This window comes from Plesiomonas sp. PI-19 (assembly GCF_021368255.1).
In the GTDB taxonomy this organism is placed as follows: Bacteria; Pseudomonadota; Gammaproteobacteria; order Enterobacterales; family CAMTGL01; genus Plesiomonas; species Plesiomonas shigelloides.
Genome location: NZ_JAJNMQ010000001.1, coordinates 783,701 through 841,371, shown reverse-complemented (window position 1 = coordinate 841,371; position 57,671 = coordinate 783,701). Strand labels below are relative to the sequence as shown.

The following is a 57,671-nucleotide window of genomic DNA, read 5'->3' as shown; positions in this document are numbered from 1 at the left end:
CTGAGCAACTGGCTGAGATCGCAATTCAGTCCGCTGAATCTGCTATCGCTTTCGGTATCGACCCACGCGTTGCAATGATCTCTTACTCTACCGGTACTTCTGGTGCAGGTAGCGATGTAGAGAAAGTTCGTGAAGCGACCCGTATCGCGCAGGAAAAACGTCCTGATCTGATGATCGACGGTCCTCTGCAGTACGATGCCGCTATCATGGCTGACGTTGCGAAGTCTAAAGCGCCAAACTCTAAAGTAGCGGGTAAAGCGACTGTATTCGTGTTCCCGGATCTGAACACCGGTAACACTACATACAAAGCAGTACAGCGTTCTGCGGATCTGGTTTCTATCGGCCCAATGCTGCAAGGCATGCGTAAGCCGGTTAACGACCTGTCTCGTGGTGCTCTGGTTGACGATATCGTCTACACCATCGCTCTGACCGCAATTCAAGCGACTCAGCAGTAATTCGATAACGCGGCATCGCTCGGTGCCGCGTATTTGCTGCTTTCGCTCGCTCAATAGACTGACGATAAGCGATGTTTACTGCTAACCAGTTAGCATTAACTTTTCCTGTTAGCTAAGAGCACAAAAAAACCGGCCTCTGCGCCGGTTTTTTTATTTCTTACTGCCGGTACCTATGCCGGTATCGCAACCCAGACTCAAATATCCTCTGTACCATTGCGGTTTAACCACAGATCCAGCGCCACGCGGGTATCAGGGGTGATTTCACGGCGACGCTGATTAATCTCATCCAGCGACATCCACATCACTTCGGTGATCTCTGACTCTTGCAACGCAAATGGCCCACGACTGATACAGCTGAACAACCCACCCCACACTTTGCAATCCTCTGACTCATAGTAGAAGCTGCCGTGATCAAGGAATGGAATGCCGGCAATACCCAGCTCTTCTTCCGCTTCGCGCTTCGCACCCTCGGTCAGGCTTTCACCGGCGGAGACCACCCCACCAGCGGCCACATCCAACCATCCCGGATAGAAGTCTTTGCTGTCAGTACGGCGCTGCACCAGAATATGCCCCATGCCGTCGTGCACAATAATATAGGTCGCGCGGTGACAGAGGTTTTCCTCTCTAACCTGTTGACGCGAAACGGTATCGATCACTTTGTTATCCGCGTCAACCACGTCTACCCATTCTTGAACATGTGTATCCATCAGGCTTAATCCTTGAATGATGCTGCTCAATCGCCCAGAGTCACTGACAACAGCGGGGCTTGTGTTTCCAATTCGAGAACCTGCAACGTGTGGTCGGCATACAGACCATAACTGGCAGGAAAGCCGCCTTTAGGCAAGCTGGCTGAACCTGGGTTAAAGATCCAGTTTGCATCTTGCTGTTCCGCCAACGGAATATGGGTATGACCATAGGCCAACACATCACCACCAGCTAAAGGTGGCAACGTGCTGCGGTTATACTTGTGGCCGTGCGTCAGGAAAAAGCGGCGCTCCGGTAGCAAAATCTGTTGATAGTCCGCCAACACCGGAAACTGCAACAGCATCTGATCCACTTCGCTTTCACAATTCCCGCGTACCGCAATAACTCTATCCTTGTAGGCGTTCAGCCGCTCGGCAACCTGTGCCGGCGCATAATTATCCGGTAACGGATTACGTGGTCCGTGATACATCAGATCGCCCAGCAAAATGAGCCAGTCCGCCTGATGTTGGTCAAAACGCTGCAAAACCTGCTCAGTCGCGCTGAGTGAGCCATGCAGATCAGAGGCAAATAACAGTTTCATGGGATGGGAAAATTAACGGAACAAAACCGTAGGATAGCGTACCACCGCGCCCGACGCCATCGTCAGATAAACAGAAAAGGCCTCCAACGGAGACCTTTTTTATTTCTGCCAACTATCTCAAATTACAGAGATAAAATGGTTTAATCAATCAGCTCGACGGTCATAGCCACACCTTCACCGCCACCGATGCACAGTGCGGCCAATCCACGCTTTTTCCCGTAGCGACGCAGGGCATGGATCAAGCTCACCACCACTCGCGCACCACTGGCGCCCAATGGATGGCCAAGAGCGCACGCTCCGCCATGTACGTTGACTTTATTGCTGTCTAAACCAACATCTTCAATCGCCAGCAAGGTCACCATGGCAAAGGCTTCGTTGACCTCGAACAAGTCGATATCGTCTGGCGTCCAGCCAGCCAGATCAATGGCTTTACGGATCGCGCCCACCGGCGCCACGGTAAACTCTTCTGGCGCCTGTGCATGGGAAGCATAAGAGACAATACGCGCCAGCGGCTTACAGCCATTTTGCGCGGCGTAATCAGCGGTACTCAGCACTAAAGCTGCCGCACCATCAGAAATTGAACTGGAGTTAGCAGCGGTGATAGTACCGTCTTTAGCAAAGGCCGGACGCAGACCCGGAATTTTCTCCGGTTTGGCATTGCCTGGCTGCTCATCGATACACACTTGCGTATTACCGCTACGGGTTACCACGGTGACCGGCACAATCTCCGCTTCAAATGCCCCCTGCGCAATCGCCGCATTTGCTTTAGCCAGTGAGTTGATAGCGAAGTTATCCATCGCCTCGCGCGTCACGCCGCGCTTATCGGCCATTTGCTGTGCCAGAACGCCCATCAGCTTGCCGCTGTAGGCATCTTCCAGCCCATCGGTAAACATGTGGTCTTTCACCGCGCCATGCCCCATTCGCAAACCGGCACGGGCCGCTGGCATCAAGTACGGGGCTTGTGACATGCTCTCCATCCCACCTGCCACCACGACATCGGCTTCCCCGAGTTTGAGCGCGGCGGCCCCTTGCATCAAGGTTTTCATGCCGGAGCCACACACTTTGTTCACCGTGGTGCAAGGCACGCTATCCGGTACTCCAGCCGCTAATGCCGCTTGACGCGCAGGTGCTTGGCCCAATCCCGCAGGCAAAACGCAACCTAACAACACTTCATCCACCTGCGCCGGTTGAATGCCTGCACGCTCAATGGCCGCTTTCACCACTTCCGCCCCCAATTGTGGTGCAGTAAATCCGGACAGACTGCCCTGAAAACCACCCATCGGAGTACGCACAGCAGACAACACCACAATCTCTTTCGACATAGTAACCTCTTCCTTGGTTAAACACTCTTCTCTGGATGTATCAGCGCCATGGCTGACTTGTTGTTTATTTTTTATCAGCAAGTTATGACTTATAATTGACAAAAACTCGCACATCCAAAAAAAAGTTACCTACATTCCAAAATGATTGTCTGGTTGCTGGTTTTAATAAAAATTTGCCGCGCTGTGACAGCAGATGTAAACGACAAGTTGCCATTTTGACCACAAAGCACCGGCCATACACGACTCGTTACAAGACTACGTTCTAAACAGATGGGGCTTAACTCACGGCCTGATGTCCACGCGTGCACAGTTTTCTCGATTATTCGCGAGTCGGCGGCAAGAGAGGCCGACATTATAACGGCAGCGCGGTGCTGTATTTGATCTGCTCCATGGCAAAACTAGAGGTGACTTCGCTCAAACCGCGCACATTGTTGACCAGTTTTTTATAAAACTCATCGAACGCTTTCATGCCAGAAACCTGTACTCGCAGCAGATAATCGTACTCCCCGGCCATGCGGTAAAACTCCATGACTTCGGGAAATTCGGTAACGTGGGCAACAAATGCTTGATACCACTCACGAGAGTGATCTTGGGTCTTTAACAGCACAAATGCGCTCATACCGACGCCGATTTTTTCCGCATCCAGCAACGCGACACTGGCGCGGATCACCCCCTCTTCTTCTAAGCGCTTCAACCGCTTCCAACAGGGCGTGGTGCTGAGGTTCACCGCTTCGGCCAAGACTTGTAGAGACAAGGTGCAATCCTGCTGCAGCATTGCCAGCAGCGCGCGGTCAGTTTTATCCAATTCCCGCTTCATATAGAAAATTATTCTCCCAATTCGGTTTTGTGCGGTAATTATGGCAAGGTTTTTCCCCAACACTCAAGCTAGGATTAAGTCATAAGATCACCACTGACAGGATGATGAGCATGCCACGCCGTACATGGACTAACCGGGCCATTCAGGCCATCGAAGCCGATTTCCAGCGCTCTGCTGACACCCACCTGATTAAGCTGCCGCTGCCGGGATTACCGGGCATAGATATTTACCTTAAAGATGAGAGTACCCATCCAACAGGTAGCCTGAAACACCGTCTGGCACGTTCGTTGTTCCTGTATGGACTGTGTAATGGCTGGATCCAAGAAGGCACCACCATTATCGAAGCCTCTTCCGGCAGCACCGCGGTTTCAGAAGCCTATTTTGCTCGCCTGTTGGGCTTACCCTTTATTGCGGTGATGCCGCGCAGCACCGCCAAGCGCAAGATTGCCCAAATTGAGTTTTACGGTGGCCGCTGCCATTTCGTGGATAATTCATCGCAAATCTATGCCGAGTCGGAACGTCTGGCCTGTGAGCTGAACGGCCATTACATGGATCAGTTCACCTATGCCGAGCGTGCTACCGACTGGCGCGGTAATAACAACATCGCCAACAGCATTTTCAATCAGATGGCGCTAGAGCCGCATCCAGTGCCGCGTTATGTGGTGATGAGTGCAGGTACCGGCGGCACCTCTGCCACCATTGGCCGCTATCTGCGTTACAAATGCCATCCCACCGAGTTACTGGTGGTAGACCCACAAAACTCGGTGTTCTTCGATTGCTATATGCAAAATGACCGCAGCCTGACGTGCACCTGCGGCAGTAAGATTGAAGGGATTGGTCGCCCACGCGCTGAGCCATCGTTCATTTGTGATGTGATTGATGAAATGATGCAAGTGCCCGACTCAGCCAGTATCGCCACCATTCACTGGCTTGAAACCATTTTAGGCCGCAAAGCGGGCGCTTCAACCGGCACCAACTTGTGGGGCGCACTGCAACTGGCGCAGCGTATGCACCAGCGCGGTGAACAAGGATCGATCGTGACCCTGCTGTGTGACAGTGGCGAACGTTATCTAGATACCTACTACAACCCGCAGTGGCTGTCTGAACACATCGGTGATTTGAGCGCAGATTTACACACGCTGCACAGCATTACCGGTACGCAGCCGCAGGCTTAAAACCGATAACAGGCCAGCTAAGAGAGGTATTAGAGCAGTAGCATACGTTATGCGTACTTCCGTTCTTGTCGCGTTTCTTGCCTAGCCAGTAAATCGGCACATAAAAAAACAGGCTCCGATAGCACGTACAGTTAGTCTGTATCGTTGTCATCGGAGCCTGTTTTATTTTGGCCTTTTATCTGGATATTGCTTTTTATTTAACCGAGTTAAACCAACCCGCCATCAAACAAAACCACCACAGACCAGCCGTCTTAAAATCAGCGATCATTTGGGCTCAGCATTTGGCGAGCTTTGACTATCCGCGCTGTTATCGGTGATCGGCGCTGCCGGTTCACTATCCGCTTCTCGAATCCATGCCACCAGCAGAGTGTAAGCTACCGCCAGTACCACCGGACCGATAAACAGACCAATGATGCCAAACGCCAACAAACCACCGATCACACCGGTCAAGATCAGCATCAGCGGTAAATCTGCGCCACGCTTAATCAGCATCGGGCGCATGAAGTTATCCATGCTGCCCACTAGCAATGACCACACCAGCAAGAAGGTGCCCCAGGTGTTATCACCGGTCCAATAAATCCACGCCACCGCAGGAAATAGCACCAGTGCAGGCCCTAACTGAGCAATCCCCAGCAAGAACATCAACACCGTGAACACCATGGCATAAGGCACACCAGCGATAAACAGCCCTACACCAGCCAAACCGGATTGCACCAGCGCAGTCACCACCACGCCCAGCGCTACCGCACGGATCGCTTGTGAAGCCAGAATCACCGCAGTATCACCACGCTCACCGGCTAAACGACGGGTAAAGCGACGAATACCCTGCGCCGCCATCTCCCCAGAGCTATACAGCAAACCACAGATCACCACGGTGACAATGAAATGCACGATCAGCATTCCGAGATTACCGGCTTGCGAAGCCAGCCAGCCCAGCGATTTACCGACATATGGAGTGAGTTTGCTGGCCAGCGTCCGACCACCACTATTTTGAATTTGCGTCCAGAAATCGGCCAGTTTCGGGCCAATCCACGGGATCGAATCCAGGTGCGCCAGCACCGGAATATCCATGGTCGGCAGCTTGCGACTCCAGTCAATCAGCGCCGGCACGTTATCAATGACGGTACTGATGGTGAACAAAATCGGGATCACAAACAGCAGCAACAGCGCGGCTACCATCACAAAGGTCGCCAGCGAGCGTTTACCCCACAAAATCCGCTGTAATAACAGCAAAATAGGCCAGGTGGAAATCACGATCATCGTGGCCCACACCAATGCCGGTAAAAACGGATTCACGACCCAGAATGCCGCAATCAGCAGAATGCCGATAAACAGCACACTGAACACGGTACGCGTAATGTCCGGCCCGACAGGTTTGTTCAACATAAGAAACCTTACTCAGAGTTATCAGTTAACACTAACAAGCATAATACGGTATTAAAAACCATGACACGATTTAAGCGGTGCACAGCCGGTGGAAATTCTCTATCCTTACATTAACTTGTTGCAATTGAGAAACCGATACTATGTCCACAACCGTCGTCATTTTCAGTGGCGGACAGGATTCTACCACCTGTCTGGTTCAGGCGCTGACTCAATATGAGCATGTGCACTGCATTACCTTCGATTACGGCCAGCGCCACCGCGCTGAAATCGATGTCGCGCGTAAGTTAGCGCAAAAGCTGGGCGTCGCCGCCCACAAAGTCATGGATGTCACCTTACTGAACGAACTGGCGATCAGTAGCCTAACCCGCGACAACATTCCGGTTCCCACCGAATGCAGTGACGGCGTGCCTAACACCTTTGTGCCAGGGCGCAATATTCTGTTCCTGACACTGGCTGCAATCTATGCCTATCAAATTGGCGCCGAAAGCATTATCACTGGCGTGTGTGAGACAGACTTTTCTGGCTATCCAGATTGTCGTGATGAGTTTGTCAAAGCGCTGCATCATGCGGTAAACCTTGGCATGGCGCGCGATATTCGTTTCGATACGCCACTCATGTGGCTGGATAAAGCCGAGACGTGGGCGTTGGCCGATTATTACGGTGCGCTGGAGACAGTACGCCATGAAACATTGACCTGCTACAACGCCGTACAGGGCGATGGCTGTGGTGAATGTCCGGCTTGTCACCTGCGCGCACGTGGTTTACACACCTATTTGGCTGATAAAGACGCGATCACCCGTAGCATGCTGCAAAAAACCGGTCTGCGCGCGTAAACTTTTCTTCGCATCACGCGCAACGCCACTGAGCTCAACATTACCGCGCTGAACATCACTGACTGGCGGCCTATCGGCACTCAACGCCAGTCAGTTAATTTCGCGTTTTATCTTATTTATCCACTCAGTTAGCGGCGTGACAACCAACGCAGCAATAGCCGATGCCACCAGCGATACGGGGGATGAATCAATGAGTTGAAATTCATCTTTCCGTATGACAGCACCGATTTCGGTTTCGAGAAGGTGCGAAAACCCTCAGGTCCATGGTATTGCCCCATTCCCGATGCACCCAGGCCGCCAAACGGCAAGCTATCAATGGCAGCATGGAATACCGTCTCATTGATACACATCCCTCCGGCATGTGCCGTCTTGATCACCATCTCAGTCAAAAATGGCTCATCGGTCATGAGATACAGCGCCAGTGGACGTGGGCGATGATGGATATAGCGCAGGGCAATCCCTATCACGTCATAGGTTTTAATGGGCAATAGCGGCCCAAAAATCTCCTCCTGCATGACCTGCATGTCTTCGGTCACATGGGTGATCAGGTGAGGCACCATCCGCCGCGTTACAGGATCGATCGCTGGCGTTTGCAACGGAATGATTTGCGCGCCCAGCGACTGGGCATCATTGAGCAAGTGCATCAGACGCTGAAAGTGCGCGTCACTGATCACCGAAGTGTAAGCCTCATTTTTTAGCGCATCAGGATACTGGCGGGCAAACGCAGCCTGCATCTCAGCAATCAAGGTATCTTGCCGCTCTTCTGGGCACAACACATAATCCGGCGCCACACAGGTCTGGCCGGCATTTAGCGCCTTGCCAAACACAATGGAGGGGGCAATTCGCGCAATATCAATGTCCGGAGCAATCAACACCGGACTCTTACCGCCCAACTCTAAAGTTACTGGCGTCAAATTGGCCGCGGCACTTTGCATTACTTTACGCCCCACCGCCGTAGAGCCGGTGAATAGCAGATGGTTAAACGGCAGCGCAGCAAATTCGGCGGCAATGTCAGGCCCGCCTTCCACAACACCCACCTCTTCATCGGCAAAAGCATCACTCAGCATCTGTCGTAGCGCTTGGTTGGTTTGCGGGGTCAACTCAGAAAGTTTCAGCAAAACGCGGTTACCCGCCGCCAATGCCGTGATCAACGGTAGCAAAGCCAGATTGACCGGATAGTTCCACGGCACAATGATCCCTACCACACCGAGCGGCTGATATTCCACCCACGCCCGTGCCGGCCAAAAACTCAAATCTACGTGGCGTTTTTCAGGTCGCATCCAGCGCGATAAATTACGCTGACTGTAACGCAGCAGTGAGTAGCTCGGCATCAGATCGGCCATCCGACACTCCATTTCCGAGCGCCCACCGAAATCCTGCGACATGGCACTGATTAAGGCTTGCTCGTGTTGACGCAACGCCTTGCGTAGCTGCTGCAGCCAGTGCTTGCGCATCGAATAATCCGGATTCGGATTCATATCAAATGCATTTTTTACCCGGTTAAAGGCTAATTGCACGGCTCCCATAACGCAGACTCCTCGCATTCAGTCTCAGTGAGATTAATTGACTCAATTTGGTGCACAGGTGGCTGAATCATTCTGGCTGTTAGTGACCGCAGAATAACGGCGATGCAGAGGCGATTCAGGTTCGAGTGATCTCGGTTAGTGCGGCCAGCTTACGGCATAGGTAACCGCTTAGATAGCGGCTTAAATAACCAAGATTCTCGTACATCGAAACTGTGCCACAGGTATCCCCATTGGCGCTACCTCTATCTGGTAACAAGCACCCTGCTTTTCTGTTTCCAGCGGTAAATTCAGTAATTTAATTGAAAAACAACACGTTATTACAAAACCATTCGCCATATTATTCTATAGAATGGTCAGGCTTGTACGACTATTGGCAAGCTATAACGTAGCGTCATAACCGCCACGGACTTCTCCAAGTATACGTGCTAATCTCAAAGACCGAGACGCCAGTGAATAATTTAAAGTGACAAATAAATAAACTTCGTCGCAAGGATTGCATCGATTGGCACATAACCACCGTCCGCATCAAGCCCCCACGGTTAGCACGACGACCGGAACAGCACGCACGCTCATGCGCTTCTTATCCAGAAGGATGCTAAAGTCATCCCATCGTGCTCTATACGGGTATTTGTTGCTCGGTAGCGTGCTACTGATCGCTTTGCAAACCGTGTCCCCTGCCATTGGGCAAGTTTTGCAATGGCAAGCATCTGATGCAGTAAATCTGCAAGCTTGGTGGCGGCCTTTTACTGCGCATCTCGTACACACTAATCTAACGCACTTACTGATGAATCTGCTGGGGTTATGGCTAATCGTCTGGGCGGCCTATCCTTTACTGCGCGCTCGGCAAGCTATTACGCTTTATCTGCTGTGCTGTGTGGCTATCGGTCTGATATTACCGGCTAGCGGCCTTGGGAGTTATCGCGGATTATCTGGGGTACTGTACGGAATAGTAGCGTGGCTAAGTGTGGCCAGTTGGCGCAGCCCTGGTGTTGCCATCCTGCCCAGTTGGCTGGCCGGTGGACTACTGGCGCTGCTGTTATGGCCAGATAGCCAGCACGATGCGTTTACCGCGCATTTGATACAAGCGCGCGTCGCTCATCTAGCCCATTTTTCTGGGGCGCTCTGCGGTGCGCTTTACGGCATGCTATGCCAACTACCGACTCAAACGAACTCACTGCGCAATTAAGCAAAAACGAAGCAGCATCTACGCAAACAGTAAGCGACAACCGCCGCGCAATTTACAGGCTGATCCGCTCACGGTTCTTTTTCAAAATCCCTTCGCCGATACCTTTCACTTCCAACAACTGTCGCACATCAGAAAACGCGCCATGGCGCGTGCGATATTCAACAATTGCCTCCGCCTTACGCCGACCAATACCAGATAGCCCCTGATCTAACTCATCCACCGAGGCGGTATTGATATTAACTGTGGGCATCGCCGGTTTTGTCTTCGCGCTCGCAGCAGAATGCGCTGAATTTTCAACCGTTGATGCAACGCCAGCCGTAGCCGGCTCCGCAGCCACATTTTCAATCGGCACGCCGTTAATAATATAGCGCTCCGCGCTTTGCGCACTGAACGTGAATGGTGGCAAACCGGTAAGCAGCAATAGTGCTACGGTAAAGGCAGGTTTCCTTGCATTGAACACGTGAGTCCATTCCTTTCTATATACTGAAGATGTCAGCGACTTGAAATTGTCTTGGTGCGTCATACGGTATGCAAATAGATTCACCCGAACAATTCGCGCACACAGAAAAAGCAAAGAGCCGCAAAAGCGGCTCTTTGTGGTTACATATTGTTGCAGTCAACGCGGAATATTACTCGGTTTCTGCCATGTTACCGTATTTGATGTCAGCATCAGCGCGTAGGCTAGCCAGCATCGCTTCGAAGGTCACAGTCATATCGGCATTCAGCTGCTGCTGAGCGAAAATTTTCTCCAGCTCAGGATTTGGCGTGCTCTGCACACCCAGCAGTTCAACCAGAACCACATCCCCTTCGCCGTTTTCACTGATGCCATATGCCGGCTTGCCTTCGGCTGGTTTTGCCAAGCCAAACACAGTGTTAACCAGTTGCTGGTCTGGTGAATTACGCTGCAAAGTCTCTTCAGCGGCGAAAGTCACACCTGCGGCTTTCAGCGCTTCGTCACCTTTACCCGCACGCAATTCAGTCAGCAGCTGTTCAGCTTGCTTACGAGCAGCCACTTGCGCCTTCTGGAACTTCAGCAGCTGAGCAATTTCAGCGCTAACTTGTTCAAACGGCTTACGCGCTTCCTCTTTGTGCTCAACCACACGCACCACAAAAGCGTGGCTGTCGTCGACAGAGATCACGTCAGAGTTGCTGTTACCCGCAATCAGATCATCACTGAAGATAGCTTTCGTCAGTGCAGGGAAGTTCAGTGCGGCAGGCACATCCTGCTGGCTGAACAAACCGGTTTCCTGAATCTTCAGGCCAGTTGCGCTGGCTACGTCATCCAGTGAGTCCGGATTTTCGAATGCTTTGTCGCTGGCTTTTTGCTGCAGAGCATAAAACTCGTCAGTCGCTTTGGTTTGACGCAGCTGCTTAGCCACTTCATCACGCACTTCAGACAGTGGGCGAACCTGCGCTGGCTGGATATCATCCAAACGAATGACATGATAACCAAACTGCGTTTTCACGATCCCAGAGATATCGCCTTTTGCCGCCAAGGCAAAAGCAGTTTGCTCAAACTCTGGTGCCATCACACCTTTTTCAATCCAGCCCAGATCGCCACCGTTACGGCCAGAGAACTTGTCTTCGGACTTGGTTTTGGCCAACGTCGCAAAGTCAGCACCTTGCTTAAGCTCGGTTTCGATTTCCTGCGCGGCTTTCTCGTTGCTAACCAGAATGTGGCTCAGCTTACGACGCTCAGGCTGGCTGAAGTGAGATTTGTTGTCCTGATAGTACTGAGCGATCGCGGCATCATCGATTTTCACCGCGTCTTGCAGCGCTTTCGCATTCAGCTCTACATAACGAACTTTGACCTGCTCCGGTGACATGAAGCTGGTTGGATTCGCATCGTAATAGGCTTTCTCTTCCTGCTCAGTCACAGTTTGCTTAGCTTCCAGTGGCTTAACCGCCAAAGTAGCCAGACGCACCTTACGCTCTTGTGTCAGCAGGGCGAATGTTTGCTCGCTCTCTTTTGGCAGCACAAAGTCAGTCGCAGTAAAGGCTGACAGCAGTTGCTGACGCACCATTTGCTGACGCATGTATTGGCTAAAAGAGTCCGGCGTAAAGCCAGCACGTTGGATCAGCTCCAGATACTGGGCATTATCAAAACGGCCGTCTTTTTGGAATTCAGGCATGTTGACGATGCTTTGCTTGATTTGATCATCACTGACACGCAGGTTCAGTTTTTTCGCATATTTATCAAGCAGCACGTCATCGATCAGACGGTTCAGTACGTCTTTGCGTACCATGTTCAGGTACTTAGGGTCTGCAGCTAAGGTATTGAAATTATCCCCGAGGCGTTGTTGTAAGTTATTACGCTCACTTTGATACGCCTGCTCGAACTGCTGGTTGGTAATTTCCTGGCCATCCACTTTAGCAACATAGTTGCCGGAGGAGCTGAGGAAGCCCTGCACACCGGTCAGAACGAACGACAGAATAATGATACCGAGCACAACTTTCAGCGCGATGCTATGTTGAGCGCTGCGCAATTTGTCCATCATGAGTTGACAATGCTCCGTCTTGTTACGCTGTCAAATAAGAAAAAAAGCGCATCATAGGATGCGCCTTGAAATCAGTGCCACTGTATGTTGGTTGTTAATTGACGCGCCAACACCCGGCATTGAGATTAATTAGCCATTAACGGCATCTTTCAGTGCTTTACCCGGACGGAACGCTGGCACTTTAGCAGCAGCGATGGCAATTTCCTTGCCTGTCTGTGGGTTACGACCAGTACGGGCTGCACGCTCACGCACAGCGAAAGTACCGAAACCTACCAGAGCCACATCATCACCGGCCTGCAGTGATTCGGTTACAGACTCAATTAAAGCATCTAACGCACGACCTGCTGCGGCTTTAGAAATGTCAGCATTCGCCGCAATCTTGTCAATCAGTTGAGACTTATTCACTCTTCATCCCCTCTAAGAATCTCATATCGTGCCCGGTGATGTCCTTCAGGGCTACGATGGCGCTTTTATATCAGTCTTGATACTGCTTGGCAAGCTGACATCACGCCGGTCTGTTTAAGTTGCAAGCCACGTAGCACAAGGGCTGAGCAGCTTTGACTGTAATACGGTAACGGGACAAAAAAAGACTGGCAAGGTCATCTGACCCTGCCAGTCTCACATTTATCTACGCTTCTTGCAGCAGATCACGCTTTCGCCGCTGGCAGCTCTGCGCCGAACGGGTTATTTTCCAGCGCCAGAGTCAGAACCTGATCGATTTTGCTGACCGGATGGATCTGCAAATCGGCAATCACGTTCTCTGGGATCTCTTCCAGATCACGACGGTTCTCTTCTGGGATCAGCACCACTTTCACGCCACCACGGTGAGCGGCCAGCAGTTTCTCTTTCAAACCACCGATTGGCAGCACCTGACCACGCAAGGTGATCTCTCCCGTCATCGCCACATCAGCGCGTACCGGATTACCGGTCAAGCAAGATACCAGTGCGGTGCACATGGCAATACCAGCACTTGGACCGTCTTTTGGCGTTGCCCCTTCTGGCACGTGGACGTGGATATCACGTTTTTCGTAGAAGTCTGGGTTAATGCCCAGCTTCTCGGCACGTGACCGCACCACGGTCATCGCGGCCTGAATGGATTCTTGCATCACCTCACCCAACGAACCGGTATAGGTCAGCTTGCCTTTGCCCGGCATAGAGGCCGTTTCGATGGTCAGCAGATCGCCCCCCACTTCGGTCCACGCCAAACCGGTGACCTGACCGATATGGTTTTCACCATCGGTGCGGCCATAATCAAAGCGCTGCACGCCCAAGTACTCTTTCAAGTTCTTGTCGTTGATGGTAATGCTCTTCAGGCTCTTATCCAGCAACAGGTTCTTCACCGCTTTACGGCACAGTTTGGAGATTTCACGCTCCAAGCTACGCACGCCGGCCTCACGGGTGTAGTAGCGAATAATGCCAATCAGGGCACTCTCTTCTACCGTCAGCTCGTTTGGCTTCAGCGCATTGCGCTCAATTTGTTTTGGCAGCAGATAGCGCTGAGCGATGTTCAGTTTCTCGTCTTCGGTATAACCAGACAGACGGATCACTTCCATACGATCCAGCAAAGGACCTGGGATGTTCATGGAGTTCGAGGTCGCCACAAACATCACATCGGACAAGTCGTAATCCACTTCCAGATAGTGATCGTTGAACGTTGAGTTCTGCTCTGGATCCAACACTTCCAGCAATGCCGAGGCCGGATCGCCACGCATGTCGGACGCCATTTTGTCAATCTCATCCAGCAGGAACAGCGGGTTTTTCACGCCCACTTTGGCCATTTTCTGGATCAGCTTGCCCGGCATGGAGCCGATGTAAGTCCGACGGTGACCGCGGATCTCAGCTTCATCACGTACGCCGCCAAGCGCCATACGCACGTATTTACGGCCAGTCGCTTGCGCGATGGATTGCCCCAGAGAGGTTTTACCTACCCCTGGCGGACCAACCAGACACAGGATTGGACCTTTCACCTTGTTGATTCGGCTTTGTACCGCCAAATATTCCAGAATGCGCTCTTTAACACGTGCCAGACCGTAGTGGTCTTGATCCAGAATCTGTTGCGCTTTCGCCAGATCTTTTTTCACTTTGCTACGCTGATGCCAAGGCACCTGCAGCATCCAATCAATGTAGCCGCGCACAACGGTGGCTTCGGCCGACATTGGTGACATCATTTTCAGCTTTTGCAGTTCGGCTTCGGTTTTTTCCTTCGCCTCTTTCGGCATTTTTGCCGCATCGATCTTCTGCTTTAAGCCTTCAAATTCATCAGGAACATCTTCCATCTCGCCGAGTTCTTTCTGAATCGCTTTCATTTGCTCATTCAGATAGTACTCACGCTGGCTCTTTTCCATCTGCTTTTTCACGCGGTTGCGAATACGCTTTTCCACTTGCAGCAGATCGATTTCAGATTCCATCATCGCCATCAGATATTCCAGACGCTCAGAGACGCTGGTAATTTCCAGCACCGCTTGCTTGTCTTTCATCTTCAATGGCATGTGCGCGGCAATGGTGTCCGCCAGACGCGCAGCATTGTCGATACCGGCCAGAGAAGTCAGCACCTCAGGCGGGATCTTTTTGTTCAATTTGATGTAGTTTTCAAACTGAGCGGTGGCGGTACGTACCAGCACTTCCTGCTCAGCTTCGTCGACCGGCTGCGTCGTCAGGAAATCAACCTGCGCGACAAAAAACTCATCACTGTCAGATACCAAATTAATTTTGGCGCGCTGCTGACCTTCAACCAATACCTTAACGGTACCGTCAGGGAGTTTCAGCATCTGCAAGATGGTCGCAACCGTACCGACCGGATGCAGATCCGCCGCAGTCGGCTCCTCGGTGCTCGCATCTTTTTGCGCCACCAGCAGGACCTGCTTGTCATTTTCCATTGCTGCTTCTAAACAACGGATGGATTTTTCCCGCCCTACAAACAGGGGAATGACCATATGCGGATATACCACCACATCACGCAACGGCAGAACGGGAACATCAATTCGCTCGGAACGCTCCAGGTTCATAGAACTCTCTCTTAAAGACTTAGCTTCCGCCAAAATTTAGTTGTTATCTGAGTATATGGGGACGGAAAAACCAGATTCAACGTCTGACACTATAACTTAGTAAAGAAAAAGGGAAGGTTACCCTTCCCTCTATATTACGCTGTTTCTGCAGACATTTTCTGTCTAAATCACCGTCAAGCGGGATTAATCTGCATTCGATGCCTGAGCTTCCGGTTTGGAATAAATCAGGATCGGTGAAGCGTTACCGTTAATAACCGCGTCGTTGATAACCACTTTCTCCACACCGCTCAATGTCGGCAGGTCATACATGGTATCCAACAATACGGCTTCAACGATAGAGCGCAGACCACGCGCACCGGTTTTACGCGCCAGTGCTTTCTTCGCAATGGCGATCAGCGCATCTTGCTGGAATTCCAGCTGTACGCCTTCCAGATCAAACAGCGCTTGATACTGCTTGGTCAGTGCGTTCTTCGGCTCTTGCAGGATCTGAATCAGTGCCGCTTCATCCAGCTCAGTCAACGTGGCGACAACCGGCAGACGACCGATGAATTCCGGGATCAGACCAAACTTGATCAAATCTTCCGGCTCGACCTGAGTAAACAGCTCACTCAGACCAATCTTGTCATCTTTACCTTTCACCTGCGCACCGAAACCGATACCCGTACCGGTATTCAGACGCTGCTCAACCACTTTATCTAAGCCAGCAAATGCACCGCCACAGATGAACAGGATCTTGGAGGTATCAACCTGCAAGAACTCCTGCTGTGGATGCTTACGACCACCTTGTGGTGGAACGGCCGCAACGGTACCTTCAATCAGCTTCAGCAGGGCCTGCTGTACGCCTTCACCGGATACATCACGGGTGATTGACGGGTTGTCAGACTTACGGGAAATTTTGTCAATTTCATCGATGTAGACAATACCGCGCTGGGCTTTGGCCACATCGTAATCGCATTTTTGCAGCAATTTCTGGATGATGTTTTCTACGTCTTCACCCACATAACCGGCTTCGGTCAGTGTAGTGGCATCGGCCATGGTGAAAGGAACATCCAGCAAACGAGCCAGCGTTTCGGCCAGCAAAGTTTTACCACTACCGGTAGGACCGATCAGCAGGATATTACTCTTGCCCAGTTCCACACCATTGTTGGTATCGCCATTACGCAGGCGCTTGTAGTGGTTATATACCGCAACAGCCAGAACTTTCTTGGCATGATCCTGCCCAATCACGTAATCATTCAGATGGTTACGGATCTCGTGGGGAGTAGGCAGTGCACTGCGATCACGGCGTGGTGACAGTTCTTTGATCTCTTCGCGGATGATGTCGTTACACAGATCGACACATTCATCGCAGATATACACGGACGGCCCGGCAATCAGCTTGCGCACTTCATGCTGGCTCTTGCCGCAGAAGGAGCAATACAACAATTTGCCTGACCCGTCTTTGCGCTTATCTGTCATTCGTAAACCTCTTATCGGGGCTCAGCCCCGGAACCTGATAAACCTGTTTTCAGTGTATATCAGCCCCCGGAATGTTGCCGCTATTACTCGCGATGGCTGAGTACTGCATCAACCAGACCATATTCCACCGCTTCTTCAGCCGACATGAAATTATCGCGGTCAGTATCGCGTTCAATTTTGTCCAGTGGCTGTCCGGTATGCGCGGCCAGCATTTCATTCAGTTTCTGTTTGGTTTTCAGAATCTCTTGCGCATGGATCTGAATGTCAGAAGCTTGTCCCTGGAAACCGCCCAGAGGCTGGTGGATCATAACGCGGCCATTCGGTAAACAGAAGCGTTTCCCTTTAGCACCACCGGCTAACAGGAATGCGCCCATCGAACAGGCCTGTCCCATACATACGGTGCTCACGTCTGGCTTGATGAACTGCATGGTGTCATAGATAGACATACCGGCAGTCACCGAGCCACCTGGTGAGTTGATGTACAGGTAGATATCTTTTTCCGGATTCTCTGACTCAAGGAACAGCAGCTGAGCCACGATCAGGTTCGCCATATGATCTTCCACCTGACCGGTCATAAAAATGACGCGCTCTTTTAGCAGGCGGGAATAGATATCATAGGAGCGTTCGCCGCGTGATGTCTGCTCAACAACCATCGGCACTAAAGCCATACGGGTGGTGAAATCATCCTGTTTTGCGTTGTATGACATTGCCTTCTCCCCATAGAAAAATGGCCCGAGTGATGCTTCACCCGAGCCATAGATAGCAGAAGAGCCGAAATTAAGTCAAATACTTAGGTCGGCCCATAGTTCTTAGGCTGCCGGTGCTTGGTTCATCAGCTCATCAAAAGTTGCTGCTTTTTCAGAAACTTTTGCTTTTGCCAGAACGGCATCAATTGCTTGTTCTTCCAGAGCAACATTGCGCATGTTGTTCATCAGTTCTTCGTTCTTCTCGTAGTAAGCAACGACTTCTGATGGATCTTCGTATGCGGAAGCCATGTCAGCGATCAGTGCTTTAACGCGCTCATCATCAGCCTTCAGTTCGCTGGACTTGATTACTTCACCCAGCAGCAGGCCGATTTGTACGCGACGACGAGCTTGTTCTTCGAACAGTTCACGTGGCAGTTCGAATGCTTTGTTAGCCTGAGCACCGAAACGCTGAGCCGCTTGCTGACGCAGAACATCAATCTCACCATCGATCAGAGCAGCAGGAATGTCAAACTGGTTTGCTTCCAGCAGACCTTCCAGAACCTGAGTCTTCACGCGGTTTTTCACTGCGTTGGTCAGTTCACGGGTCATGTTCTTACGGATTTCAGCCTTCAGGCCTTCCACAGAACCGTCCGCTACACCGAAACGCTGAACGAACTCTGCAGTCAGTTCTGGCAGTTCACGCTCTTCAACTTGCTTCAGAACGATAGCGAACTGAGCAACTTTACCTTTCAGGTTTTCAGCGTGGTATTCAGCTGGGAAAGTCACTTCGATAGTGAACTCTTCGCCCGCTTTGTGACCTACGATACCTTCTTCGAAGCCAGGAATCATACGGCCCTGGCCCATTGCCAGTACGAAATCAGTCGCTTTACCGCCTTCGAATACTTCGCCGTCTACAGAGCCGGTGAAATCGATGGTTACGCGGTCTTCAGCTTCTGCAGCGCGATCAGCTGCTTTCCAAGTCGCTTGCTGCTTACGCAGAACGTCGATCATGTTGTCAACGTCAGCGTCGGTCACTTCAACTACCGGCTTCTCAACTACGATAGATTCCAGACCCTGCAGAGCGATCTCTGGGTACACTTCAAAAGTAGCAGTAAAAGTGAAATCCTGACCTTCAGTCGCTTCACCTGGAACGAAAGTTGGCGCGCCAGCCGGATTTACTTTCTCTTTGATGATAGCTTCGATGAAGTTGCGTTGCATTGCTTCACCCAGTACATCTTGGCGTACGGACTGACCATAGCGCTTGGCTACCAGGCTCATCGGTACTTTACCCTTACGGAAGCCATCTACACGTACGTTCTTTGCAACGCGCTGCAGTTCGTTACGAACAGCAGTTTCAATAGCATCAGCTGCTACAGTGATGGTCATGCGGCGCTCAAGGCCTTGAGTAGTCTCAACGGAAACTTGCATCTTTTACCTCAAAAAAATCCTCAGTGCTCGGAATTGCTGAGCGGTGTGGTTGTAGCGTTACACTCAATAAAACTCAACGACACAATCAGTCGCCGAACACAACCGATATATCCTGTTATCGGAACATCCCGAGTACAGTTTGGAAAACTAGACGGGGCATTATAGCGGTGCTAGGGGGGGGAGTCGAGTTAACAGAGGGCAACAGATGTGCTTGCGCTCAATTTTCCCGCAACCTGTCGCAGTTTAATTGTCTGTAAACTTGTCTAAACGCATCAGTTATTAACACGCAGAGGGAATGTGAATATCAGATACACTGTGATTTACAGAAATTAACGGTTTATCTCTGCTGTTCTGTGCATATTCACTGAGCGTTATCGCTGCACCATTGGTATAAAAAACCCCGCGGTAATAAGCGGGGTTTCCAAAACTGTATGCTCGCGCTAACAGCCACCAAGAAAGAAAAAATTATTCTCAGTTGCTTTCGCCTGCGGTCACATTCACTGGGATACCAGAGCGACGCGCCACTTCTTTCTCAGCATCAGTGCTGTTAGTTAGTGGGCTCAGAATGAAAGATTGAACCGGCTTGGTGAATGGGATCACCATAGTCTGTGGGTCATCGCTTTCATTCTTAGACAGCGGCTGGTGTACTTCGATATAACGCTGGCCATTTGGCTCGACAGAAACTTTGATTGGCTCGTTCACCACCTGCACACGGGTACCTACTGGTACGGTGTTGAACAGGGTTTCGATGTCATCTGGGCGCAGACGGATGCAGCCGGCGCTCACGCGCATGCCGATACCGAAGTTAGCGTTAGTGCCGTGAATCAGGTATTCGCCTTTACCGTGCGCCAAACGCAGGGCAAACAGACCCATTGGGTTTTCTGGACCGGCCGGTACTACGGCTGGCAAGGAGATACCTTGGGCTGCGTACTCTTTACGAGTATTCGCTGTTGGCGTCCACGTAGGGTTTGCACGCTTGGAGATGATGCTGGTCACCATGGTTGGTGTCGAGCGGCCCACACGGCCGATACCAATTGGGTAAACCTCAACGGTATTAGAGCCTTTTGGATAGTAGAACAGACGCAGTTCTGCCAAGTTAAGAACGATACCTTCACGTGGCGTATCTGGCAGCAGCATCTGAGTTGGGATACGCAGGGTCATCCCTTTTTGTGGCAGGAACGGATCCACATCAGGATTCGCTTCCAACATCGCAATCAGACCTACTTGATAACGTGCGGCAATCGCTTCGAGCGACTCACCGTTACCTGGAACAACATAGGTTTCTTCAGTACCAACCAGACGGCTACCCGCTGGCGGCAAAGGATAAGACGCAGCCAGTGCCGAAGGCACTGTCATCATTGCCAGCGCAGACACCAGCAGGCCGGCAAATACACGAACAGCTTTCATTGATGACCCCAAAAGAGCCTAGTTTCATATCAGTATGGACAATCCATACCATATGGCTAGTGCGAAATTAACAAGATTGTAACCAGAGGCGTAGCATAGGATCAGACCTGAACCGGTCTGCGGCTAACAACATCAGGGGCACATATTAAATTATGTCTACAAAAAACAATAAACCTTTTGTTCAGATTTTTTTGATCTTTGCTTTTACATCATGTGATTACGCAACACTGCGCCCCTATCCGGCCTAACCGACGTAAAAAAGCCCGCTAAGCGGGCTTTTTGTATCTCTGATCCACTGAATCAGAAGGATTAATCAGTACAACCTGACATCAATTAGGCGATATCTTCCGCCACTTCCGGCTCAGCATCTTCCACGCTGTCACCAGCAGCCATCTTGTCGACACACATCGCCAGCGCACCATCACCGGTTACGTTACATGCAGTACCGAAACCATCTTGTGCCAAGTGCAGCGCAATCTGCAGACCAAGCATCGCTTCGCTAAAGCCGAGCATGGTACCCAGCAGACCCAGCGCCGCCATCACCGCACCACCCGGCGCACCTGGTGCAGCCACCATGGTGATACCCAGCATCATAATAAATGGCAGCATCTCACTCAAAGATGGCAGGTGAGCATAACCGCTCATCAGCATCACAGCACAAGCTACAGTCACGATACTGATAGCAGAGCCCGCCATGTGGATATTTGCACACAGTGGCACCACAAAGTTCGCAATGCCTTTGCTGGTTCCGGCCACTTGCGCTTGGCGCAGCGTTACTGGCAGGGTTGCCGCCGAAGACATGGTTCCCAGCGCGGTAAAGTAAGCCGGCATCATGTTTTTCAGCAGGAACAGCGGTGAACGCTTAACGATAGCGCCAGTGGTAATGAACTGGAATGCCAGCCACAACCAGTGCAGCACAACCACCAGCACCAGTACCAGACTGAATGTCTTCAATGTGGCGAACACGGTGCCCTGTACGGTCATATCGGCAAAAACACCGGCGATATAGAACGGCAGCGCCGGGATCATGCACTTGCTCAGCAGCAGTTCAATGATGTCACGGCCTTGGTCGCTCAGCTTTTTCATTTCGCTGCTGCCGGTGGACACAATGCCCAGACCGAACACGAATGCCAGCACCAGTGCACTCATCACGCCCATCACTGGCGGGATTTGCAGAGTCATCAGTGGCTCTAACTTACGTACCGGCTCCGCCAGCGTACCAGCATGGCTCAGCAATGATGGCAGGATCTGGATTGAAGCAAAGTAAGCCAAGAAACCCGCACCTACCGTGGAGGCATAGGCCAAGCCAACGGTTTTGCCGAGCAATTTACCGGAGTTCTTCGGCAAACTGGCAATACCGCTGGTAACAAAAAACAGGATCAATAGCGGGATGGTAAAACCAATCATCTGGCTGATCAGCACCTTGGCGGTGATCAGTACACGGATAAACAGATCTGGTGCAAAAAGGCCGCAAAGTACACCGAAAGCAATACCTGCCAGCAAGCGTAAAATCAACTTCATCGTTCCCTCTCTAATAATAACAGCATGTGGGGCATCGGATTTAGGGCGCCTTTTTAGCATGCAGGAAAAATTAAATCTGCCTTAAATAGTGAAAAAATTCGGTTTAATCATAAAGTTTATCACTAAACGCTAAATATGAACGTTTCAGCTCAAATTTATGAAGATTTTAAACCGTGTTTATATTGCATTTAAAAAAGGCCGGCTGGCCGCCCCATAGGCCATCGCTAGTCACCGTGTCATATAAAACAGCTTCATATGTAACACGATGTACGAACCCAGCATGAATATAAAAAAAGCCAGCATAACTATGCTGGCCTGATCGGTGGGATGCGTACAATCTAAATGTCGATTAACGTTCCCAGTAGGACTCTTCCAAGCTGTCTTCGCGCTCTGGCAGACCACGAGTCAAACGTGGTGAGTGCTGGTTCAGCACTTGATAGCTCACGCGGTTAGCGTATTTACACAGTTGAGCCAGTGAGGAATAGCTCATAAAGGTGCGCATATGCTTGCTGGAGTTCGGAACGTTATTACGGTGATACTGATTTGCGGCCATGTCATGCAAAATCGATGACAACGCGGCATCTCCGGCACCATTGGTGTTCATGATTTTTTCTGGGCCGCCCATGTACGGGGAGATGTGCGAGTAAATCCGCTTTGGATTTTCACACGCCTCACGATGCATCGGACGGCTGAACTCGTACAGGTTAAACTCAGGGATCACCCCTGGCAGCAGCGGATGCTGAGTCTGACGCAGCGTGCTTTCATCGGTATAACCGGCCATGTACAGGCCGACAGGACCGGCAGTACACAGCACCAGATCAACCCAATCCAGCGCCTTATCTGAGGCCGCCAGCGGATCTTCGATACCGGTCAGCGCTGCCGCTTCTTCTTCATTCATCGCCACCACATCAATGTGATCACGCAGGAAGTCACGCCACCACTGAGGGTTTTCTTCAATCAAGATCTTGGTGCCCAGCGTCAATACCACTGGCACACCGTACTGCTTGGCATAACCGATAGCACGCATAGTAGCGTCAGACATCGGCTCACCCGGCTTGCAACGCAGCAAGTAAGAGGTCAGTACCAGCGCTGAAGCGCCAGCAATCACTTCCTCAGGAATGCTTTCTGGATTCAGGTGGTTCATCATGCCTGGGCTGATCGCAAATGTACGTTCGCCATTTTCGGAGATCAGCGCAAAGCAGCGACCAATAGGGCCATCAACCGGTTGCAGGTAGTCCAGATCCAAGCGGCTGGAGGTGTTGCACAGATAACGGTACGCATAGCCACCGATTTCGATGTGACTGCACATGACGCCCAGCATGATGGATTTATCATCGGCCAGAACGGAGTAGTTGTGCAGCGTATTGCCGATCGTGCCGCCGGCAAATTCGTGGGTGATCAGATCACGCTCTTTCAGTTCTTTGTACAGGGCTTCAGCAACATCATCTTCAATCAGTGAAGAGTGACCTTTGCTCAGGTTGTAACGGCTAAGAAAATCCTCATCGACTCGCGCTTCAATATCAACCAGCGTCTGGTCAATACCGACCACATAGGCGGTGCTGATTTCACTTTCAGCAGCTCGCATCTGGTTGATTAACAGCGGATCGCGGGCACTGACAGGAAAGTAATGCTTGGATTTACGTTGACCGGGAAATTTCATCGTTCAGATCCAGAAAGAGGCGTTGGACAATCAGCTAGAACGCGAATTCTATCACAGAAAGCTGCAAACAAAATGATGAAAGCACGGATCGCGCAACAAGCTAAACCAAGGCAAAGGCCGTACAGACGCTGTCAGACCCGATACGGGGACGCTCACATCCCCTCTTCACTTTAATCCCCAACGCTTGATTGTTCACCTATACCGCACTTAGGGCTGCGCGATACCGTTTTTACACTACATCTCGTTCTGTACGAGGTGATACATCAGCTCAATGTGTGCCCGATCATCATTGAGTGCCGCCACATAAGTAAACTGCTCGCCGCCGGCTTGCAAAAACGTATGCTGATTTTGCTCAGCAATCTCTTCCAAGGTTTCCAAACAGTCCGCCGCGAAACCCGGACAAACTACGGCAATCTTGCGCACGCCCTGCGCTGGCCAAGCGGTGAGAGTCTGATCAGTATAGGGCTTTAACCACTCTTCGCGGCCAAAACGTGATTGGTAACTCAGCTGCCATTGCTCTGGCGTCAACCCCAACTCATCGGCGACCGCCTGCGCCGTCACTTCACATTGACGTGCGTACTCATCACCTTCATCAACATAGCGCTGCGGCAAACCGTGGAACGAAAACAGCAGTTTATCCGGCCAATCCCCCGAATCTTGCGCCGGTAAGCTGCGACGCAACTTTTCAGCTAACGCAGCAATATAGTGCGGGTTATCGTGGTAATCGCGAATAAAACGAATCGCAGGCAGATTACGACGCGTACGCAGCGCCTTACTCAGCCCATCCCACACTGCAGCGGTGGTTGAGCTCGAATACTGCGGAAATAGCGGTAACACCGTGAGATGAGTGACACCTTGCGCTTGCAACGCATCTAAGGCCTGTGCGATTGAAGGCTGACCGTAAGTCATGCCAAGTTCCACCGGACAGGCCATCTCTCGCTCGGCCAAGAGCTGAATCAGCGCCGCTTGTTGACGACGGGAAAAAGCTAACAACGGCGAGCCGTCGTCTGTCCACACCGATTGGTACAAACGCGCCACGCGCGGGGAGCGCAACGGCAAAATGATCCCATGTAGTAGCGGACACCACAGCCAACGGCTCATGTCGACCACACGATGATCATGCAGAAACTCGCTCAGATAACGTCTGACGGCCGCTGGAGTTGGTGCATCCGGCGTGCCAAGGTTAACCAGTAAGATACCGTGCTGTTTCTCGCTCATTGCCACTCCTTGTCATAGGTCTATGGCTATTATGCCCTGCCGGCTAGGCGGATGCAGCACAAACCGCTAAGGACGCGGCAATTTATTAGTACGTTGATATCCCTATATTTTCACGGGTTTTATTCTGATTTTCGAAAGGCTAAGGCTGTATTTATTCGATGTGTTGATGACGGGAATTGCGGTGACTTAGGTGGTGCTGTAAACAAAAAAACGGCCCGTCATTTGACAGGCCGTTGGTATGCTACTTTTTTACGCTGCGGCTTTTCCCCGATAACGCGTCAATCACGCGTAGAGGCTCAAGCGCACTAGGGGATTAACCCAGAATTTGCGCCAGCTCTTGACTTACCGCGTCAACATTGCGGGTACCGTCCAGCTTGAAGTAACGGGTGTTACCCGCATCAGCTTCTTTGGTGTAGTAAGCCACCAATGGCTCGGTTTGCTCGTGGTAAATGGCCAGACGCTTACGCACGGTTTCCGCTTCGTCATCCGCACGGATGATCAGGTCTTCACCGGTTACATCATCTTTGCCTTCCACTTTCGGCGGGTTGTATACCACGTGGTACACACGGCCAGAAGCTGGGTGTACGCGGCGGCCACTCATACGCTCAACGATCACTTGATCCGGCACGTCGAATTCCAGAACGAAATCAACATCGATACCGGCTTCTTTCATGGCATCAGCCTGAGGAATGGTACGTGGGAAACCGTCCAGCAGGAAACCGTTACGGCAATCTTCTTGCGCGATACGCTCTTTAACCAGAGAAATGATCAGCTCATCAGTAACCAGCTGACCGGCGTCCATGATGGCTTTTGCTTGCAGACCCAGTTCAGTGCCCGCTTTTACTGCAGCACGCAGCATGTCACCGGTGGAGATTTGCGGGATCCCGTACTTCTCCATGATGAATTGAGCCTGAGTTCCTTTACCTGCACCTGGAGCACCGAGCAGAATGATGCGCATGGATGATTCCTCTAATTAGCAATAAATTCAGTGAAGGGTAGTAATTTTTTAGGGATAAACCATACCACTCCCAGCAAGCGGATCTCAAGAACGAAGCCTGCTATCGCAGCTCAGGGGGATAGAAAAGCGGTTAGTTTGCTGAAATATTCAGCATCCCTTTAAAATAAAACGCCGCCCGTCCTCAGACAAGCGGCGTTTTTCAGCTTATACGGATTTAATCCAGCAAGTTGGCGCTATTATGCCATCAGCAGTTGGTTCATGCGGCGCACGAACGCACTTGGATCTTCCAGACTGCCGCGCTCAGCCAGCATGGCCTGCTCCAGCAGCAACTCAACCCAGTCATTAAACTGCACTTCGTCAGCGGTATCCGCCACTTTTTTCACCAATGCGTGCTCTGGGTTAATCTCGAACACGTATTTAATCTCTGGCGCTTTTTGACCGGCAGCGGCAAACAGTTTTGCCATCTGAGTGGTCATTTCATCAGATTCAGTGGTAACCAGCGCTGGAGTATCGGTCAGACGGTGAGTCAGACGCACGTCTTTCACGCGCTCGCCCAGATAGCCCTTCACGCGCTCAACAAAGGAGCTGAATTCAGCGTCGGCTTCTTTCTGCTTCGCTTCTTCTTCCTTGTCCGCCAGTGCGCCCAGATCCAAATCAGCTTTAGTAACAGACTGGAACTGCTTGCCATCGAACTCGGTCAGGTAGCTCATCATCCACTCGTCGATACGATCGGAGAGCAGCAGAACTTCGATACCTTTCTTACGGAACAGCTCCAGATGCGGGCTGTGTTTCGCGGCAGCGTAGCTGTCGGCAGTGATGTAGAAGATCTTCTCCTGACCTTCTTTCATGCGGCTGACGTAATCGGTCAGTGACACATTTTGTACATCGCTGTCGTTGTGGGTAGAGGCAAAGCGCAACAGCTTAGCAATCGCTTCTTTGTTGCTGAAATCTTCGGCTGGGCCTTCTTTCAGCACCAAACCAAACTCGTTCCAGAAGGTTTGATACTTCTCAGCATCATCTTTGGCCAGTTTTTCCAGCATCTGCAGTACACGCTTGGTGCAAGCACTACGCAAGTTCTGAGTAATGCGGTTATCCTGCAGAATTTCACGCGATACGTTCAGCGGCAGATCGTTAGAGTCAATCAGACCACGCACGAAGCGTAGGTAGGTTGGCATGAACTGCTCAGCGTCATCCATAATAAACACGCGCTGTACGTACAGCTTCAGGCCGTGTTTATGATCACGGTTCCACATATCCCACGGTGCGTGCGATGGGATATACAGCAAGCTGGTGTATTCCTGCTTACCTTCCACACGGTTGTGGCTCCAGATCATTGGTTCGGAGAAGTCGTGCGAAATGTGTTTGTAGAATTCTTTGTACTCGTCGTCAGAAACGTCGGCTTTGCTGCGGGTCCACAGGGCTTGTGCCTTGTTGATTTTCTCCCACTTCAGCTCGCCTTCGCTGCCATCTTCGTTATGCTCGCGAGTTTGGATCTCAACCGGCAGGCTGATGTGATCAGAGTATTTGCCGATGATGGTGCGCAGACGCCAGTCATCCAAGAACTCTTTTTCATCATCACGCAGGTGCAGAATGATGTCAGTACCGCGATCGGCTTTGGTGATATCGGCAACGGTATAGTCACCTTCACCGCTAGACTCCCAGAATACGCCCTCTTCCGGCTTAGCGCCGGCAGCGCGGGTGCGTACGGTTACTTTGTCGGCCACAATGAAGGCAGAGTAGAAGCCCACACCGAATTGACCAATCAGCTGGCTGTCTTTCGCTTGATCAGAGCCGATAGACTCCAAAAACGCTTTGGTGCCGGACTTGGCAATGGTGCCCAAGTGATCAATCACTTCAGCACGCGTCATACCGATGCCGTTATCACTGATAGTGATGGTGCCCGCGTCTTTATCTACTGACAAACGTACATGCAAGTCGCCCTGACCTTCATACAGATCGGGCTGAGACAGCGCACGGAAACGCAATTTATCCGCCGCATCGGAGGCGTTGGAGATCAGCTCACGCAGGAAGATTTCTTTATTGGAATAGAGTGAGTGGATCATCAGTTGCAGCAGTTGCTTAACTTCTGACTGAAAACCGCGCGTTTCTTGCGCTTTCATGGTGGTATCTTGTGACATTGCAAATCCTCGTATCAACAGATAGCAAAAAACCTCGATGTGAAATAAGTGGGGACAGGAAAATCAATTTCAAGGGGCTAATTTTGCTGGATTATTAAATTTCATCTGCAATTGGCGAATTAATACGCGCTAACGCACTATAGCGTAAAGATATGGCGTACAGATTTGCAGAATTTTGCCGGCGCGTGACGAGTACGGGGTAAGCAAGCCGGTATAGATACCGACAAGAAAATAAGACAAGAAAAAAGGAAGACCGAAGTCTTCCTTTTACATAATCAACACAATCAGAACTTGATGGGATGACGTCCGGCTAAAGAGTGGGACAGCGTAGTGCCATCCACCATTTCCAGCTCGCCGCCCACCGGCACGCCATGGGCGATCCGGCTAGCTAAGACGCCGTGCATCGCACAAAGCTCGGCGATGAAGTTCGCTGTCGCATCCCCTTCCACGGTCGGATTGGTTGCCAAGATCACTTCACTGACTTGCTCTTGCGCCAAACGCTCTTCCAGCCGATCCAGACCAATATCGTCTGGACCAATGCCATCAAGTGGCGACAAGTGGCCCATCAGCACAAAGTAACGACCGGAGTATTGCCCGGTCTGTTCAATCGCCTGAATATCGGCCGGACTTTCCACCACGCAAATCTGCTGGCTCTTTTGCCGACGCGGATTGCTACAGATAGTACACACATCCGCTTCGGTAAAGGTCCGGCAATCGTTGCAGTGGCCAATTTCCGACATCGCGCGAGTGAGCGTCTGCGCTAAACGCATGCCACCACTGCGATCACGCTGCAACAGGTGGAACGCCATCCGCTGTGCGGATTTCGGCCCCACCCCGGACAAGCAACGCAGGGCTTCCATCAGTGAATCTAAAAGCGGGCTGGTATTTGCCATCAGTCCGCCAATCAGAATGGCATCTTGAAGCCAGGTGGCAGTTGCATACCGCCAGTAACCTGCGCCATTTTCTCTTTCTGGGTTTCTTCGATACGACGAGCGGCATCATTAAATGCTGCTGCGATCAGGTCTTCCAGCATCTCTTTGTCGTCTTCCATCAGGCTTTCGTCAATGGTCACGCGACGGCAGTTGTGTGCGCCGTTGATGGTGACTTTGACCAGACCGGCACCAGATTCACCGGTCACTTCCAGCTGGGCAATCTCTTCTTGCATTTTCTGCATACGATCTTGCATTTGCTGGGCTTGCTTCATCAGGTTGCCAAGACCACCTTTACCACCAAACATAGTGCTCTCTCTTTTAATCAGGGGTTAAGCCAAAAGCGGCAGAATTACAAATTGCGAAATTATAGCCACATTACCGCTGTAAGCTTACAACGGTCGGATGCTGTCATCTTCCAAATCTGCGCCGAATAAACGGCGCAGTTGCAGGATATTTTTATCATCCTGTAACGACTGACGCGCCTGCGCCAGCTTTTCATCATAAATCGCCTGTCTAATCTCAAGCGGAGTCAGACGGGTTTTATCATCATTTTCGATAATTTCAAGCGTTACCGGTGCGCCCGCCAATTGGCTCAGCGCCTCGCTTAACTGTTCTTTGGCGCGATCGGTGTTCAAATGCCGCTGCGATGAGCGCAGTAACAAACGAACCTGCCCGGGTGCAGGCTCCTCTTTTACCGCATTTAAGGCCAGCTGTTCCACCAATTTCGCCACGTTCAGCTTTTCAATTTGCGCCGACCAGCTATCACGCTCACAGGCTTCGTGCGCCAGCTTCAGCGCCATTTCTGGCGTTTTTTCGTGCTCCAGTGACGAGCGCACGACATCGGGTGTCACCACCTCTGGTGCTTCTTCTACTGGATTAACCGGCTTCCAGCGATAAGCTTCCGGCTTTTTGGCTTTGCTGCTCACGGCGCTATCTGCCGTTCGCGGCCCCGCACTCGGACGCACACGTTGCTCACCGGCGGCGGCTAAGCGCTCCAGTGGCGAAGGTTTATTCCCGGCCGGTCGCAGGGTTACGGCTGCTGCAACCGGCGTCGTTTTTTTTGTGCTAGTGCCCTCACCCGCCGAAGGCTCGGCATGCCGCTGACGGCGCAGTTGCGCACGGGCTTGCAAGGCCTGTAACGCTGGCGAATCAGCACTCCCTGCAGGGAAGCCAGCAACTGGCGCGCTATCTCCCATTGGTGCAGGTACGGTAGCGCTAGGCTCCATTGCCGCAGGCGCAGCCGCTGGTGGCATACTCGGTGCTACACGCCCCGCAGCGACATGCGACGATGCTGGATACGACGGCGCTTGTGAGGGTGGCATAGGTGCTTGCTGCGTTTGCTGCATTTGCATTGGCGCTTGCGCAGGCATATGCCCACTTTGCATCGCCGATGCGGCTGGCATGGCGGCCGTGTTCACTGGTGCGGAGTGATGCGCTGGCGCTGCATTCGTTGGCGCAATGTGAGTAGGTGCGGCATTGGATACCGGTGCACGGCTTGGACTCTGACCGGCTGCCGCCATGGCATCAAAAGTACCAGACGCTACCGGCGTGCTCACTTTTTTTGGATGAAAAGCCAATGCGCGCAGGAAAGTCATTTCAGTGCCACTGCGACGATCCGGCGCTAACAGCAGCTCTTTACGGCCCACCAGCAAGGTCTGATAAAACAGTTGAATATCCTGCGGCGAAACGGTTCGCGCCAACTCACGCAAGCGAACGGCATACGGGTCGGCCTCTTCCAGCGTACCTGGCAGCAATTGCGCCATCGCCACGCGATGTAAAATCGCTGATGTCTCCACCAGCAAAGCTTCCCAATCGGTACCTCGCTCGGCTGCTTGCTGCAACAGCAGCATAACCTGCTCGGCATCGCCGCGATGCAAGGCTTCCACCAACGCCAACGGCTGATCGGCATCCAAGGTGCCCAACATATGGGAAACACCCGTGGCGGTCACATCACCACCGCCCATGGCAATGGCTTGGTCAGCCAGACTGAGCGCATCACGCATGCTGCCTTCCGCTGCGCGCGCCAGTTGCAGCAATGCACGCGCTTCAAACGGGATGGCTTCGGCGGTCAGAACTTTTTCCAATTGGGCACGGATCTGATCCGGATCCAGTGCTTTTAGATGAAACTGCAAACAGCGCGATAAGATCGTCACCGGTAATTTTTGCGGATCCGTGGTCGCCAGCAAGAATTTCACGTACTCCGGCGGCTCTTCCAGCGTCTTAAGCAGCGCGTTAAAGCTGTGACGCGAGAGCATGTGCACTTCGTCGATCAGATAGACCTTGAAGCGGCCTCGCACCGGGGTGTACTGCACATTATCTAGCAGCTCACGGGTATCTTCGATCTTGGTGCGGGAAGCGGCGTCAATCTCCAGCAGGTCAACAAAACGCCCTTCATCAATTTCGCGGCAAGTTTCACACACGCCACATGGCGTAGCCGTGATACCGGTTTCGCAGTTCAGCCCTTTGGCGAACAAACGGGCGATAGAGGTTTTCCCTACCCCGCGCGTACCGGAAAAGAGATATGCATGGTGCAGACGGCCCAGCGATAAACCGTTCGCCAGCGCGGTCAGTACGTGCTCCTGACCCACTACTTCTGCAAAATTATGTGGACGCCACTTACGGGCTAAAACCTGATAACTCATCGGCACCGGAAGACTGAATAAAACGAGACAGTAATACTATCACAGAAAGCGGAAAAACCGTGTCCCAACCGCAGACAGGCTTCTCACTCAAGTGATATTCACGATAAAAAAACAGGGACTTTCTCGCGAAAGCCCCTGTTTTCTAGATTTTTATCCTAACGCGCACGGTTTAGTTACCGCCGCATATCCGGATTAATGACCTTCGAAGTCAACCAGACTGAAGGTATTGATGCCCATGCCTTCCAGACGCTTCTGGCCACCCAGATCTGGCAGGTTGATGATGAATGCAGCATCAGTCACTTCACCGCCCAGACGACGGATCAGCTTCGCGGTCGCTTCAATGGTACCGCCAGTCGCCAGCAGATCATCAATCACCAGCACTTTATCACCCGGAACAATGGCATCAACGTGCATTTCCAGTGTGTCAGTGCCGTATTCCAGCGCATAGCTTTCCGCGATCACTTCACGTGGCAGTTTGCCCGGCTTACGCACAGGAACAAAACCAACACCCATCTCCAACGCTACCGGCGCACCGAAGATAAAACCGCGTGACTCAGTGCCCACCACTTTGGTGAAGCCTTGATCACGATAGCGGTCAACAATCAGACGGATACTGGCAGCAAATGCCTCTGGAACTTCCAGCATGCTGGTCACATCACGGAACAAAATGCCCTGCTTCGGGTAATCCGCAATAGTTTTAATACTGTCTTTAATTAATTGACGTGTTTGCTCGGTCATATCAGTTAGTCCGCTGTACAGGAGGGATCCACAAAACCACACTCGGCATGCCGGCTCCCGCCCCGTCCCCTGACAAAAGAGGCCGTTGACACCATTGAGCCTGACCGCGTGCGCGCAGAATGAATTTCAAAAGAGCAGAATCTAGACAAACCGGAAGCAGATTGCAATGGGTTAAATTAAATCTCCGGCCTTCTGTCTACATCTTACCCATAGCAACTAAACTTTGATTGCGACCTGATCGCTTTCAGATAACCAACGCCACAATGGCGCAACAAACCACCATTACGCGCAACCTCATTAACGCGCGCCGAAAGTTGATTTGTAACACTATCTTGCAGCAGGTTGTGATTTGGGTCTCATACGTGTAAACGATGGTGTCTAAAAAAAAATACGCGTCCTGCACAACACAATAATTTATACACAGAGGTTAACGTGTCGATCAGCGAATCACTCAAACAACCCAAATCGTTTTATCTGATTTTTTCGGTCGAACTCTGGGAACGCTTCGGCTTTTATGGCTTACAGGGCATTCTGGCTGTTTATCTGGTCCAAGAACTGAAATTAAGTGAAACGCATTCATTTGCACTGTTTTCATCCTTCATCGCGCTGGTGTACGGTCTGGTTGCCGTTGGTGGCTGGTTGGGTGATAAAGTGCTGGGCACTAAACGTCTGATTATCTTGGGTGCACTCACCCTGATGGTTGGCTACGCGATGATTGCCTTTTCTGGAAATCATCTGATGTGGGTTTATCTTGGCCTGGGTACCATTGCCGTTGGTAACGGGCTATTTAAAGCCAACCCGTCGTCTTTGCTGTCTAAGTGTTATGACAAGCATGACCCGCGTCTCGACGGTGCTTTCACCCTGTATTACATGTCGATCAACATCGGCTCCTTTGTCTCTATGCTGATCACCCCGTATCTGGCCTCTCGCTATGGCTGGAATGTGGCGTTCTCGCTCAGCGTATTGGGTCTGCTGCTGACCATCATCAACTTCTTGCTGATGAAAGGTTGGGTTAAGCAATACGGCTCAACACCGGATTTCGCACCGGTTAACCGTCGTCACCTGCTGTATGTGATTATCGGTACCGTGATTGCTTGCTTCGTCTCAGGTTGGGTACTGGAGCACATCATTGTGGCGCACATTGCGCTGGCACTGGTTTCTGCCGGTATCATCTTGATTTTCATTCGTGAAACCTTTGCGCTGACCGGTGCGGCGCGCCGCAAAATGATCGTGGCCTTTGTGCTGATGCTGGAAGCGGTAATTTTCTTTGTGCTGTATAGCCAAATGCCGCTGTCGTTGAACTTCTTTGCCATTCACAACACCGTGCATAGTCTGTTCGGTATTACCGTTGAGCCTGAACAGTTCCAGTCACTGAACCCATTTTGGATCATGGCGGCCAGCCCAATCTTAGCCATTATTTATCACCGTTTAGGCGATAAATTACCGATGCCACACAAATTCGCTATCGGTATGATCTTATGCTCCGGTGCGTTCCTGATCCTGTACATGAGTACTCTGTACGCCAATGCCGCCGGTCTGGTTTCCGCCAACTGGCTGGTACTGAGCTACTTGCTGCAAAGTGTCGGGGAATTGCTGATTTCCGGCTTAGGCTTGGCAATGGTGGCACAATTGGTTCCACAGCGTCTGATGGGCTTTATCATGGGTGCATGGTTCCTGACTTCAGCGGGTGCATCGGTCATTGCCGGTTATGTGGCGAGCCTGACTGCCACTCCGGGTGAAGTGAAAGATCCACTGGTGTCACTGCATGTTTACGGCCATGTGTTCTTGCAAATCGGTATTGTCACCGCGGTCATTGCGGTACTGATGGTGCTCACTGCGCCGCGTCTGAACCGCATGACTCACAGTACCGCCGAGGAAGTCAAAGCCGCTTAAGATGTAGGTAAACGCTTCTCGACTGTATCCTTTCGAGTCTTTTTATGAGGAGCACTGTTCTGATAAGGAAAAGGCGGATAAGCGAAAGGATAGAGACAAGCGACCACAAAAAAACGCCGGTATTTTTACCGGCGTTTTTTTATCGCTATGAATCTCATCCATATGCACTCACCTAGAACCCCAGAGGATGAGTAAAAAGTAAGGCATTATTGATGTGATAAAGAGGCGATATAAAAGAAGCTAGTCTTCAACCGGAATACGGCGAAACATCAGCAACAACACCAACATCATGACAAACAGCGCCACTTTCAACCACCAGAATGTCACCAGCGAAATACTGACCGCAAAACTAACGATAATAAACAAGGTCGCCCGGTGTTTCGCCTTACGTGGAATACTGCGCCGTGCATGCCACTGCTGCAATAAAGCCGCAAACGGCGAGCGGTACATCAACCATTCATGCCAACGCGGGGATGAACGTGCAAAACAAAAACACGCTAACAATAAAAACGGTGTTGTCGGCAACAGAGGCAGCACCACGCCCAACGCCCCTAACACTATTGCCAGCCAGCCAACAATCAAATACACCCAGCGCACAGGCTCTCCTGTGTGGTCAATACACGCACAATGCCCTCACACCGCATCGCCAGACGTCTATGCCAGCACCTTCATCCATGCCAACCAAGCGGGCAGCATAGTGGCTAAGAACAGCAGCAAAAAGACCACGACATACAATGCATTGAGTGGATCTTTAAATTCGGAACCCATACACCTGCCCTCTCTGACCTTGATTGGTTTATCCGGTGAACGTTGCTAAATGAGTGACTAAATCAAGTGATAGCCAATATCACGCGTTCTGCGCGCTTTTGGGAATAGAACAGCCAATAGAACAATCACGTGCAAACATGGATGGCTCACCCTATCCACAAGAGCACGTTAGTATTCTCTATAAGCATAAGCCGAATCGGCTCGGTACGCGTGCCTTAGCTGCGTGATATTGCAACGCCATATTGCCGCACGTCTCTTGAAATGCTCGCCCTGATATGGCCACCTAGCAGAATCACACTGCTTCTGTCAGAGGATTGTACGGAGCCGCCACCGAATAACAACCGACAAAGCGTAAGGTTATTCGCACGCCACAGCGTAGATATTGAGGCCGTTTACCACCGGCAGAAAAGCATCAAAGGAAGAGATAGCGAGAAAACAGAAGTTCAACGCATTGAGCGTCGGAAAAGTGAGCAAAAGATGGGAAGATAAGCTCAGCAGCAGACATAAAAAAACCGGTGCAAGCACCGGTTTTTTACAGACAGGTATAACTTCAAATTAGAAGTATACGCGGAAGCCCAGACCGATACGGTCGTCGTTCTTGATCGCTGTAGTTGGCGCAGTGTACTTGTAGTCATCATGCGCATATTCCAGGAAAGTCACGACGTTCTTAGAGAACGCGTAGTCAGTACCAACTACGTATAGGTCATGACGGTCCCAATCATTGTAATCTTTGTAATCGCGGCTGTAGAAGCCAGCGTATACTTTGGTTTGCTCAATGATCTGGTACTTCACACCAACACCCAGCAGATTAGCTTTCGAGTTGTCGCCGTTGTTGTAAGTAGAATCGTTCCAATCCAGCTTAGCCTGACCGTAGTCCAGACCGATGGCGAAATCACCGATTTCGTACTGAGCACCGATACCCCAGATATCAGCATCAACAGCGTTATAAGTACCTTTAATATCATTAACTGTACCAAAACCACCGTTCGACTTACCGTGGCCGTAACCCGCGTTGAAAGTCAGACCGAAATCAGAGGTGTAGAACGCTGCCAAAGTGTACGCGTTATCTACATCAGTAACATTGTCACCAGTTTTCATGGTGTAAGAACCAGCAGCTTTGAAGCCGTTGAATTCGGCAGACTCAACTTTCACAGAGTTGGAAGTACGAGCCAGGAAAGTGTTCTTTTGACCAAATGGACCACGGTCTGCATTATTCTGCATCTTACCGAAATCCATTACACCACCGTAAGTCCAGGTGTAGTCTGATACCGCTACGTCATCGAATGGAGCAGTGATACGACCAGCAGTCAGGGTACCTACGCCATCCAGAGACAGACCGGCATAAGCCAGACGGTTTTTGATGGTAGACTTGGAGTTGGTTTCAGGCATCTGGGTGTCATAACCCATTTCGATGTAGCCCAGGCCGCTCAGACCGTTGCCCAGATCGTGGTTGATGCCCAGACCGATACGGGAGCTGTCATCACTCAGATCTGCATCACGACGTGCGCCATCTTCAGCCAGCAGACGGATAGAACCTTTCAGGTCAATCTTGGTGCCGTCGTTGTTGTATACGGTTGCTGCGTTAGTTACGCCTGCAGCCAGCAGAGCTGGAACTGCCAGAGCCAGAATTGTCTTTTTCATATTATTTAGTCCACTGCCTTTTCTTTGGTTAATTTTTATATCTCAGCGCGGTATTTTTACCGTCACCGGATGATCCCTGTCACAAGCTCCAAGGCTGAGCATGCAACACCATTCTTTGGTTCGCGAGCAATGCTGACAGAAAGGATTTTTCCTGTCAAACCCCTGCAGAAAAATCGAAAAATCGTTTTAAATTCATTTAGATAATCCAAATCCCCTGCATTAAAAGCCCTGTTGGCGTCATACAAAAATCAAATTTTTTGAAGTTCGTCAGGAACTTTTAATGCAGAACATTATTCGTATTATCATTATTTTTCATATCCCATATAGGATATTATATCGAGTAATTCATTTACAATAATTTACTCTCACTATTTATTCACTAAATGAACACATTTTCAGGGCTTTTATTGCACCCATTGAATGAGTCGTGACGAACTTCACATATCCATTCAAAAGTCAAACTTGGCTCGGGAAAACGCCACCCGATGCAGCCTCTCTCATTTCATACACGTGATACGGCTCACTTTTGCTAAACTAGCGGCTCAATGACGGAGTACCTGTGCATGCTAAGCCCTGATACCAAAGCTACTATTCGTAATGTTTATCGCGCCTTATCTAGCGCGATGCCCGGCTTTAAACCGCGCCAAGGGCAGCTACAACTGATCGCTGAAATTGCCAAAACGCTGGCCGGCGAACATGCCCCTAAACCACGAATTTTGGTCGCCGAAGCGGCTACCGGTATTGGTAAATCGCTGTCTTACTTGGTCGCGGCTATTCCCTACGCGCAAGCCAATAATAAAAAATTGGTGATCTCAACCGCTACAGTTGCGCTACAAGAACAGCTGGTTAACAAGGACTTACCGTTTTATGCTACGTACAGTAAGTTACCGTTTCATTACACATTGGCAAAAGGTCGGACGCGTTACTGCTGCGCACACAAGCTCGCCAACAGCAGCCAAGCCGAGTCTCAACTCGCAATGTGGGAAACGCCACCGCAGCCTGAAGAGGTGAAAAAACTGCAAGCGATGCATGATGCGTTGCAAGATGGCAGTTGGAACGGCGATCGCGATAGCTGGCCTGAACCGGTAGCAGACAGTTTGTGGCAACAAATAGCCTCGGAGCGCCATCATTGCAACATGTCACTGGCAGCGCACCGTCAATGCCCGTTTCAGCGCGCACGCGCCGATCTCCTTACCCACGATGTGATCGTGGCAAACCACAGTCTACTGATGGCTGATTTGGATCTGGGCGGCGGCGCAATTTTGCCTGAACCAGAAGATACCCTGTATGTCATTGATGAAGCACATCATTTATCTGATGTGGCGCGTGAGTTTTTTGCTGTACAGCTCCCACTGCGCCAAAGTGCGCTATGGGCTGAGCGGCTCAATCAGCAAAGCAGTAAATTACTCAGCATTCTAACCACTGGCCGAGCTCAAGAGCTGGTGAATCGACTGCGGCAAAGTCTGACCGACATGATCCCCGCATTACGTCAGCTTATGCAAATCATTGAGCATTCAGAGCAGCAATTTAGTGCAGATAACATTTGGCGCTTTCCTTTAGGAGAAGTACCGGAAGGATTTCGGCCGCTATTTGACGAACTCAAACTCTCTAGCCGCAAAGCAAATCAGACGCTCGGAATTTTACTCGATCAAGCCACAGAGCTGGTGCGCAATGACGCATCACAAAATGCCCGTGTAGAGCCGATATTGGCCGAGTTTTCGCCTTATCTAGAGCGGATGAATATGCTGGAGCGCTGTTGGACGGCCATGAATAAAGAAGAGCATCCTTCAGCCGCACCTTTTGCCCGTTGGCTAGCACGTGATACCGAAAATCATGACATTTTGGTGGCCGCCTCTCCGCTAGAAATTGGTGGCAAGTTAGACGGCTTATTATGGAGCCGCTGCGCGGGGGCCGTACTGTGCTCGGCGACCCTGCGTGCATTAGGAAAATTTGACTATTTTTGTCGTCAGGCCGGATTGGGTAATGCCCACGATGTGGTGCATTTGGCGCTGGCATCACCGTTTGACTACCCTAATCGTAGTCAGTTACTGATCCCCAATATCACCACCGATCCTGCGGATGAAAACTTCACCAACATGCTGATTGAGACGCTGCCTGATTACCTTAATGGGCAATCGGCCAGTCTGATTTTGTTCGCGTCATATTGGCAAATGAATCAAGTGGCCGCCGGTTTGCGTGACAAAGGTTTGAGCTTGCTGGTTCAAGGTGAAGCATCCCGTGATGCACTATTAACCTTACATAAAATGCAGTGTGATGGCGGCAAACCCAGTATTTTACTCGGCACGGGCAGTTTCTCCGAAGGTCTGGATTTACCCGGCCATTATCTGACGAACCTGATTATCACTAAGCTGCCGTTTGCTGTGCCCACATCACCACTGGAGCAGGCTTATGCCGAGTACATCACGCATAAAGGCGGCAATCCGTTTTTGCAAATCACCGTGCCAGAAGCCAGCCGCAAGCTGGTACAATCGGTCGGGCGCCTGATCCGCACCGAAGAGGATAGCGGACGGGTGATCCTGCTCGACCGGCGGGTTATCACGCGCCGCTACGGTAAAGCCCTGCTCGATGCCTTACCACCATTAAAGCGCGTAGTAGAATATTAATAGTGGAATATTACATGCGGTGGTCGCTGTGTTGCAGAGGCTACCATCCTACGGCTTCTTTATTATGCTGACCTGAATGCGAAGAGAGTGACGGTATGTCGTTAACAGCCCGCCTGAAAAATGCGTTATCCGAGCTTGAAAAGGCCGCCATCGAAGCCGATCGCTTGCAAACAGAGCGTCCACGTTTTGCACCAGCGCTATTTAAATGCCACAGCCCACGTCTGACCGATTGTGTGCGTGAGCTGGAGCAGAATTTAAATCAGCTGGAACAGCTGCACTCTGCGCAACAAGCAGGATTTTTAGCTGAAACCATCACAGCACAGTTCTCGGCATTACAACGGGAGCTGTCGACGCAATCACTGCGTAAAAAAGAAGTCGCAGCGGCTAAACGAACCAATACCGGCAAACATATTGATCTGTATGATGAGTTTGCACGTCATCAAGATTATGAACGCCGGCTCAATGACATGATCCGAGTACGGGAAGCCAAATTAGGTAGCTGCGTGACCTTGCAACAACAGCAAACGCTGCAGCAGGAGATTGCAGCGTATGAAGGTCGTCTATTTCGCTGCCGACAAGCATTGAAAAAAATCGAATTACGCATTCAACGCCGCGAAGAAAAACTGATGCCTTAACCTGACAGGCGCCTCACATTTATTCATCAGCAACTATACTTACAGCCTATAGCCTAAGGCTATTTCCTTTGCCATTGGCGCTTGCGAGATCAACGCATTACGCCGATCTACAGCATCGATGGCATAGCCTATCGATTTGTATACCCAAACAACGTGAAGTTGCAGGTAGGCGGCAAGTGAGTGAATCCTCATGAGCATAGGCAAACTATGTGACTGGGGTGAACGAGCGTAGCCAACACCGCTACAGCTTCAAGTAGGAAGGGTATAGTGACTTAATTTGTGGTTGCGAGGTTCATCATGGGCATCATTTCGTGGATTATTCTCGGCTTGATCGTCGGTATTCTGGCCAAATGGATTATGCCAGGGAAAGATGAAGGTGGTTTTATCATTACCGTGGTTTTGGGTATCATCGGCGCGCTGGTCGGTGGCTATCTGAGCCAAATTCTCGGCATCGCCACCATGACCGGATTTAATATCAAGAGCCTGATATTCTCCGTGATAGGTGCGCTGTTAGTACTGTTTATCTACCGCAAAGTTAAAGGTTAATTTTGGCCGGCAAGCTCCGATTGCCAGCCGACAGGGAGCAACAATGAGTCTGGAAAACGCACCGGAAGAGATCCAACTGGCAGTTGATCTGATTTATCTGCTGGAAACCAATGAGGTCGATCCCAAAACCGCACTGGCCGCACTGGAGTTTGTGAAAAAAGATTTGCTGGCCAAACTGGCCGTCACACCAGCGACATCAACGGTTTAATCATCCAACACTGAGTGATAGCGGTATCTGACAATCGGTATCAACAAAAACGGCCAGCATGATGATTGCTGGCCGTTTTACATTTAGCATTTAACCGTATATCTCTATGCGCACTTTATACGCCGAGAGACGCTTTAGAGTGCCGCTGAATCCTGACTTCCATCGACCTTTTTCGCAGGGTTGCCTTGAGGCAAACACTCTGTGGTGGAATGGAATTTCACCTCTTCTTGAGCCGGTGAGTTCAAGTTCTTCACGTAAATATCCATCTGATTGAAGGCAATCTCGATGTTATTTTCACGGAACAACTGATCAATACGGCGGTTCAACTCGTCAACCGCAAAGCTGCGATCGCGCAGTTCACGTACATACACCCGCAATTCATGATCCAATGTGCTGGCGCCGAAGGTCAGGAAGAAGACCATTGGCTCAGGCTCATTCATCACCCGTGGATTTTCACGTGCCGCTTGCAGCAGCAACTTGCGCGTCAACTCCAAATCTGAACCATACGCGACCCCAACACGCACAATCACGCGCGTAATGGTATCGGTCAGAGACCAGTTTTGCAGACGCTCAACCACGAAGTTTTTGTTCGGGATAATCACTTCTTTACGATCAAAGTCCGTCACCGTGGTCGCACGAATACGAATTTTGCTTACTGTACCGGAGAAGTTACCGATGGTAATGGTGTCACCAATACGGATCGGACGCTCAAACAGCAAAATCAGACCGGCCACGAAGTTCGCAAAAATCTCCTGCAAACCGAAACCCAGACCAACCGACAGACCGGTTGCAATCCACTGCAGCTTATCCCACGACATACCAATCGCGGACAGCGACAGCATCACCCCAAGGCCAGTGATGACATACGACAGCATGGTCGTAATGGCGTAAGACGCGCCCTGCCCCAATTGCAATTTGGACAGCACCAGCACTTCTAGCAAGCCCGGTAAGTTTCGGGTCAAGACGTAGGCCACCACCGCAAACACTATCGCAATCAGCACATCACGCAATGTGATCGACACTGCCACGCCATTCGCGTCAACGCCGTTATGCCACAAGGTCACGCTGTCGAGGTAGGAAATCACGGTCACCAAATCGGACCATAACCAGTAAAACGCGCCGAGGAAAACCAAGAACAGCGCCATGTTAGACAAACGTAATGACTGCTGGTTAATTTGCTCCAGCGCCATTGGCTGTTCATCAATGATTTCGCCGCCTTCCGCATTTTCATGCACTTTTTGCTGACGACGCGCCATCGCACGGCGATAGGCCAAACGGCGAGCCGCAACGGCCAAACCACGTAGCGCAGTTTCGTGTACCACCCACCACAACATGACCAGATAGAAGCTATCGATCAGCTTGGCGGTCAGTTTCAGCGCGGTGTAGTAGTAACCCAACGCAACCAAGGCAATCAGCGCTACTGGCGCCAGCATGATGGCGAACATCACCAACAAGCGCAGCAGGCTATTTCCATTTTCATCAATGCGCGAACGGGAGATTGGATAGATCAGGAACACCATTACGATCAGCATCGAGATAGTGATCACCTGCCCAATCGCATCGTCGGCCAGCGTTGACGGATCCAATTCACCAATGGTGGAAACCAAAATCAACGGCACCACAGCCATCGCGATATAATGCAATGAACGGCGGAAGTGATTGATTTCCGACTCATGCCGATTGAAGTGTGTCTCGGCAATTCCACCCGGCTTTAAAATCCGCGCCAACATCCCAAAGGCCAGATAGGCCAGGGCAAAACGCAACGTCAGGTGCCAGATAATCTGCGGACTGGCCAGATTACTGTAGATAAACAGCATGCCGATGCTAAGAACAATCAGCGTGCCAGGGATCTCTTGCAGCAGCGTCAACAACAAGGCTTTTGGCGTGTGCAGCTGAGTATCGCGCCGTAACTGGCCGATGTCAGACTCCAACCCTTGCAGATGTTTGACGATGTCTTTACGTCGCCAAATGATCAAGCCCGCCATGATCAACATCGGGATCACGATAAACAACAGCGGTAGCTGTTGGCTTATCCATTTACCCACATGCACATCATCAATAATGCCCTGCGCCTGATAGAACATGGCCGCCGGCAGACCCCATATCCAGGCCCAATCCAGTGGCTTATTACTGGTTACCCAGAAAATTTGCTGTTGCAGGGTGTTTTGCAGGCTACTGTTCACGCGAATCAGCTGTTGCTGATTAAGCTGTAAGTTAATCGCCAGATTCAGCTGATTACCCAGTTGCTTATTCAGTTGGTCCAGAAGCTCTTTACGCGCATCCAGCACCATCATCAGATCTTTGCGGATCACTTCGTTAGCGTTGGCATCACCGTTTTGCTGCAGCAACTGATCAACATAGGTTTTCGGTTGATACAGCTCATCACGCTGGCGGTTAACCTCGAACTGTTGCAAACGCAAATCTGCAATTTTCTCTTCCAGGTTTTTCGCCAATGCGGCATCTGGCAGCATTTGGCGCTGCTGGTACAAAATACGGGATAACAACAAGCTGCCTTTCAGAACCGAAATTTGCTCGTTGAGGTTGCGCTCAGTCTGAGTCACGTTATCCAGCCAGTTTTTAACCTTGATGTTCTCTTGCACCATGGTATTAACTTGCTGGGTTGCGCTGATTAGGTTCTGGCTCAGTTGCTGGTTTTTGTCTTGCTCTTTTACCACCAGCGGATTAAGCGCTTTAGCGGAGGCATTGTCAGTCACACCGGCATCCGCCACAGTCTGCTCAGATTGCGTCAGGCGATTGCTGTTAATCTGCTGCTGTAACAACTGCACCAGAGCTTCATACTGGTTGAGCTTTTCTGTAAAGATATCCCGCTGTTTTTGCGCGATATCTTGCAACGTAGTGTTGGTATCCAGCTCTTTTTGTCGACGCTCCAACTGAACGTTCAACAACGCCATTTCAGTATTCAGCAGCAGTTTGCGGCTGCTCGACAGCTGTTCTTGATCGGCAGATACGCCATTGAGGATGTTACGAATATCCTGAATTCGCTGGTAGGCCTTACTCATGGCCGCCTGCGCCCGCTCTGGCAGCGTCTGCATAGAGATCAGCTGGCTATTGACCGCCGACAGCTGCTCTTGGTCACGCTGGGTATCGCTCAAGGTACTGGTGAGCTTTTTCTCTAATTGAGACAAGCTCATGCGCTCAAGCTGCTTTTGCTGCTCTTCTTTATCCATGCCACTGCGCAATGCGGTCAGCTCAGACATCAGTTGTTTAATCTGTGCCGGCGCTTTGTCGTATTGGGTTTGGATATCACGGATCTTTTCTTTTTCTTTGTCTATTTTGTCCAAAAATGACAAAACCTGCTCATACTCCGTTTTCTGAGCAGTTTGCGCTGGCGTCAGCTTTTCCTTTTTAGACAAAGCGTCTAGTTTGGTCTGGACTTCAGACTCCTTGGGTAACTCAAATGCCACTGATGCAGTGACTGATGCAGCAACGCTGCCAGCACTCCACAGCAGCGCAAATAGCATAATCATGATCCCAGCGCCATAGTGTAGCGCACGGGTATCCGATAGAGAAAAAGGGCGGAGATTCAAGGTCATAGCCTCTTCAGAACACCATCAACACAAACAAAGAATGACTACGTAGAATACCAGAACTCATCGGACATCCGGTAATCATTTTGTGTCACCGTGACCGCTATGTTATGGCAACAAAACCGCCGCGAAATCAAAACACGATGTAAACTTAAAGGCAGTATTAGGCATGGTAATGCAGTGCGAATTTAGCCCCACACTCGAAATATCCAGTTACGTTTTTAAGCGTTAAGCAATAATGTTAAAAATCAAAAAGATGAGACATTTTATCACACAAAAATATCCTGTCTTTATGGGGATCTATTCAATTACGATAATTAACACTTGTGTTGGGCATCACAAATTCGTTTTATATGCGTCTTTAAAGAGCCACAAGCTACAACGTTTTAAGAGGAGTGCTAACAAGCCATGCACGACGTCAACACTACAAAAGAAGAACCTGGGACCGGTCTAAAGCGTGATCTAAAAGCACGTCACCTGACCATGATTGCTATTGGTGGTGCAATTGGTACCGGGTTATTCGTTGCCTCGGGGGCCACGGTTGCGCAAGCCGGTCCCGGTGGTGCGTTAGTTGCTTATGCCGTAATCGGCATGATGGTTTTCTTTGTAATGACGAGTCTGGGTGAGATGGCGGCGTTTATGCCCGTCTCCGGCTCTTTTTCGACGTACGGCACTGAGTTTGTTTCTCCGGCCATGGGTTTCGCGCTCGGTTGGAACTATTGGTACAACTGGGCAGTGACCATTGCGGTTGAGTTAACAGCATCTTCGATAGTGATGGCGTATTGGTTTCCATCGGTCCCCGGCACGGTCTGGAGTGGGATCTTTTTGGCCATCATATTCTTCCTGAACTTCTTCTCCGTAAAAGGATTCGGTGAAGGTGAATATTGGTTCTCGATGGTAAAAGTGGCTACGGTCATTATCTTTATTATCGTGGGTCTGCTGATGATTTTCGGTATTCTGACTGACCGTGGCGCCGATGCCGGTTGGGCGACCTTCACCATGGGCGATGCCCCGTTTGCCGGTGGTCTACCTGCGATTATCGGTGTTGCGATGATTGCCGGTTTCTCCTTCCAAGGCACCGAGTTAGTTGGGGTTGCCGCCGGTGAATCTGATAATCCAGGCCGCAATATTCCTCGCGCCATCAAACAAATCTTCTGGCGGATCTTGCTGTTCTATGTGCTGGCCATTTTCCTGATTGGTTGTTTGATCCCGTATACCAGCCCAAGCCTGCTGCAAAATAACGTGCAAGATGTGGGCATGAGTCCATTTACTCTGGTATTCCAAAATGCAGGTTTAGCGTTCGCAGCAAGCGTGATGAACGCTGTGATTCTGACTGCTATTCTGTCCGCCGGTAACTCGGGGATGTATGCCTCCACCCGTATGCTGTACAACATGGCTCTGAGCGGTATGGCACCGAAAGTCTTCGGCAAACTGACGCCGAACGGTGTACCACGTAATGCGCTTTATGCCACAACGGTGGTCGCGGGTCTGTGCTTTTTCAGCTCCATGTTCGGTAACCAAACAGTCTACTTGTGGCTGCTGAATATTTCCGGCATGAGTGGTTTTATCGCTTGGCTGGGGATCTCAATTTGCCACTACCGTTTCCGTAAAGGTTTTCTGGCCCAAGGCCATTCGTTGGATGAACTGCCGTACAAAGCAAAATGGTTCCCATTTGGTCCGATTTTCGCTTTTGCCTTGTGCTTGTTCGTCACCTTAGGCCAAGACTACCAAGCCTTCAGCGCGACGCATGTCGACGTACAAAGCTTGGCCGCCACTTATATCGGGATCCCGCTGTTTGTGCTGGTATGGCTGATTTATCGGATTAAGAACAAGAGCCGCTTGGTACGCTATGAAGATATGCGCTTCCCAGGTGTACGTGCGGTGCAGCCACAAAGTGAGCAACCACACTCTGTGGATAGCAGTGCGACCAAATAAGTATACGTGTTGCTCTTGCTAAGCTAACGATAAAGGCCGCTCATGCGGCCTTTATGTTTTCCTCTCATCCATCTTTATATTGCTCTATTTTTGTTCTCTTTAATGATTCAACGTTTGATCAGCTCTCAACGATGAATTTCACCAACAGATAAGAGATATGTACACGCGCTTGTAAAAGGTAGGCGCAATAGCGGGCTACCTGTATAGATGGTGCAATGTGTTGTATGTCTGCACCAAAAAGGTGCATAGGCATGGTCATCAGCACTGCTCTCACTCACGCAAACTTCATTTATCCAGCCAGTTCAGCCCTCGCCCACCGAAACACAGATAAAATCAGCCCGCCATTCAGCTCAACATAATGTCTACGTAGTTCAAAATGGGCTACACCATGATGTTCGCGTGAGTTGTGTTATGGCGATATTTACCACACATTTGCTGGCATGACAGAGCAAGAATATCTGCTACCCCATCTTTTATCCGTTTAACTGCCTTTGCATCTGAACAGGTCACCACTCATAAATAAAACATATTTAACACCGCGTTCATCTTTGGCATACATTGTGCGTATATCACCGTAGTCAGGTCATCCTGTTAACAAGAAGGGAACAGCATGAAACTTATTACTGTGATCATCAAACCGTTCAAATTAGAGGATGTCCGTGAGGCTCTTTCTGCATTAGGAGTTCAAGGGCTAACTATCACTGAAGTTAAGGGATTTGGTCGTCAGAAAGGCCATACCGAGTTGTACCGTGGCACCGAGTATGTGGTGAATTTTCTGCCAAAGGCAAAAATTGAAATCGCCATCTCCGATGACCAGCTGGATGCGGTGCTGGATGCCATTCAAAAATCGGCCTATACCGGAAAAATTGGTGACGGCAAAATTTTTGTCTGCGAATTACAACAGGTGATCCGGATCCGTACCGGTGAAACTGACGACGCTGCACTTTAAGTGCGCTGTTAAGGAGAAAAAGATGATGACGCTCTCTACACGCATGCTCACAGCGACCGCCGGTCTCACCGGCTTGCTCACCCTACCGGCCGCCATGGCCGAAACTGCCGCGCCAGTGATTAATAAGGCCGATGATGTTTGGTTGTTAGTCGCCAGTGCGATGGTGATTCTGATGTCACTGCCCGGTTTGGCCCTGTTTTACGGTGGGCTGGTGCGCTCTAAAAATATGTTATCGGTACTGGCACAAGTATTTACCGTGTTTGCTGCGATCACCGTACTGTGGATTGTGTACGGTTACTCGATTGCCTTTACCGAAGGCAATGGCTTTTTCGGCTCGTTCAATAAGGTGCTACTTAAAGGGGTCACGCCAGATTCGTTGGCGGCAACCTTCAGCAAAGGCGTCGCCGTACATGAACTGCTGTATGTGGTATTCCAAGGCGCATTTGCCGCAATCACCTGCGGTCTGATTGTCGGTGCGTTTGCCGAGCGCATGAAATTTGCCGCGGTACTGCTGTTTTGCGTGGTCTGGTTCACCCTCTCTTATCTGCCGATGGCGCACATGGTTTGGTACTGGGCGGGTCCTGATGCCTATACCAGCGCAGAAGCGGCGACAGCTGCAACCGCAACGGCCGGTTATCTGTTCCGTCATGGCGCGCTGGATTTTGCCGGAGGCACGGTCGTACATATCAACGCCGCAGTGGCTGGATTAGTGGGCGCTTACATGGTCGGACGGCGCGTAGGTTTCGGGCGTGAAGCCATGAAGCCACACAGTTTGACGATGACCATGATTGGAGCCTCTTTACTGTGGTTTGGCTGGTTTGGTTTCAACGCCGGTTCAGCACTGGAAATGAATGGCACCGCAACCTTGGCCTTTGTGAACACATGGGGTGCAACCGCCGCGGCTACTCTGTCATGGCTGTTTGCTGAGTGGATATTAAAGGGCAAACCCTCTTTACTGGGCGCAGCGTCAGGCGCAGTTTCTGGTCTGGTCGCAATTACACCGGCCTGCGGATTCGTCGGTGTCGGTGGTGGGCTGATTATCGGTTTGCTGGCTGGTATTGCCGGTTACTGGGGTGTCCATGCGCTCAAACGCTGGCTGAGTGTGGACGATGCGCTGGATGTGTTCGGCGTGCACGGTGTTTGCGGTATTCTGGGCGCTATTTTAACGGGCGTGTTTGCAGATCCTGCACTTGGCGGAACCGGTGTGTGGGATTATGTCACTAATAGCGTTGCCCCATATGCAATGTGGGAGCAGGTGAAAATCCAAGCACTGGGTGTTGGCATCACTATCTTATGGTCTGGCGTAGTGGCTCTGATTTGCTACAAACTGGTCGACTTGGTGGTAGGCCTGCGCGTGGCAGAAGAAGACGAACGCATTGGGCTTGATGTCACTACCCATGGCGAGAATGCTTATAACCAGTGATTTAACCGGTCATGGAGGGCGTAAGATTGTATGTAAGTGGTGACTTACCAGCGACGCGCTTTCAGTTACCTTACATGATGTTTCATTAAGCGAAATCTATGCTTCGCTCTACCTGCAGAGATGCCCTATCCGGCATCTCTGCTCTATTTTGCAGCTCAGACTCTATCTACTATTCCACTGGTACGCATATCACTCGCGCACACTGCCATTGCAGGTAACCGCTAGTCGCAGAGCGAAGTTGATGCTAACTCACGCACAAATTCGCGTTTGATGGTGGTCGGAGTAATGTAGAACACGGTCACGGTATCACCGCTTTGGATGTAGGCAGCACGAAAGTTGACCTTATCGACCACCACTTTATATTCCTGAATGGTCAGCTGGTGTCTTTTCAAATCGTAAGCCGGTTTTATTTTATGCGGACGATGCAAAATGATCTCCGGTAATACCGTGTGCACATTGTGTTTTACGGCCGCTTCGTACTGCGCATATTTTCTGAAAAAACGCTGCAGGTACTTATTGTCTTCCAACTCGATAGTTAACATCATCGGCACTTATGCTCGTATTTACACTCATCATTGACTCTATAAGCAGTATACGCCGCCGGAGTGCACTCTTAGACTCTGTGAATTGTTATAAATGATAAGTGATGATGTGCGGATTTATCTGGGCCACGCAGGCGTTCACGGTCTCGCTGCCGTAGCACAAGCTTACGGCAGCGGTGAGGTTATGAGGTTTTAAGCGTTGAATATTTCGTCTTAAATGACGGGTTAAATATCAAACTGCAAAACGTGCTCGTCTTGCGGCTCTTTCCAGATAGCTTCTTTGATATCGCTGATACTTAACGACGGATTACAAATCTGCATAAAGCGCAGCACATAAGCGCGCTGATACTGCGCGCGGCGTACCGCTAACCATGCGGTATTTGGGGTGAACAGGTGGCTGGCATTGAGCTGCACCAGATCGATATCCTTACGTGGGTCAAAGGCCATCGAGGCCATAATCCCAACCCCCATATCCAGCTCGACATAGGTTTTGATGACATCGGCATCTTGCGCACTGAGCACCACATCGGCGGTTACGCCAGCTTGGGCAAATGCCGCATCAATACGGGAACGCCCCGTTAGACCGGGGTAATAGGTGATCAACGGATACGCTGCCAGCACTTCGTGAGTCAGTACCGGCTCATGCACCAGAGGATGGTTTTTCGGCACCACCACTGAGTGATACCAGCGATAATATTCAAAGCACACCAAATCAGGATGCTCATTAACCCGTTCACTGGCGATGCCAATATCCACTTCACCGCTTAGCAATAATGAGACTATCTCATCAGGACTAGCTTGATTGACGCCCAACTGCACTTTCGGAAACAGCGGACGAAACTCTTTAATCACCCCAGGTAATGAAAAACGGGCTTGCGTGTGCGTAGTGGCGACACGCAGATAACCGCTATCGGTAGCTGAATACGACGAAGCCAGACGCCGGATATTTCCGGCATCAGTCAACATTCGCTCGACAATCACCAACAACTCTTTACCCGGATCAGTCATGCCGAGCAGCCGTTTACCGCGCCGGATAAAAATCTCGATCCCCAGCTCTTCCTCAAGATCCTTGATATGACGGCTAACACCAGACTGCGAGGTAAACAACGAATTGGCCACCTCGGTCAGATTGTAATTACGACGGGCCGCCTCGCGGATGATCCTGAGTTGCTGGAAATTCATGCGGCTTTTTCTCCCTGTGTGCCAGCGGCAGAACGGCTCACATCCTGAGCGTTACTGTCCGGATAAATATGTACTCGCTGCGGGCATAAACGCACCCGACTCCCCGAGGCCAAACCGAGGCGGCTGAGCTGATCGCGATTCATCTCGACCTCAATCACCGCCTGACGGCTGTCTGTTACCTCAGTGATAAATTCCACCCGAGTCACAGCGCCCAAACGCAACAAACGACTGACGCGCGCCGGAGTGCCTACGTTAACATCTGCCGGTAAAACTTCAATATCATGTGGCCGGACAAACGCCACTGCCTGTGAGCCAAACGCATAATCAAGCGCACTGCTAGCAGGCAAAACATGACCATCAAAGTGGATCTGCTGGCCCTGAATTTGCGCCGGTAGCAGATTGACCGTACCGAGGAATTGATGCACAAACGGTGTAGCCGGTGTTTCATACACCTCTTCCGGTGAGCCAATCTGCTCCACCTGCCCTTTATTCATCACCACGATGCGGTCAGCCACTTCCAACGCTTCTTCCTGATCATGAGTCACAAACAAACTGGTGACATGCAATTCATCATGCAGTTGACGCAACCAGCGGCGTAATTCTTTGCGCACCTGCGCATCCAATGCACCAAACGGCTCATCCAGCAACAAAACCTGCGGCTCAACCGCCAAGGTACGTGCCAGTGCCACACGCTGACGTTGCCCGCCCGATAATTCATTCGGATAACGCCCCGCCAAATGGCCCAAGTGCACCAGTTCTAACAGAGTATTCACTTTGCGCCGAATCGTTGCTTCATCAGGACGCAATTTACGCGGCTTAACGCGCAAACCAAACGCCACGTTTTCAAACACCGACATATGACGGAACAGCGCATAGTGCTGAAAAACGAACCCCACTTGGCGATCACGAGCTGTCAACGCCGACACATCCTGCCCATTGAGCAGAATCTGGCCGCTATCTTCTTGCTCTAAGCCAGCAATAATGCGCAATAACGTGGTTTTCCCACACCCAGATGGCCCCAGTAACGCGGCCAATTCACCGGATGGAAAGGTCAGGTTGATATCATGCAACGTAGCAAAACCATTAAACGCTTTTTGAATATGTCTGACTTCAACGCTCATCATTGCGCTCCTTTGAGCAACTGGGCTTTTTGCCGCTCACGCAGCCGATCAATCACGGTTTCTACTGCCAACGTAATCAGGCCAAATCCGGCCAACAAGCTGGCCACCGCAAAGGCAGCGGAGAATTGGTATTCGTTGTATAAAATTTCGATATGCAATGGCATGGTATTGGTCATGCCGCGAATATGGCCAGAAACCACAGACACCGCGCCAAACTCACCCACCGCACGGGCCGTACAGAGCAACACGCCGTACAGTAAACTCCAGCGGATCCCCGGTAAGGTAACGCGCCAAAACATCACCCAACCGTTGGCACCCAACATGATGGACGCTTCTTCTTCGTCCACGCCTTGTGATTGCAGTAACGGCAGCACTTCACGCGCCACAAAAGGCACCGTAATAAAGGTGGTCGCCAGTACGATCCCTGGGGTGGAGAAGATAATTTTCCAATCCATATATTCCAACCAGGAACCAAACCAGCCTTGACTGCCAAACAGCATCACAAACATCAAGCCAGCCACTACCGGCGAGACTGAAAAAGGCAGATCAATCAACGTCAGCAGTGCTTGTCGACCCGGAAAACTAAAACGCGCAATCGCCCATGCCGCCGCCACCCCAAACACAATATTCAGCGGTACCGACAGTAACGTCACCGAAAGCGTTAATAGCAAAGCAGATATCGCATCGCTGTCACTTAACGCGGCCCAATAATTACCCAGCCCTTTGCTCAGCGCCGAGACAAAAATGGTTACCAGCGGGATCACCAAGATCAACGTAAACCAGAGTAATGCGATGCCGATAAGAGCATAACGCACCCACGGTGATTCAGATTGGCGCGCACTCATAAACGATCCTCCTTGATCCCTTTACGGCTCCATGCGTGCAGTTGATTGATCAGCAGCAGTAGGATGAACGACACACCGAGCATCACTACGGCGATGGCACTGGCCCCTGCATAGTCATATTCTTCCAGATGGCTCATGATCATCAGCGGGGCGATTTCCGATACCATCGGGATATTCCCTGCAATAAAAATCACCGAGCCGTATTCGCCAATGGCGCGGGCAAACGCCAAGGTAAAACCGGTAATAATGGCCGGTAACAAGGCTGGGAAGATCACGCGGATAAATGTTTGAGCGCGGGTAGCCCCTAAGCAAGAAGCCGCTTCCTCTAACATGGCTTCATGCTCGCGCAGCACCGGCTGTAAGGTGCGCACCACAAAGGGCAGCCCGATAAAAATCAGTGCAATCACTATGCCGGTTGGGTTAAAGGTCAATTTCACCCCATGCGGCTCCAGCAGATGACCAATCACACCATTGCCCGCAAATACCGCGGTCAATGCAATGCCAGATACCGCCGTTGGCATCGCAAACGGTAAATCCACTAAGGCATCCACCAGCTTCTTGCCGGGAAATTCATAACGCACCAACACCCACGCCAATAAAACCCCAAACAGGGTATTGAGGGTGGCGGCAATAAATGCAGCGCTAAAACTGAGTCGATAGGAAGCCAGTACGCGCGGTTCGGTTACTACCGCCCAGAATTCGCTCAATGACAGGTGTGTAAAGCTATAGATCACCAACGCTGACAGCGGTAACAGCACTATCAGCCCCAGATACAACAAGGTAAAACCCAGTGTGGGCCCCATCCCTGGAATTACGGTAAATGAACGAACGGCCATCAAACTCTCCCGCGCTATGCTGCCACACCCTGTGGCCCCTGCTCCTGTCACGCTACTATCGCGCGCGGCTTATCGGGGGAGAAATAAGGAAAATATCTTTCTTTTCCCTGTTTTCAGCTAAAGGCGGGAATCGCCATAAAAAACGGCGCGTTATCGCGCCGTGGAATGAGATATAACGATTTGGTTGTTCAAACACTGGCTGACGTAATGCTACTTACGCCAGCAATGTATACCTATCGTGTATGCCTGACAGAGAACCTTGCGTTTGTTAGTTGACCGAAAAGGAAGAAACGAACTGCCGTTAACCTCCCGGCGTATAAATTTGGTCAAAAACGCCGCCGCGTGCGAAATGCACTTTTTGCGCCTGCTCCCAATTGCCAAACAGGTCTCGCACCGTAAATAGATTAACGGTACCAAATTGGTTCGCGGTTTCTTTGGCAACTTGCGGATCAGTTGGGCGATAGTAATTTTTGGCCGCCACGCGCTGGGCTTCTGGCGAGTAGAGATAGGCTAAATACTCTTTTGCGACTGCCTCAGTCCCACGTTTTTGCGCCACTTTATCCACCACCGCCACCGGCGGCTCAGCCAACACCGAGACTGATGGCGTGACTATCTCAAAGCGATCACTGCCAAGCTCTTTGAGTACCAGATAGGCTTCGTTTTCCCACGTAATCAGCACATCGCCAATTCCGCGCTCCACAAACGTGGTGGTCGCGCCGCGCGCACCGGAGTCCAGTACTTTGACATTGCGATACAGCTGACTGACGAATTGCCGCGCCGCCTCTTGTGACTGGCCATTGTTCTTCAACGCATAACCCCATGCTGCCAGATAATTCCAGCGCGCTCCGCCGGAAGTTTTTGGATTGGGCGTGATCACTTCAACATCGTTTCGGATCAGATCATTCCAATCTTTAATCTGCTTAGGGTTATCTTTACGCACCAAAAAGACAATGGTGGAGTTGAACGGAGTGGCATGATGCGGATAAGCCTCGGCCCAGTTATCGGCCACCAAGCCGCGTTTAGCAATGGTGTCAATATCATAGGCCAACGCCAACGTGACGACATCGGCTTCCAAGCCGTCTAATACCGCGCGGGCTTGTTTGCCGGAACCGCCATGAGATTGTTTAACAGTCACCTCATCACCGTGCTGTTTTTTCCAATGCTGGGAAAATAACGCATTGTATTCGGTGAATAATTCACGGGTGGGATCGTATGAGGCATTCAGTAAGGTAATTTCAGCTGCCGACGCGGTATTCAATACCAGCCCGGCAGCCATCATCCATGACAGCACTCGTAATTTCATGTTGTTTGCTCCTGCGTGTTCCACTGACGAAGTAATACGTCATGTTGTAAACGGAGCACGCCGGAATAAAAAACAAGAAAAGGTGCTATGAATAGCTAAAAAACTGAAATAGCCGTGACCGCGCAATTACGGATAAATTTCGATTGGTGTACCCGGCTCAACCGAGCGCCATAATTCATCCATGTCATGGTTTAGCAGCGCGATACAACCGTTAGTCCAGTTAGAGCGCTGTACTTTGCTATTCAACACCGCATTCGGCTGACCATGAATCATCAGCATGCTGCCGGGGTGAACCCCCATTTGCTGCGCGCGGTTCATGTCTTCCACATTGGGATACGAGATATGAATAGCTCGATAATACTGTGAATCTTCCTTTTTATAATCAAGAAGATAACGACCTTCAGGGGTGCGGTTATCCCCTTTCATCAGTTTCGGTCCCACAGGGTTAGCCCCGAGAGCGATCCAAAAACTTTTGATCTCTTTGCCGTCCCGCATTAATGCCAGACGGTACTGCGATTTTTTTACCACTACCAGATCGGCTTTCGCCGGCTCCTGCGACAAACTGGCAGCGGCCGGGGCAGCAGATAACAAGCCAGCCACCGACAGGCACAACACAGACAACAAGCGCATTTTGACTCTTTACTCTCTAACGATTTAATAAGGCGAAACGTAAAATAGGGGATATTTTGTGCGTATCATAAAGAGCCGTATCAAACTTGCAATAGGCGTTTTATTGTCATGTTTTTATGTGATCATTAAATTGCGTGCTGTTTTATTTGCATAGATGCATATCCTGTTGAATTAAAATTACTTACCAGTATTTCTATCCAGCAAATACACAATGAGTCAGCATTTAACTCTATTTCCAGTTCGTTAACCCGATCAACTTTTAGTGTGCTTCCCTGTGTTATAGGCAGCGTTCCAAGCATTAACTGTAAACACATCAGCATTCATGGCTACAGCAAGCATAAATATTACGCTTCACGCGCGGGCTTACTGTTCAAAACGAATAAGCGATGAAAAGCGCGTAATCCCACGAATCCAACTGATTAACCCCCACACTTTGATAACCCACATTGAGATCAATTTGCCAGTTCTTGCCAGCCAAGGTTCTCACACCTCCCCGCACAAATCCTTGCGCATCAGGCTGTAAGTCACTGTTTTGATTTATCGTATTGTAATAAACACCAAGCTCGCCATACGGTACCAACAGATGCCCATCTGCGGTTTCCAATCGAGTGTTAATTTCCGTGCTTGCCTGCAATTGACCTGACTCGCTGCTTTGGCCTGCAACATATATGGCTAACGGTGTATTGCGTAAGTTGCCAGACAGTCGGTAGGATTTTCCTTGCTCATACAAGTAGGAAAATCCTAGTTTGGGTCGTAATGTAGTGTTTTCACTCAATGGATATTCACCGAGCACATTGACACCAGCACCATACTGAACCGGATTATTTTCCCCTGAAAGGGCCAGAAGTTTGTAGCGATGCTGTACTTCACCTACCGTGGCTTGGCCAAATACAGACCAGTGGTCTGACAGACGATAAGCCAGATAGGGGCCGGCCATGATATTCCGGCTATCACGGCTAATTTGCCCGGAAAAGCTCTCGTTTTTCTGGTCGCTGACCAATAACATCAATCCCAATGCCACATCGGGGGATATTTGTTTATCCGCCCCCAATGTGACCGTTTTCACTCGCTCATCAATTTCACTAAAACCGCGCTGATTCGAAGAATGTACGACTTGAAAATCAACCCACGAATTCCATTCGGTAGGCTCAAGCAAGTCACGTCCAGGCGTTAGTGGAGCCTGCGCTAACAGTGCATTGAGATTTTCACAACGCGATAGGGATTCGGCACTAAAGCCTCCCTTGCTATCTGGCTGTAACATGGGGCAGTACTGGAGCAAATCTGCTTTAGCCACCATATACGACTGCTCATTCACCTTAATCTCGATCGGTTGAATCGGCGTAGGCTTGTTCACAATCGGCAGTTCTGGCAGCTCAGGCAAGACGACATTGGGTAGCTCCGGGCGAGCCGGTAACACCACCACGGGTCGCTGTGGCAACTCAGGCCTAACCGCAACCGGTAACTCTGGTTTTCCTGGTCGAATGACTTCGGGCAAACTCGGCTTTTCTGGCCGAACAACTTCAGGACGCTCGGGTTTCACCGGAGGTCGCCATGTGGGCGGCAAGAGCGGATTTAATTGATTACGCGACTGCAAGAAGCAATCAAAAGAGCCATCGGCCTTCAACCGATCTAATTTATGCGTACCATTCACATCATCCCGTACAATGTCAGAAGCGCTGATGTGAATTGAAGCACTCTCCGTTTGCCATTGATCGATAGATGCCACTCCCGGCGCACTGAGGCGAAATGAGTCTGGGCGATTACTTAAAATAAGCCAATATGACTTGGAGCTATCGGCATTGCGCCCTAAATAATCTAACGCTGTCGATTCAAATCTATCCGGACAATCTGCAGCTTGAGATGGCTGAACAATACCTCCGGCGATAGTAACCAGAATAAGGTGATACCACGTTATAGCTGAATATTTAGCTCTGTGACTCATGGGAATGGCTCCCTATTATTCTATGAAATACATATAGTTATTTCACTAGTCACACAAACTGCTGATGCTGCCCCAAGTATTGCCACTTGAGTACATCAATCCTAACTAGTTACCCCTAAACATTTTCTTATTGCTTTTACACCAACGCCTAATCAAAAAACAAAGGATACCCACTCGAGTAAAGAACATGCGACGCGCTCTATCACAGCAATTATGAGAGGAAATTGAATAATTGCCATCTTAGGGGCAACGTCTAAAGCGCAAGATTATTTGCCGCAGGGAATGGCTCTATTGCTCTATCTTTATCAGGTAATAACAAAACAACCTCTGACAAGATTGTCTATTTATTGGAAGTGTTCATCGCTGCGGAAAAACAAAAAATAAGCGTGTATGGATAAAAACAAAAAACCAACAGCACCGACTCAGATAACTGTGGATTTGGACGATTTTTAACTGGAGAGTTTTGACAGGTAGGATTGGTAGGCGCTAAAACGGGTGGAGGCCCTACCAGCCACATCCCGGCACTCGAGTCCTATGCCTTGGCTGCTTCCTTCCGGACCTGACCAGGTCGACATAGTATCAATGCGGGAGGACCAATAGAGCCTCCATTGACAAACTTTCACCGTGTTGCCGTGAAAGCGCGGTGATTATCGGAGATGCGAGCAGAGAATGCAACCCCCTAGCGGTTTAGATGTTGTTTTCTTGCTCATTCTCCTCCAATAAAGATTCGCCCATCAACTCAACCAGTAATAAAACTAACCACATCATCAAGATGGGCAAAGAGATCTGCTCGACCGGATAAAGTGCCAGAACCGCAAACGGCAGG

General features: G+C 50.6%; 46 protein-coding genes, 1 other RNA gene and 1 pseudogene (2 of these 48 running past the window's edge). 12 read left to right on the top strand and 36 right to left on the bottom strand.

All coding sequences use genetic code 11. From position 1 onward, the window contains the following. A protein-coding gene (pta, locus tag LQ901_RS03855) for a phosphate acetyltransferase (protein ID WP_201765072.1) crosses the window boundary here: on the top strand, positions 1–455 show its 3' end. Its footprint begins 1,669 nt before the window's first position; the window shows 455 of its 2,124 coding nt (coding positions 1,670–2,124); its start codon lies beyond the left edge, outside the window; the stop codon is at positions 453–455. A 194-nt stretch (positions 456–649) separates the two neighbouring features. Here pta and yfcD read toward each other — a convergent pair whose 3' ends face one another. The 4 genes from yfcD to LQ901_RS03835 all read right to left on the bottom strand — a co-directional run bounded on the left by yfcD (position 650) and on the right by LQ901_RS03835 (position 3,879). Then, the gene (yfcD, locus tag LQ901_RS03850) at positions 650–1,162 is read right to left on the bottom strand and encodes an NUDIX hydrolase YfcD (protein WP_152136352.1); all 513 of its coding nucleotides are present in this window, start codon (positions 1,160–1,162) and stop codon (positions 650–652) included. Positions 1,163–1,188: 26 nt separating this feature from the next. Then, positions 1,189–1,740, bottom strand: a complete 552-nt coding sequence (yfcE, locus tag LQ901_RS03845; protein ID WP_152109499.1) for a phosphodiesterase — start codon at positions 1,738–1,740, stop codon at positions 1,189–1,191. 140 nt (positions 1,741–1,880) lie between these two features. Further along, positions 1,881–3,062: a thiolase family protein gene (locus LQ901_RS03840; RefSeq protein ID WP_152109498.1), complete on the bottom strand. Its 1,182-nt coding sequence runs from the start codon at positions 3,060–3,062 to the stop codon at positions 1,881–1,883. A 352-nt stretch (positions 3,063–3,414) separates the two neighbouring features. Next, a complete protein-coding gene (locus tag LQ901_RS03835) occupies positions 3,415–3,879 on the bottom strand; it encodes an Lrp/AsnC family transcriptional regulator (RefSeq protein WP_039045650.1) in 465 nt (154 codons plus the stop codon). Between the two features lie 110 nt (positions 3,880–3,989). Here LQ901_RS03835 and LQ901_RS03830 point away from each other — a divergent pair, with 110 nt between their 5' ends. Beyond that, positions 3,990–5,054: a PLP-dependent cysteine synthase family protein gene (locus LQ901_RS03830; RefSeq protein WP_039045649.1), complete on the top strand. Its 1,065-nt coding sequence runs from the start codon at positions 3,990–3,992 to the stop codon at positions 5,052–5,054. A gap of 264 nt (positions 5,055–5,318) precedes the next feature. Here the strand turns inward: LQ901_RS03830 and ydiK are convergent, their stop codons facing one another. Then, the gene (gene ydiK, locus LQ901_RS03825; protein WP_064977990.1) at positions 5,319–6,440 is read right to left on the bottom strand and encodes an AI-2E family transporter YdiK; all 1,122 of its coding nucleotides are present in this window, start codon (positions 6,438–6,440) and stop codon (positions 5,319–5,321) included. Between the two features lie 140 nt (positions 6,441–6,580). On the opposite strand from ydiK, the gene queC reads away from it, so the two are divergent. Beyond that, a complete protein-coding gene (gene queC, locus LQ901_RS03820; protein WP_064977991.1) occupies positions 6,581–7,273 on the top strand; it encodes a 7-cyano-7-deazaguanine synthase QueC in 693 nt (230 codons plus the stop codon). Positions 7,274–7,401: 128 nt separating this feature from the next. Here queC and LQ901_RS03815 read toward each other — a convergent pair whose 3' ends face one another. Further along, positions 7,402–8,799, bottom strand: a complete 1,398-nt coding sequence (locus tag LQ901_RS03815) for a coniferyl aldehyde dehydrogenase (RefSeq protein WP_082935541.1) — start codon at positions 8,797–8,799, stop codon at positions 7,402–7,404. 571 nt (positions 8,800–9,370) lie between these two features. Between LQ901_RS03815 and rrtA the strand changes: the two genes are divergently transcribed. Further along, positions 9,371–9,985, top strand: coding sequence for a rhombosortase (gene rrtA, locus LQ901_RS03810; RefSeq protein WP_370635675.1), 615 nt, complete (start codon positions 9,371–9,373; stop codon positions 9,983–9,985). Between the two features lie 52 nt (positions 9,986–10,037). Here the strand turns inward: rrtA and LQ901_RS03805 are convergent, their stop codons facing one another. The 17 genes and pseudogenes from LQ901_RS03805 to apt all read right to left on the bottom strand — a co-directional run bounded on the left by LQ901_RS03805 (position 10,038) and on the right by apt (position 32,274). Continuing rightward, complete coding sequence (locus LQ901_RS03805; RefSeq protein WP_233671978.1) at positions 10,038–10,508, bottom strand: ComEA family DNA-binding protein; 471 nt, start codon at positions 10,506–10,508, stop codon at positions 10,038–10,040. Positions 10,509–10,614: 106 nt separating this feature from the next. Beyond that, a complete protein-coding gene (ppiD, locus tag LQ901_RS03800; RefSeq protein ID WP_010864080.1) occupies positions 10,615–12,483 on the bottom strand; it encodes a peptidylprolyl isomerase in 1,869 nt (622 codons plus the stop codon). A 129-nt stretch (positions 12,484–12,612) separates the two neighbouring features. Then, complete coding sequence (gene hupB / locus LQ901_RS03795) at positions 12,613–12,888, bottom strand: nucleoid-associated protein HU-beta (RefSeq protein WP_010864081.1); 276 nt, start codon at positions 12,886–12,888, stop codon at positions 12,613–12,615. A gap of 242 nt (positions 12,889–13,130) precedes the next feature. After that, entirely contained in the window at positions 13,131–15,488 is a 2,358-nt protein-coding gene (lon, locus tag LQ901_RS03790) for an endopeptidase La (RefSeq protein ID WP_010864082.1), read from the bottom strand. A 183-nt stretch (positions 15,489–15,671) separates the two neighbouring features. Then, on the bottom strand, positions 15,672–16,946 hold the full coding sequence (clpX, locus tag LQ901_RS03785) for an ATP-dependent protease ATP-binding subunit ClpX (protein ID WP_010864083.1): 1,275 nt from the start codon (positions 16,944–16,946) through the stop codon (positions 15,672–15,674). Between the two features lie 83 nt (positions 16,947–17,029). Further along, complete coding sequence (clpP, locus tag LQ901_RS03780; RefSeq protein WP_010864084.1) at positions 17,030–17,653, bottom strand: ATP-dependent Clp endopeptidase proteolytic subunit ClpP; 624 nt, start codon at positions 17,651–17,653, stop codon at positions 17,030–17,032. Between the two features lie 102 nt (positions 17,654–17,755). Continuing rightward, positions 17,756–19,060 (bottom strand): trigger factor, encoded by a 1,305-nt coding sequence (gene tig, locus LQ901_RS03775; RefSeq protein WP_010864085.1) that lies wholly within the window; start codon positions 19,058–19,060, stop codon positions 17,756–17,758. A 489-nt stretch (positions 19,061–19,549) separates the two neighbouring features. Next, positions 19,550–20,419, bottom strand: a pseudogene (locus tag LQ901_RS03770) (L,D-transpeptidase family protein); the annotation flags it as partial. 381 nt (positions 20,420–20,800) lie between these two features. Beyond that, positions 20,801–21,988 carry a dicarboxylate/amino acid:cation symporter gene (locus LQ901_RS03765; RefSeq protein WP_010864087.1) on the bottom strand — a complete coding sequence of 396 codons (1,188 nt, stop codon included), beginning with the start codon at positions 21,986–21,988 and terminating at the stop codon, positions 20,801–20,803. Positions 21,989–22,337: 349 nt separating this feature from the next. Next, positions 22,338–23,648, bottom strand: a complete 1,311-nt coding sequence (locus LQ901_RS03760; RefSeq protein ID WP_010864088.1) for an inosine/guanosine kinase — start codon at positions 23,646–23,648, stop codon at positions 22,338–22,340. Between the two features lie 234 nt (positions 23,649–23,882). Continuing rightward, positions 23,883–24,866, bottom strand: coding sequence for a ferrochelatase (hemH, locus tag LQ901_RS03755; protein WP_064977995.1), 984 nt, complete (start codon positions 24,864–24,866; stop codon positions 23,883–23,885). Positions 24,867–25,179: 313 nt separating this feature from the next. After that, entirely contained in the window at positions 25,180–25,824 is a 645-nt protein-coding gene (gene adk / locus LQ901_RS03750) for an adenylate kinase (protein WP_010864090.1), read from the bottom strand. Between the two features lie 236 nt (positions 25,825–26,060). Beyond that, positions 26,061–27,944: a molecular chaperone HtpG gene (gene htpG, locus LQ901_RS03745; RefSeq protein WP_064978495.1), complete on the bottom strand. Its 1,884-nt coding sequence runs from the start codon at positions 27,942–27,944 to the stop codon at positions 26,061–26,063. 302 nt (positions 27,945–28,246) lie between these two features. Further along, positions 28,247–28,855 (bottom strand): recombination mediator RecR, encoded by a 609-nt coding sequence (gene recR / locus LQ901_RS03740; RefSeq protein WP_233671977.1) that lies wholly within the window; start codon positions 28,853–28,855, stop codon positions 28,247–28,249. An 11-nt stretch (positions 28,856–28,866) separates the two neighbouring features. Then, on the bottom strand, positions 28,867–29,199 hold the full coding sequence (locus LQ901_RS03735; RefSeq protein ID WP_010864093.1) for a YbaB/EbfC family nucleoid-associated protein: 333 nt from the start codon (positions 29,197–29,199) through the stop codon (positions 28,867–28,869). Positions 29,200–29,283: 84 nt separating this feature from the next. After that, positions 29,284–31,536, bottom strand: coding sequence for a DNA polymerase III subunit gamma/tau (gene dnaX / locus LQ901_RS03730; RefSeq protein WP_064977996.1), 2,253 nt, complete (start codon positions 31,534–31,536; stop codon positions 29,284–29,286). Positions 31,537–31,728: 192 nt separating this feature from the next. Then, positions 31,729–32,274 carry an adenine phosphoribosyltransferase gene (gene apt, locus LQ901_RS03725; RefSeq protein ID WP_010864096.1) on the bottom strand — a complete coding sequence of 182 codons (546 nt, stop codon included), beginning with the start codon at positions 32,272–32,274 and terminating at the stop codon, positions 31,729–31,731. A 432-nt stretch (positions 32,275–32,706) separates the two neighbouring features. Here apt and dtpA point away from each other — a divergent pair, with 432 nt between their 5' ends. Then, on the top strand, positions 32,707–34,167 hold the full coding sequence (dtpA, locus tag LQ901_RS03720; RefSeq protein WP_010864097.1) for a dipeptide/tripeptide permease DtpA: 1,461 nt from the start codon (positions 32,707–32,709) through the stop codon (positions 34,165–34,167). Positions 34,168–34,407: 240 nt separating this feature from the next. Here dtpA and LQ901_RS03715 read toward each other — a convergent pair whose 3' ends face one another. Together LQ901_RS03715 and LQ901_RS03710 are read right to left on the bottom strand one after the other, a co-directional pair. Next, complete coding sequence (locus tag LQ901_RS03715) at positions 34,408–34,764, bottom strand: DUF454 family protein (RefSeq protein WP_152108369.1); 357 nt, start codon at positions 34,762–34,764, stop codon at positions 34,408–34,410. Between the two features lie 726 nt (positions 34,765–35,490). After that, positions 35,491–36,576 carry a porin gene (locus LQ901_RS03710; RefSeq protein ID WP_152136354.1) on the bottom strand — a complete coding sequence of 362 codons (1,086 nt, stop codon included), beginning with the start codon at positions 36,574–36,576 and terminating at the stop codon, positions 35,491–35,493. Between the two features lie 563 nt (positions 36,577–37,139). On the opposite strand from LQ901_RS03710, the gene dinG reads away from it, so the two are divergent. The 4 genes from dinG (at position 37,140) to rsmS (ending at position 40,589) form a co-directional block, all read left to right on the top strand. Continuing rightward, entirely contained in the window at positions 37,140–39,200 is a 2,061-nt protein-coding gene (gene dinG, locus LQ901_RS03705) for an ATP-dependent DNA helicase DinG (RefSeq protein ID WP_233671976.1), read from the top strand. Between the two features lie 95 nt (positions 39,201–39,295). Beyond that, on the top strand, positions 39,296–39,835 hold the full coding sequence (gene priC / locus LQ901_RS03700; RefSeq protein WP_084976946.1) for a primosomal replication protein PriC: 540 nt from the start codon (positions 39,296–39,298) through the stop codon (positions 39,833–39,835). Between the two features lie 297 nt (positions 39,836–40,132). Then, positions 40,133–40,381, top strand: coding sequence for a GlsB/YeaQ/YmgE family stress response membrane protein (locus LQ901_RS03695; protein WP_010864102.1), 249 nt, complete (start codon positions 40,133–40,135; stop codon positions 40,379–40,381). Between the two features lie 43 nt (positions 40,382–40,424). Continuing rightward, positions 40,425–40,589, top strand: coding sequence for a pleiotropic regulatory protein RsmS (gene rsmS, locus LQ901_RS03690; protein ID WP_010864103.1), 165 nt, complete (start codon positions 40,425–40,427; stop codon positions 40,587–40,589). A gap of 134 nt (positions 40,590–40,723) precedes the next feature. Here rsmS and mscK read toward each other — a convergent pair whose 3' ends face one another. Then, positions 40,724–44,143 carry a mechanosensitive channel MscK gene (mscK, locus tag LQ901_RS03685; protein WP_152136356.1) on the bottom strand — a complete coding sequence of 1,140 codons (3,420 nt, stop codon included), beginning with the start codon at positions 44,141–44,143 and terminating at the stop codon, positions 40,724–40,726. Positions 44,144–44,545: 402 nt separating this feature from the next. On the opposite strand from mscK, the gene LQ901_RS03680 reads away from it, so the two are divergent. The 3 genes from LQ901_RS03680 (at position 44,546) to amt (ending at position 48,444) form a co-directional block, all read left to right on the top strand. Further along, on the top strand, positions 44,546–46,072 hold the full coding sequence (locus tag LQ901_RS03680) for an amino acid permease (RefSeq protein WP_152136357.1): 1,527 nt from the start codon (positions 44,546–44,548) through the stop codon (positions 46,070–46,072). 610 nt (positions 46,073–46,682) lie between these two features. Beyond that, the gene (gene glnK / locus LQ901_RS03675) at positions 46,683–47,021 is read left to right on the top strand and encodes a P-II family nitrogen regulator (protein ID WP_010864106.1); all 339 of its coding nucleotides are present in this window, start codon (positions 46,683–46,685) and stop codon (positions 47,019–47,021) included. Positions 47,022–47,046: 25 nt separating this feature from the next. After that, positions 47,047–48,444, top strand: coding sequence for an ammonium transporter (gene amt / locus LQ901_RS03670; RefSeq protein ID WP_370586012.1), 1,398 nt, complete (start codon positions 47,047–47,049; stop codon positions 48,442–48,444). 221 nt (positions 48,445–48,665) lie between these two features. On the opposite strand, the gene LQ901_RS03665 is transcribed toward amt, so the two are convergent. The 10 genes from LQ901_RS03665 to LQ901_RS03620 all read right to left on the bottom strand — a co-directional run. Beyond that, positions 48,666–48,989 carry a hypothetical protein gene (locus LQ901_RS03665; RefSeq protein ID WP_064978003.1) on the bottom strand — a complete coding sequence of 108 codons (324 nt, stop codon included), beginning with the start codon at positions 48,987–48,989 and terminating at the stop codon, positions 48,666–48,668. A 222-nt stretch (positions 48,990–49,211) separates the two neighbouring features. Then, positions 49,212–50,168 carry a LysR substrate-binding domain-containing protein gene (locus LQ901_RS03660; protein ID WP_064978004.1) on the bottom strand — a complete coding sequence of 319 codons (957 nt, stop codon included), beginning with the start codon at positions 50,166–50,168 and terminating at the stop codon, positions 49,212–49,214. Continuing rightward, positions 50,165–51,289, bottom strand: coding sequence for a sulfate/molybdate ABC transporter ATP-binding protein (locus LQ901_RS03655; protein ID WP_039045633.1), 1,125 nt, complete (start codon positions 51,287–51,289; stop codon positions 50,165–50,167). The genes LQ901_RS03660 and LQ901_RS03655 overlap by 4 nt, the downstream gene beginning before the upstream one ends. Then, on the bottom strand, positions 51,289–52,134 hold the full coding sequence (cysW, locus tag LQ901_RS03650) for a sulfate ABC transporter permease subunit CysW (RefSeq protein ID WP_064978005.1): 846 nt from the start codon (positions 52,132–52,134) through the stop codon (positions 51,289–51,291). The genes LQ901_RS03655 and cysW overlap by 1 nt, the downstream gene beginning before the upstream one ends. After that, entirely contained in the window at positions 52,131–52,970 is an 840-nt protein-coding gene (gene cysT, locus LQ901_RS03645; protein WP_010864112.1) for a sulfate ABC transporter permease subunit CysT, read from the bottom strand. The genes cysW and cysT overlap by 4 nt, the downstream gene beginning before the upstream one ends. Positions 52,971–53,271: 301 nt before the next feature. Next, the gene (locus LQ901_RS03640) at positions 53,272–54,261 is read right to left on the bottom strand and encodes a sulfate ABC transporter substrate-binding protein (protein WP_370586011.1); all 990 of its coding nucleotides are present in this window, start codon (positions 54,259–54,261) and stop codon (positions 53,272–53,274) included. 138 nt (positions 54,262–54,399) lie between these two features. After that, positions 54,400–54,903 carry a murein L,D-transpeptidase family protein gene (locus tag LQ901_RS03635; RefSeq protein ID WP_010864114.1) on the bottom strand — a complete coding sequence of 168 codons (504 nt, stop codon included), beginning with the start codon at positions 54,901–54,903 and terminating at the stop codon, positions 54,400–54,402. Positions 54,904–55,273: 370 nt separating this feature from the next. Next, on the bottom strand, positions 55,274–56,845 hold the full coding sequence (locus LQ901_RS03630) for an autotransporter domain-containing protein (protein ID WP_233671975.1): 1,572 nt from the start codon (positions 56,843–56,845) through the stop codon (positions 55,274–55,276). A gap of 502 nt (positions 56,846–57,347) precedes the next feature. Next, an RNA gene (gene ffs, locus LQ901_RS03625) (signal recognition particle sRNA small type) lies at positions 57,348–57,444 on the bottom strand. Between the two features lie 88 nt (positions 57,445–57,532). Continuing rightward, positions 57,533–57,671, bottom strand: partial view of a hypothetical protein gene (locus LQ901_RS03620; protein WP_039045629.1) — the 3' portion only. The gene runs 596 nt beyond the window's last position; only the last 139 of its 735 coding nucleotides appear in the window; its start codon lies beyond the right edge, outside the window — the gene reads right to left on this strand; it ends in the stop codon at positions 57,533–57,535.

What these genes read in the sequence shown, in the direction of transcription:
- LQ901_RS03835 (WP_039045650.1), bottom strand. Translation starts at nt 3,879, where the DNA reads ATGAAGCGGGAATTGGATAAAACTGACCGCGCGCTGCTGGCAATGCTG.
- tig (WP_010864085.1), bottom strand. Translation starts at nt 19,060, where the DNA reads ATGCAAGTTTCCGTTGAGACTACTCAAGGCCTTGAGCGCCGCATGACC.
- dinG (WP_233671976.1), top strand. Translation starts at nt 37,140, where the DNA reads ATGCTAAGCCCTGATACCAAAGCTACTATTCGTAATGTTTATCGCGCC.
- LQ901_RS03710 (WP_152136354.1), bottom strand. Translation starts at nt 36,576, where the DNA reads ATGAAAAAGACAATTCTGGCTCTGGCAGTTCCAGCTCTGCTGGCTGCA.
- LQ901_RS03760 (WP_010864088.1), bottom strand. Translation starts at nt 23,648, where the DNA reads ATGAAATTTCCCGGTCAACGTAAATCCAAGCATTACTTTCCTGTCAGT.
- adk (WP_010864090.1), bottom strand. Translation starts at nt 25,824, where the DNA reads ATGCGCATCATTCTGCTCGGTGCTCCAGGTGCAGGTAAAGGAACTCAG.
- amt (WP_370586012.1), top strand. Translation starts at nt 47,047, where the DNA reads ATGACGCTCTCTACACGCATGCTCACAGCGACCGCCGGTCTCACCGGC.
- LQ901_RS03665 (WP_064978003.1), bottom strand. Translation starts at nt 48,989, where the DNA reads ATGATGTTAACTATCGAGTTGGAAGACAATAAGTACCTGCAGCGTTTT.
- hemH (WP_064977995.1), bottom strand. Translation starts at nt 24,866, where the DNA reads ATGAGCGAGAAACAGCACGGTATCTTACTGGTTAACCTTGGCACGCCG.
- LQ901_RS03830 (WP_039045649.1), top strand. Translation starts at nt 3,990, where the DNA reads ATGCCACGCCGTACATGGACTAACCGGGCCATTCAGGCCATCGAAGCC.
- glnK (WP_010864106.1), top strand. Translation starts at nt 46,683, where the DNA reads ATGAAACTTATTACTGTGATCATCAAACCGTTCAAATTAGAGGATGTC.
- dnaX (WP_064977996.1), bottom strand. Translation starts at nt 31,536, where the DNA reads ATGAGTTATCAGGTTTTAGCCCGTAAGTGGCGTCCACATAATTTTGCA.
- priC (WP_084976946.1), top strand. Translation starts at nt 39,296, where the DNA reads ATGTCGTTAACAGCCCGCCTGAAAAATGCGTTATCCGAGCTTGAAAAG.
- yfcD (WP_152136352.1), bottom strand. Translation starts at nt 1,162, where the DNA reads ATGGATACACATGTTCAAGAATGGGTAGACGTGGTTGACGCGGATAAC.
- yfcE (WP_152109499.1), bottom strand. Translation starts at nt 1,740, where the DNA reads ATGAAACTGTTATTTGCCTCTGATCTGCATGGCTCACTCAGCGCGACT.
- lon (WP_010864082.1), bottom strand. Translation starts at nt 15,488, where the DNA reads ATGAACCTGGAGCGTTCCGAGCGAATTGATGTTCCCGTTCTGCCGTTG.
- LQ901_RS03815 (WP_082935541.1), bottom strand. Translation starts at nt 8,799, where the DNA reads ATGGGAGCCGTGCAATTAGCCTTTAACCGGGTAAAAAATGCATTTGAT.
- queC (WP_064977991.1), top strand. Translation starts at nt 6,581, where the DNA reads ATGTCCACAACCGTCGTCATTTTCAGTGGCGGACAGGATTCTACCACC.
- LQ901_RS03840 (WP_152109498.1), bottom strand. Translation starts at nt 3,062, where the DNA reads ATGTCGAAAGAGATTGTGGTGTTGTCTGCTGTGCGTACTCCGATGGGT.
- LQ901_RS03655 (WP_039045633.1), bottom strand. Translation starts at nt 51,289, where the DNA reads ATGAGCGTTGAAGTCAGACATATTCAAAAAGCGTTTAATGGTTTTGCT.
- rsmS (WP_010864103.1), top strand. Translation starts at nt 40,425, where the DNA reads ATGAGTCTGGAAAACGCACCGGAAGAGATCCAACTGGCAGTTGATCTG.
- ydiK (WP_064977990.1), bottom strand. Translation starts at nt 6,440, where the DNA reads ATGTTGAACAAACCTGTCGGGCCGGACATTACGCGTACCGTGTTCAGT.
- LQ901_RS03765 (WP_010864087.1), bottom strand. Translation starts at nt 21,988, where the DNA reads ATGAAGTTGATTTTACGCTTGCTGGCAGGTATTGCTTTCGGTGTACTT.
- cysT (WP_010864112.1), bottom strand. Translation starts at nt 52,970, where the DNA reads ATGGCCGTTCGTTCATTTACCGTAATTCCAGGGATGGGGCCCACACTG.
- LQ901_RS03695 (WP_010864102.1), top strand. Translation starts at nt 40,133, where the DNA reads ATGGGCATCATTTCGTGGATTATTCTCGGCTTGATCGTCGGTATTCTG.
- rrtA (WP_370635675.1), top strand. Translation starts at nt 9,371, where the DNA reads ATGCGCTTCTTATCCAGAAGGATGCTAAAGTCATCCCATCGTGCTCTA.
- LQ901_RS03630 (WP_233671975.1), bottom strand. Translation starts at nt 56,845, where the DNA reads ATGAGTCACAGAGCTAAATATTCAGCTATAACGTGGTATCACCTTATT.
- LQ901_RS03805 (WP_233671978.1), bottom strand. Translation starts at nt 10,508, where the DNA reads ATGACGCACCAAGACAATTTCAAGTCGCTGACATCTTCAGTATATAGA.
- LQ901_RS03680 (WP_152136357.1), top strand. Translation starts at nt 44,546, where the DNA reads ATGCACGACGTCAACACTACAAAAGAAGAACCTGGGACCGGTCTAAAG.
- LQ901_RS03660 (WP_064978004.1), bottom strand. Translation starts at nt 50,168, where the DNA reads ATGAATTTCCAGCAACTCAGGATCATCCGCGAGGCGGCCCGTCGTAAT.
- mscK (WP_152136356.1), bottom strand. Translation starts at nt 44,143, where the DNA reads ATGACCTTGAATCTCCGCCCTTTTTCTCTATCGGATACCCGTGCGCTA.
- clpP (WP_010864084.1), bottom strand. Translation starts at nt 17,653, where the DNA reads ATGTCATACAACGCAAAACAGGATGATTTCACCACCCGTATGGCTTTA.
- recR (WP_233671977.1), bottom strand. Translation starts at nt 28,855, where the DNA reads ATGGCAAATACCAGCCCGCTTTTAGATTCACTGATGGAAGCCCTGCGT.
- LQ901_RS03735 (WP_010864093.1), bottom strand. Translation starts at nt 29,199, where the DNA reads ATGTTTGGTGGTAAAGGTGGTCTTGGCAACCTGATGAAGCAAGCCCAG.
- apt (WP_010864096.1), bottom strand. Translation starts at nt 32,274, where the DNA reads ATGACCGAGCAAACACGTCAATTAATTAAAGACAGTATTAAAACTATT.
- htpG (WP_064978495.1), bottom strand. Translation starts at nt 27,944, where the DNA reads ATGAAAGCGCAAGAAACGCGCGGTTTTCAGTCAGAAGTTAAGCAACTG.
- ppiD (WP_010864080.1), bottom strand. Translation starts at nt 12,483, where the DNA reads ATGATGGACAAATTGCGCAGCGCTCAACATAGCATCGCGCTGAAAGTT.
- clpX (WP_010864083.1), bottom strand. Translation starts at nt 16,946, where the DNA reads ATGACAGATAAGCGCAAAGACGGGTCAGGCAAATTGTTGTATTGCTCC.
- LQ901_RS03635 (WP_010864114.1), bottom strand. Translation starts at nt 54,903, where the DNA reads ATGCGCTTGTTGTCTGTGTTGTGCCTGTCGGTGGCTGGCTTGTTATCT.
- cysW (WP_064978005.1), bottom strand. Translation starts at nt 52,134, where the DNA reads ATGAGTGCGCGCCAATCTGAATCACCGTGGGTGCGTTATGCTCTTATC.